This is a genomic window from Sphingomonas sp., from assembly GCF_017304635.1.
Taxonomy (GTDB): Bacteria; Pseudomonadota; Alphaproteobacteria; order Sphingomonadales; family Sphingomonadaceae; genus Sphingomonas.
The window spans coordinates 170,760-227,033 of the sequence record NZ_JAFKMA010000005.1; the positions used below are offsets into that span (position 1 = coordinate 170,760).

At 67.0% G+C, this 56,274-nt stretch carries 58 protein-coding genes and 2 tRNA genes (1 of these 60 cut by a window edge); 21 read left to right on the top strand and 39 right to left on the bottom strand.

What is annotated here, in order from left to right; translation table 11 throughout:
• On the top strand, positions 1-2,507 hold the 3' portion of the coding sequence (locus tag J0I47_RS14405; RefSeq protein ID WP_294047659.1) for a DUF3857 domain-containing protein. The gene continues 307 nt to the left of window position 1, outside the view; 2,507 of the gene's 2,814 nt are visible here — the last part of the coding sequence; its start codon lies off the left edge, out of view; its stop codon occupies positions 2,505-2,507.
• Positions 2,508-3,023: 516 nt separating this feature from the next.
• Here J0I47_RS14405 and J0I47_RS14410 read toward each other — a convergent pair.
• A complete protein-coding gene (locus J0I47_RS14410) occupies positions 3,024-4,841 on the bottom strand; it encodes a hypothetical protein (protein WP_294047660.1) in 1,818 nt (605 codons plus the stop codon).
• A 539-nt stretch (positions 4,842-5,380) separates the two neighbouring features.
• Positions 5,381-5,761 (bottom strand): AraC family ligand binding domain-containing protein, encoded by a 381-nt coding sequence (locus J0I47_RS14415; RefSeq protein WP_294047661.1) that lies wholly within the window; start codon positions 5,759-5,761, stop codon positions 5,381-5,383.
• Positions 5,762-6,120: 359 nt separating this feature from the next.
• Here J0I47_RS14415 and J0I47_RS14420 point away from each other — a divergent pair, with 359 nt between their 5' ends.
• Positions 6,121-6,438, top strand: coding sequence for an antibiotic biosynthesis monooxygenase (locus tag J0I47_RS14420; protein WP_294047662.1), 318 nt, complete (start codon positions 6,121-6,123; stop codon positions 6,436-6,438).
• Positions 6,439-6,541: 103 nt separating this feature from the next.
• Here the strand turns inward: J0I47_RS14420 and J0I47_RS14425 are convergent, their stop codons facing one another.
• Genes J0I47_RS14425 through J0I47_RS14440 form a run of 4 tightly spaced genes read right to left on the bottom strand, consistent with a single transcriptional unit; the run spans position 6,542 to position 8,421 of the window.
• A complete protein-coding gene (locus J0I47_RS14425) occupies positions 6,542-6,844 on the bottom strand; it encodes an antibiotic biosynthesis monooxygenase (RefSeq protein ID WP_294047663.1) in 303 nt (100 codons plus the stop codon).
• A 19-nt stretch (positions 6,845-6,863) separates the two neighbouring features.
• Positions 6,864-7,271 carry a PaaI family thioesterase gene (locus J0I47_RS14430; RefSeq protein WP_294047664.1) on the bottom strand — a complete coding sequence of 136 codons (408 nt, stop codon included), beginning with the start codon at positions 7,269-7,271 and terminating at the stop codon, positions 6,864-6,866.
• Complete coding sequence (locus tag J0I47_RS14435) at positions 7,268-8,023, bottom strand: alpha/beta hydrolase (protein WP_294047665.1); 756 nt, start codon at positions 8,021-8,023, stop codon at positions 7,268-7,270. The genes J0I47_RS14430 and J0I47_RS14435 overlap by 4 nt, the downstream gene beginning before the upstream one ends.
• A gap of 35 nt (positions 8,024-8,058) precedes the next feature.
• Complete coding sequence (locus J0I47_RS14440) at positions 8,059-8,421, bottom strand: nuclear transport factor 2 family protein (RefSeq protein WP_294047666.1); 363 nt, start codon at positions 8,419-8,421, stop codon at positions 8,059-8,061.
• Positions 8,422-8,524: 103 nt separating this feature from the next.
• Between J0I47_RS14440 and J0I47_RS14445 the strand changes: the two genes are divergently transcribed.
• On the top strand, positions 8,525-9,313 hold the full coding sequence (locus J0I47_RS14445; protein ID WP_294047667.1) for a helix-turn-helix transcriptional regulator: 789 nt from the start codon (positions 8,525-8,527) through the stop codon (positions 9,311-9,313).
• A gap of 65 nt (positions 9,314-9,378) precedes the next feature.
• Here J0I47_RS14445 and J0I47_RS14450 read toward each other — a convergent pair whose 3' ends face one another.
• The 8 genes from J0I47_RS14450 to J0I47_RS14485 form a co-directional block, all read right to left on the bottom strand.
• A complete protein-coding gene (locus tag J0I47_RS14450) occupies positions 9,379-10,275 on the bottom strand; it encodes a retroviral-like aspartic protease family protein (protein ID WP_294047668.1) in 897 nt (298 codons plus the stop codon).
• A 48-nt stretch (positions 10,276-10,323) separates the two neighbouring features.
• Positions 10,324-10,545, bottom strand: a complete 222-nt coding sequence (locus J0I47_RS14455) for a helix-turn-helix transcriptional regulator (protein WP_294047669.1) — start codon at positions 10,543-10,545, stop codon at positions 10,324-10,326.
• A complete protein-coding gene (locus J0I47_RS14460; protein ID WP_294047670.1) occupies positions 10,545-11,072 on the bottom strand; it encodes a hypothetical protein in 528 nt (175 codons plus the stop codon). Before J0I47_RS14460 ends, J0I47_RS14455 begins: the two co-directional genes overlap by 1 nt.
• Positions 11,073-11,233: 161 nt before the next feature.
• Complete coding sequence (locus tag J0I47_RS14465) at positions 11,234-11,950, bottom strand: 3-keto-5-aminohexanoate cleavage protein (RefSeq protein ID WP_294047671.1); 717 nt, start codon at positions 11,948-11,950, stop codon at positions 11,234-11,236.
• Positions 11,951-12,206: 256 nt separating this feature from the next.
• Positions 12,207-12,674: a hypothetical protein gene (locus tag J0I47_RS14470; protein WP_294047672.1), complete on the bottom strand. Its 468-nt coding sequence runs from the start codon at positions 12,672-12,674 to the stop codon at positions 12,207-12,209.
• 134 nt (positions 12,675-12,808) lie between these two features.
• Positions 12,809-14,332 carry an FAD-dependent monooxygenase gene (locus tag J0I47_RS14475; RefSeq protein ID WP_294047673.1) on the bottom strand — a complete coding sequence of 508 codons (1,524 nt, stop codon included), beginning with the start codon at positions 14,330-14,332 and terminating at the stop codon, positions 12,809-12,811.
• Between the two features lie 246 nt (positions 14,333-14,578).
• Positions 14,579-14,998: a VOC family protein gene (locus J0I47_RS14480; protein WP_294047674.1), complete on the bottom strand. Its 420-nt coding sequence runs from the start codon at positions 14,996-14,998 to the stop codon at positions 14,579-14,581.
• A 148-nt stretch (positions 14,999-15,146) separates the two neighbouring features.
• Positions 15,147-15,914: an alpha/beta hydrolase gene (locus J0I47_RS14485; protein ID WP_294047675.1), complete on the bottom strand. Its 768-nt coding sequence runs from the start codon at positions 15,912-15,914 to the stop codon at positions 15,147-15,149.
• Positions 15,915-15,964: 50 nt separating this feature from the next.
• On the opposite strand from J0I47_RS14485, the gene J0I47_RS14490 reads away from it, so the two are divergent.
• Entirely contained in the window at positions 15,965-16,366 is a 402-nt protein-coding gene (locus J0I47_RS14490) for a MarR family transcriptional regulator (protein ID WP_294047676.1), read from the top strand.
• Positions 16,367-16,608: 242 nt separating this feature from the next.
• Here the strand turns inward: J0I47_RS14490 and J0I47_RS14495 are convergent.
• Positions 16,609-16,695: transfer RNA gene (locus J0I47_RS14495), tRNA-Leu, on the bottom strand.
• A 134-nt stretch (positions 16,696-16,829) separates the two neighbouring features.
• Between J0I47_RS14495 and J0I47_RS14500 the strand changes: the two genes are divergently transcribed.
• The 9 genes from J0I47_RS14500 to J0I47_RS14540 all read left to right on the top strand — a co-directional run bounded on the left by J0I47_RS14500 (position 16,830) and on the right by J0I47_RS14540 (position 27,669).
• Entirely contained in the window at positions 16,830-17,765 is a 936-nt protein-coding gene (locus J0I47_RS14500) for a complex I NDUFA9 subunit family protein (protein WP_294047677.1), read from the top strand.
• A gap of 48 nt (positions 17,766-17,813) precedes the next feature.
• Complete coding sequence (locus tag J0I47_RS14505; RefSeq protein ID WP_294047678.1) at positions 17,814-18,620, top strand: undecaprenyl-diphosphate phosphatase; 807 nt, start codon at positions 17,814-17,816, stop codon at positions 18,618-18,620.
• Between the two features lie 170 nt (positions 18,621-18,790).
• A complete protein-coding gene (locus J0I47_RS14510) occupies positions 18,791-20,218 on the top strand; it encodes an NAD(P)-dependent oxidoreductase (RefSeq protein ID WP_294047761.1) in 1,428 nt (475 codons plus the stop codon).
• A 35-nt stretch (positions 20,219-20,253) separates the two neighbouring features.
• Entirely contained in the window at positions 20,254-20,808 is a 555-nt protein-coding gene (locus J0I47_RS14515) for a DUF2059 domain-containing protein (RefSeq protein WP_294047762.1), read from the top strand.
• Position 20,809: 1 nt separating this feature from the next.
• Complete coding sequence (gene gltB, locus J0I47_RS14520; protein ID WP_294047679.1) at positions 20,810-25,321, top strand: glutamate synthase large subunit; 4,512 nt, start codon at positions 20,810-20,812, stop codon at positions 25,319-25,321.
• A gap of 84 nt (positions 25,322-25,405) precedes the next feature.
• A complete protein-coding gene (locus J0I47_RS14525) occupies positions 25,406-25,822 on the top strand; it encodes a hypothetical protein (RefSeq protein ID WP_294047680.1) in 417 nt (138 codons plus the stop codon).
• 62 nt (positions 25,823-25,884) lie between these two features.
• Positions 25,885-26,556, top strand: coding sequence for a glutathione S-transferase family protein (locus J0I47_RS14530; protein WP_294047681.1), 672 nt, complete (start codon positions 25,885-25,887; stop codon positions 26,554-26,556).
• Positions 26,557-26,584: 28 nt separating this feature from the next.
• Positions 26,585-26,956, top strand: coding sequence for a tRNA-binding protein (locus tag J0I47_RS14535; protein WP_294047682.1), 372 nt, complete (start codon positions 26,585-26,587; stop codon positions 26,954-26,956).
• A gap of 68 nt (positions 26,957-27,024) precedes the next feature.
• The gene (locus J0I47_RS14540; RefSeq protein WP_294047683.1) at positions 27,025-27,669 is read left to right on the top strand and encodes a DUF72 domain-containing protein; all 645 of its coding nucleotides are present in this window, start codon (positions 27,025-27,027) and stop codon (positions 27,667-27,669) included.
• On the opposite strand, the gene J0I47_RS14545 is transcribed toward J0I47_RS14540, so the two are convergent.
• The 5 genes from J0I47_RS14545 to J0I47_RS14565 form a co-directional block, all read right to left on the bottom strand.
• Positions 27,656-28,099: a DUF202 domain-containing protein gene (locus J0I47_RS14545; RefSeq protein WP_294047684.1), complete on the bottom strand. Its 444-nt coding sequence runs from the start codon at positions 28,097-28,099 to the stop codon at positions 27,656-27,658. The genes J0I47_RS14540 and J0I47_RS14545 overlap by 14 nt on opposite strands.
• A 35-nt stretch (positions 28,100-28,134) precedes the next feature.
• Entirely contained in the window at positions 28,135-30,735 is a 2,601-nt protein-coding gene (gene pepN, locus J0I47_RS14550; protein WP_294047685.1) for an aminopeptidase N, read from the bottom strand.
• 89 nt (positions 30,736-30,824) lie between these two features.
• On the bottom strand, positions 30,825-31,748 hold the full coding sequence (locus J0I47_RS14555) for an EamA family transporter (protein ID WP_294047686.1): 924 nt from the start codon (positions 31,746-31,748) through the stop codon (positions 30,825-30,827).
• A gap of 138 nt (positions 31,749-31,886) precedes the next feature.
• The gene (locus J0I47_RS14560) at positions 31,887-32,888 is read right to left on the bottom strand and encodes a beta-eliminating lyase-related protein (protein WP_294047687.1); all 1,002 of its coding nucleotides are present in this window, start codon (positions 32,886-32,888) and stop codon (positions 31,887-31,889) included.
• 125 nt (positions 32,889-33,013) lie between these two features.
• Positions 33,014-35,107 carry a transglycosylase domain-containing protein gene (locus J0I47_RS14565; protein WP_294047688.1) on the bottom strand — a complete coding sequence of 698 codons (2,094 nt, stop codon included), beginning with the start codon at positions 35,105-35,107 and terminating at the stop codon, positions 33,014-33,016.
• A 147-nt stretch (positions 35,108-35,254) separates the two neighbouring features.
• Between J0I47_RS14565 and J0I47_RS14570 the strand changes: the two genes are divergently transcribed.
• Together J0I47_RS14570 and J0I47_RS14575 are read left to right on the top strand one after the other, a co-directional pair.
• A complete protein-coding gene (locus J0I47_RS14570) occupies positions 35,255-35,833 on the top strand; it encodes an NADPH-dependent FMN reductase (protein ID WP_294047689.1) in 579 nt (192 codons plus the stop codon).
• A 54-nt stretch (positions 35,834-35,887) separates the two neighbouring features.
• Positions 35,888-37,171: a glycoside hydrolase family 130 protein gene (locus tag J0I47_RS14575; protein ID WP_294047690.1), complete on the top strand. Its 1,284-nt coding sequence runs from the start codon at positions 35,888-35,890 to the stop codon at positions 37,169-37,171.
• Positions 37,172-37,182: 11 nt separating this feature from the next.
• Here the strand turns inward: J0I47_RS14575 and J0I47_RS14580 are convergent, their stop codons facing one another.
• Positions 37,183-37,740, bottom strand: coding sequence for an energy transducer TonB (locus J0I47_RS14580; RefSeq protein ID WP_294047691.1), 558 nt, complete (start codon positions 37,738-37,740; stop codon positions 37,183-37,185).
• A 254-nt stretch (positions 37,741-37,994) separates the two neighbouring features.
• Positions 37,995-38,069, bottom strand: a tRNA-Thr gene (locus J0I47_RS14585).
• Positions 38,070-38,166: 97 nt separating this feature from the next.
• Between J0I47_RS14585 and J0I47_RS14590 the strand changes: the two genes are divergently transcribed.
• Positions 38,167-38,316: a hypothetical protein gene (locus J0I47_RS14590; protein ID WP_294047692.1), complete on the top strand. Its 150-nt coding sequence runs from the start codon at positions 38,167-38,169 to the stop codon at positions 38,314-38,316.
• Positions 38,317-38,325: 9 nt separating this feature from the next.
• Positions 38,326-39,363, top strand: a complete 1,038-nt coding sequence (locus J0I47_RS14595) for a glycosyltransferase family 2 protein (protein WP_294047693.1) — start codon at positions 38,326-38,328, stop codon at positions 39,361-39,363.
• A 3-nt stretch (positions 39,364-39,366) separates the two neighbouring features.
• Here J0I47_RS14595 and J0I47_RS14600 read toward each other — a convergent pair whose 3' ends face one another.
• The gene (locus tag J0I47_RS14600) at positions 39,367-40,098 is read right to left on the bottom strand and encodes a class I SAM-dependent methyltransferase (protein WP_294047694.1); all 732 of its coding nucleotides are present in this window, start codon (positions 40,096-40,098) and stop codon (positions 39,367-39,369) included.
• Positions 40,099-40,110: 12 nt separating this feature from the next.
• Complete coding sequence (locus J0I47_RS14605) at positions 40,111-40,497, bottom strand: GtrA family protein (protein WP_294047763.1); 387 nt, start codon at positions 40,495-40,497, stop codon at positions 40,111-40,113.
• A gap of 103 nt (positions 40,498-40,600) precedes the next feature.
• Here J0I47_RS14605 and J0I47_RS14610 point away from each other — a divergent pair, with 103 nt between their 5' ends.
• On the top strand, positions 40,601-42,403 hold the full coding sequence (locus J0I47_RS14610; RefSeq protein WP_294047695.1) for an AcrB/AcrD/AcrF family protein: 1,803 nt from the start codon (positions 40,601-40,603) through the stop codon (positions 42,401-42,403).
• A gap of 129 nt (positions 42,404-42,532) precedes the next feature.
• Here J0I47_RS14610 and J0I47_RS14615 read toward each other — a convergent pair whose 3' ends face one another.
• The 7 genes from J0I47_RS14615 to J0I47_RS14645 all read right to left on the bottom strand — a co-directional run bounded on the left by J0I47_RS14615 (position 42,533) and on the right by J0I47_RS14645 (position 46,991).
• Positions 42,533-43,159 (bottom strand): MarC family protein, encoded by a 627-nt coding sequence (locus J0I47_RS14615; RefSeq protein WP_294047696.1) that lies wholly within the window; start codon positions 43,157-43,159, stop codon positions 42,533-42,535.
• Positions 43,160-43,172: 13 nt separating this feature from the next.
• Complete coding sequence (gene folD / locus J0I47_RS14620; protein ID WP_294047697.1) at positions 43,173-44,048, bottom strand: bifunctional methylenetetrahydrofolate dehydrogenase/methenyltetrahydrofolate cyclohydrolase FolD; 876 nt, start codon at positions 44,046-44,048, stop codon at positions 43,173-43,175.
• Complete coding sequence (locus tag J0I47_RS14625) at positions 44,038-44,334, bottom strand: DUF167 family protein (protein WP_294047698.1); 297 nt, start codon at positions 44,332-44,334, stop codon at positions 44,038-44,040. Before J0I47_RS14625 ends, folD begins: the two co-directional genes overlap by 11 nt.
• Positions 44,335-44,338: 4 nt before the next feature.
• Positions 44,339-44,644 (bottom strand): YggT family protein, encoded by a 306-nt coding sequence (locus J0I47_RS14630; RefSeq protein WP_294047699.1) that lies wholly within the window; start codon positions 44,642-44,644, stop codon positions 44,339-44,341.
• Between the two features lie 43 nt (positions 44,645-44,687).
• Complete coding sequence (gene argB, locus J0I47_RS14635) at positions 44,688-45,587, bottom strand: acetylglutamate kinase (RefSeq protein WP_294047700.1); 900 nt, start codon at positions 45,585-45,587, stop codon at positions 44,688-44,690.
• Between the two features lie 10 nt (positions 45,588-45,597).
• Complete coding sequence (locus J0I47_RS14640) at positions 45,598-46,284, bottom strand: queuosine precursor transporter (protein ID WP_294047701.1); 687 nt, start codon at positions 46,282-46,284, stop codon at positions 45,598-45,600.
• Positions 46,285-46,565: 281 nt separating this feature from the next.
• Positions 46,566-46,991: a hypothetical protein gene (locus J0I47_RS14645; RefSeq protein ID WP_294047702.1), complete on the bottom strand. Its 426-nt coding sequence runs from the start codon at positions 46,989-46,991 to the stop codon at positions 46,566-46,568.
• A 186-nt stretch (positions 46,992-47,177) separates the two neighbouring features.
• Here J0I47_RS14645 and J0I47_RS14650 point away from each other — a divergent pair, with 186 nt between their 5' ends.
• Together J0I47_RS14650 and J0I47_RS14655 are read left to right on the top strand one after the other, a co-directional pair.
• Positions 47,178-48,485 carry a NupC/NupG family nucleoside CNT transporter gene (locus J0I47_RS14650; protein ID WP_294047703.1) on the top strand — a complete coding sequence of 436 codons (1,308 nt, stop codon included), beginning with the start codon at positions 47,178-47,180 and terminating at the stop codon, positions 48,483-48,485.
• A gap of 120 nt (positions 48,486-48,605) precedes the next feature.
• Complete coding sequence (locus tag J0I47_RS14655; protein ID WP_294047704.1) at positions 48,606-49,262, top strand: hypothetical protein; 657 nt, start codon at positions 48,606-48,608, stop codon at positions 49,260-49,262.
• Positions 49,263-49,281: 19 nt separating this feature from the next.
• Here J0I47_RS14655 and J0I47_RS14660 read toward each other — a convergent pair whose 3' ends face one another.
• From J0I47_RS14660 to gluQRS, 8 genes are all read right to left on the bottom strand, one after another.
• Entirely contained in the window at positions 49,282-49,521 is a 240-nt protein-coding gene (locus J0I47_RS14660; protein WP_294047705.1) for a hypothetical protein, read from the bottom strand.
• A gap of 7 nt (positions 49,522-49,528) precedes the next feature.
• Positions 49,529-50,398 carry a 3-hydroxyacyl-CoA dehydrogenase NAD-binding domain-containing protein gene (locus J0I47_RS14665; RefSeq protein WP_294047706.1) on the bottom strand — a complete coding sequence of 290 codons (870 nt, stop codon included), beginning with the start codon at positions 50,396-50,398 and terminating at the stop codon, positions 49,529-49,531.
• A gap of 49 nt (positions 50,399-50,447) precedes the next feature.
• Positions 50,448-51,221, bottom strand: a complete 774-nt coding sequence (locus tag J0I47_RS14670; RefSeq protein WP_294047707.1) for a class I SAM-dependent methyltransferase — start codon at positions 51,219-51,221, stop codon at positions 50,448-50,450.
• A complete protein-coding gene (egtD, locus tag J0I47_RS14675; protein WP_294047708.1) occupies positions 51,218-52,195 on the bottom strand; it encodes an L-histidine N(alpha)-methyltransferase in 978 nt (325 codons plus the stop codon). The genes J0I47_RS14670 and egtD overlap by 4 nt, the downstream gene beginning before the upstream one ends.
• Before the next feature lie 121 nt (positions 52,196-52,316).
• Complete coding sequence (egtB, locus tag J0I47_RS14680) at positions 52,317-53,576, bottom strand: ergothioneine biosynthesis protein EgtB (protein ID WP_294047709.1); 1,260 nt, start codon at positions 53,574-53,576, stop codon at positions 52,317-52,319.
• A 67-nt stretch (positions 53,577-53,643) separates the two neighbouring features.
• Entirely contained in the window at positions 53,644-54,198 is a 555-nt protein-coding gene (locus tag J0I47_RS14685) for a cob(I)yrinic acid a,c-diamide adenosyltransferase (RefSeq protein ID WP_294047710.1), read from the bottom strand.
• Between the two features lie 114 nt (positions 54,199-54,312).
• Positions 54,313-54,543: a twin transmembrane helix small protein gene (locus J0I47_RS14690; RefSeq protein WP_294047711.1), complete on the bottom strand. Its 231-nt coding sequence runs from the start codon at positions 54,541-54,543 to the stop codon at positions 54,313-54,315.
• A gap of 9 nt (positions 54,544-54,552) precedes the next feature.
• Complete coding sequence (gluQRS, locus tag J0I47_RS14695; RefSeq protein WP_294047712.1) at positions 54,553-55,422, bottom strand: tRNA glutamyl-Q(34) synthetase GluQRS; 870 nt, start codon at positions 55,420-55,422, stop codon at positions 54,553-54,555.
• A 104-nt stretch (positions 55,423-55,526) separates the two neighbouring features.
• Here gluQRS and J0I47_RS14700 point away from each other — a divergent pair, with 104 nt between their 5' ends.
• A complete protein-coding gene (locus tag J0I47_RS14700) occupies positions 55,527-56,093 on the top strand; it encodes an HNH endonuclease (RefSeq protein WP_294047713.1) in 567 nt (188 codons plus the stop codon).
• Positions 56,094-56,274: the final 181 nt, after the last annotated feature.

Sequence of the window (56,274 nt, forward strand, 5' to 3'; positions counted from 1 at the left end):
ACGAGCTATCCATCTGGCGCGCCGGTCAGCGGATCGACTTGTTGGCAAGGGGTCAGAAATTCACTGTGCTGCGGCGCGAGCAGGCGCTCGAACAGCGCGAACTCACCGGCATCCTTACGGCGACGCTGGCCGTGGAGGGGTTGCAGGTCGGCGACGTCCTGCGCCTACGCGCTTCCACGACATCCCGGGATGCGGCGCTGGGCGGACGTGTTCAAAGCGTCGTTCCGTTGATTGCCTTGCCAGCGCGGGTCGGTTTCGTCCGAACGCGCGTCTCCTGGCCGAGCGCGGTTCCGCCGCACTGGAAGGTGTTTGCCAGTGGTGTAAAGGTGTCGCCGTTGCAGAGCGGCGGCGACACGGTGCTGGAGTTGGCCTTGCCGGCGCCGAAGCAAGCCGAGATGCCGACGGACGCCCCCAGCCGCTTTCGCCACCCGCCCTTGCTGGAATTGGCGAGTTTTAGTGGCTGGGAGGATGTTTCGAAAACTTTTGCGCCGCTCTATGCGCGCGACGTCACAACCATCGCGCCAAGCTCAGCGCTCGCGGGCGAGGTTGCGGCCATAATGAAGGCGGACCCCTCCAAAATCGGTCGAGCCGAGCGCGCGCTCGAACTCGTACAGGACAAAATCCGGTATCTCGCGGTCGGCATGGATGGCGGGAATTATGTTCCGCAGAAGCCGGCCCGGACCTGGGAGATCCGATACGGCGATTGCAAGGCAAAGACCGTACTGCTGCTCGCCTTACTGCGCGCCATGGAAATCGACGCTGAGCCGGTATTGGCGGCGGTCGGAACCGGCGATTTCGTACCCGAACGGCTGCCGAGCGCGGCGGCATTCAACCATGTTTTCGTCAAGGCGACCATCGACGGACAGACTTTATGGCTGGACGGCACGGGGTCGGGCTCGCGGCTGGCCGACATCTACGATACGCCCGGGGTCGGATATGTGTTGCCGATACGTCCGGGTGGCGCTTCGCTCATCGAGATCGCGACCCATGCCAATGCCCGCCCGCTGATCGACCTGAACGTCGACGCCGACGAAAGCGCCAGCGCCGATCTTCCCAGCGCATTCGAAGCGACCGCGATCGTCCAGGGACCTCCCGCTGCGATGCTGACGCTGGCAAAGAGCCAGTTGGCTGCAAAGGAGCAACGCGAAGCGGTCGGTCAGTTCCTGCAAGGTTTTTTTGGTGAAAGCCAATTTACGGATATGTCGATATCGCCCGATCCAGCCACGGGCGCGGTCATCCTGAAGGCACGTGGAGTGACAACCACGACCTGGATCGACGACGACCGCCGTCGAAAGCGCGCTGTCGATCGGTTGCTGGACCAGATCAGCTTCGACCCGGATCGCAGCAAGGTCGAATGGGCGTCGATCCCGGTCGCGGTCAGCCCTCCCGCGGGAATGCGCTATCGACTGCGGCTTCGTCTGCCGGATGGCGGCCGCGGTTTCACGCTTGAAGGCGAGCCAAATTTCAAAGGGCACATTGCGGGATATGACGTCCAGCGAGAGACGCAGCTCGCGAATGGCATCCTCACTTCGGACGAGCGGGTCGATTCGATCGGCGGAGAGGTGGCGGCCGCAAAAATTCCCGTCGAGCGCGATGCCGTGGCGACGGCCAAAGCGCGAGTGCCGCGTATCGTCGCGCCGCTCGACACCCGTCGTCGTTGGGACATTGTTGCAGGCGACCCTCCCGGTGCCACGCAGATCGCGGCAGTCTATGCAATCTTTGCCAAAGCGATCGCGGATGATCCAGACGAAGCGAGCGGCTATATCAGCCGGGCCTCCCTGCGCAGCGGAGTCGCGGACTACCGCGGCGCGATCGCGGATCTGACGCGCGCGATCGCGCTCACGCCATCGGTCGATTTGTATCTGAAGCGCTCAGCACTATCGTATGATATGGGAGATACGACAGCCGCGCTGGCGGATGCGGAAGCGGCGCGGGCGCTCGATCCGTCGTCAGCCGACGCGATCGGTCAGGTGAGCAGCATCAAAGCCGAGCGTGGTGATCTTCCCGGCGCTATTTCTTTGCTCGACCAACGCATTGCGCTCGGCGGGAGTCTGCGTAACGCATATCGCGAAGCGAAGGCGAGCGTGCTTAGCGAATATGGAAATCCGAACGAAGCGCTGGCGCTGTACGATAGTCTGATTGCCGACAAGCCAGGGTCGCCGTCGCTGATGAACGCGCGGTGCTGGGCCAAGGGAACCAGGCAAATCATGCTAGAAAGCGCCTTAAAAGACTGTACCGCCGCCATCGAGCTCAGCACCAATACGAGCGGTTCGCTCGACAGCCGAGCGCTGGTCTGGTTCCGATTGGGAAAATACCAGGAAGCGCTGACGGACCTCGATGCCGTTCTGGCCGCAACCCCCAGCCTAGCGGAAAGCCGCTTCATGCGTGCGATTGTTTTAGCTAAGCTCGGTCGGGAAACGGAGGCCCACAAAGAGCTCGTGATTGCGCGACGTCTCAAGCCGAGCGTCGACCGGCAATATGCACGATATGGGATCAAAGCGAACTGACCGACTCTGAAATCGATCGGCACGCCCTGACGCACACTTTCTGCAATCGTCCGAACTTAGCACGCTTCCGGCTCAGTGATGACAAAGACTCAGACACCGTCATTACGCGGCACTTGCAAGCTTTAAACGGCCGTTCGTTCAACTTGTAGGCCGACATTACGCCAGCTTGAGGGGATCTGATCGAGCGTGCGTAAAACTGGCTGTAGGCGCGCCATCCTCTCGTGGCGAAGAGTGTGCACGTCATGTGTTGACGCCGGGGACCGCTTCAGCAGGAGCAGTGCCTCGGTTTATCTCCAGGTTTGAAGCTTTTAGACCAGGAAGGACGGAGATACCGCGGAGCCGCACAAGTCTTGGCTTTGGACTAGAATGCTCGGTCATCACCAGTTGTTTGGCCCGAAGATCCGCTTCTAGTCGGGTAGCTCGCCGATCGGGATGATCGAAATTAGGGCGCGTAGCAATCGGACAGTTCTCATTGGACGGAGGCTACATGATCGCAAAACGCGGCAATGTTGCACCTTAGGCGGGGGTCAGTGCTCTCAGCCGCCCCAGTTCGCGCTCCAGATGTTCAATCCGCGATGTGACATCCTGTTCGCGCTTGCCACGTTGCAGGATGACATGCACGGCACGCGCCACCGGATCGGCGAGCGCGGCGAGCGCCTGACGCTCGTCGGCGGAATAAAAGGTCCCGTCGGGACGCGGGCCCAATACGATCCAGCCGACCGTGCCGGTCCCGTCCGCCCTGAGCATCAGCCGCAGTGGAAACAGCGCATCATCGTTGGCGCGCTCGAGCACGGCGTCATCCGGCCGCCACGCCTCGGCCCAGGCCCGCGCCTCCTCCATGCTTGCACCATCGACTCGCGCCAGCCTGGCGCTGCCATCCGCGTCCGCCAGAAGCACCGCGGCCCGCTGCGCGCGAACGCCTGACTCCAGCTCGCCGATGACGGTCGCCAGCAGATCGTCGAGGCCGGCATATTCGCGCATATCGGCTACCCGCCGGGGTAAGACACTCCGCACCGCCGCCAGCGCTCGCTGGAAGCGGGCATCGGCCCAGTGATGGACGCGCCCATGCAGCGGCGCGATCAATGTCGCGGCAACCGCGGCGCCAGCACCCGCCGCCAGCGCCTTGTTCCCTTCACCGAACCACTCCTCGCCTACCACTTCGATCACCTTCTCCGATGCGGCAAAGGCAGCCCCCAGCAATAGGGTCAGTGCCGCGTAGGCGGCCGAACGGCTGATAAGCGTGTCGGCATCGTAAAGCCGATATCGCAGCAGCGACGCGAGCAATCCCGCCAGCATCGCAGTAAATCCCATGGCATTGAGCATGTTCGCGCTGACAATGAGCCACACCTGAGTGCGCGGCGACGGCGCGCTCGGATAAGCGGCGGCGAGCAGGTTTGACACCAGCACCAGCGTCAGCCCCGTGACGAACCCGAGAAACGCAAACTTGATCTGCTGCCGGGCGATCCCTGCGGGCGTCGCGCGATATCGCGCAATCAAGGCTAGTCCAAGCGCGATCGGGGAGACGAAAGACAGCACCGTATTGACCGAATCCAGCGCGCGGATCCAGAACACCAGATCGCCGACGATCGTCGAGAGCAGGATAACCGGAATCGCCGTCAGGCTCCAACGCGAACGCAGGCTGGCGTCCGGAAAGAACAGCAACGCGAGGCTCAGCCCCAAGCCGGACAGAGTCCCGGTCAGGACATTGAACAGTGCCGGCGTATCGGTCCATGTCAGCGGGAGGCCGTTGTTCAGCACATTGCCGACCAGCCCGACCGACAGCGTCGCCGACACCGGATCGTGCGGCCGCCGCCACCATAGCATCAGCGCAGTTGCGACCATGATGATCGACGCCAGTTCGGCACAAGCGAATTGCAGCCAATGTCGCGATTCGAAGGTAAAGCCTGATCCAGCATAGGCATCGGTCAGATACTGCCTGCTGCGACGGATCATTTCGCTATGCCGCGATCCATCCGCGCGCTGCAGATCGAGCCGCACCATCGCCCCCTCGGCCCCGGAAAGAATAGCGGTCTGCGCGTTGTAATCGGTCGGGATGGCCCGCCCGTCGACTGCCAGTAGCAGTTCCTCGCCCGCCATCACCCGCTTCATCGGCCCATTGAACGCCAGCACCATCGCGCCGTCGCTTGTGTAGCGCGTGTTCAGCAGGTCGAGATTGTAAAAACTGCGCGCATTTGCCTGCGCGTCCACCTCGGCGCGATACCCCAGCATCACCACGATCAGCCCCACGCCGAGCAGCAGTGGCTGAACCACGCGGTATAGCGTGAACAGCCAGCCTCTCAGATCACCGAGCTGGATCGGCAGAATTACCCGCATCGCACTGATTTCCCCCGCGCTTGTGCGGAGACGATGCGTTGACCCGATATCGATGTCCAGCGGGTGGAAGTTGTTCTTGCATCATCTTGACGACCGGATGCCATGGTGTCGGCCACTTCCGAACTTTGTCATCCCGAAGGCCGCCGATGCGTTTCCAGCAAGCCTTCGCAGCCGTCCGCTAAACGACGGCAGCTTTCAGGTTCGAAGATGCTGATATGAAATGACCGAAAAATGAGACGCCCGTCCCGAGCATAGCCGCCGCACGTTCCAGTCGATAACCACGCAGGTACTCGCCGGGGGGAACAGCCGAGAAAGCGTCGGAACACGCGGCCCAGGTGGACAGAGTGGACTCCTACGTTCGAGGCGACGGAAGCCACCGACAGGTCGGAATCGTTGCTGGTGAAGATCATCTCCACCGCACGGTTCAGCCAGCTCGGCGGACGCCTTGCGGCCCGTGCCTCGTCCGATGACAATGGGGACACGATACCATGAAGTTGCAAAGCGCAGGCTCCGGGCGTGAATAGCGAAGCACCATCGAACTATTGCGCGAGATGGTGGGCAAGTCGATACGCATAGGGGTCGCGCAAGCAAAGCGCAGCGGCTTCGCGGCCTGTCCCGCCGGAGACCGCAAGGAAGCGCCCCCTACCACCGTGAAAGCGATCCTGATGGGTGGTGCCGGGTGGGTTATAAATCATAACCGGCGTTTCGGACACCATCGGAGCGCCTAAGGCTGACGACATATAGCCGCCGGCCAGCACCAGCACGAAGTGAGCTTCGTCATGGCTGTGTCGTCGAACTTCTTCTTCGGGCGGGTTTGCCGTTAGCGCATGAAAGCTGAACCCGCCGGCGTGCCTGCCCTCCGGGCCACTTCCCCAGAAATCCGTCTTTCCTCGCCTGAGAACCATATTACAGGTCTGCACCAATTCGGGTCGTCGGCGCCATCCGACTTGTATTGCCGATCGTTTCTCATTTCGCCGCGTGCGACTGGTTGAGAAACACCTCTGGCGTTCTCGAATCTAGCGTTCTCGAAACTCGATCCCGATCGGTAAAGCTCGGGCAGAGCATGGATTGCCGCACAGCCCGCGCGCGGCTAGAATGGGCGTGTCGAAAAGGACCTGGGCGGCATCGGTAAGCCCGCCCCCTCGCAGGAGGCTCCGTGTCGCCCCAGGGCGAACCCGCGACAAGCATCGGCGCAGCTCGCCGGGGCTTGGCGCTGTGTGCAGGATTTCGACCAGCCTCTATGCCGCGATAGCTGCGCTCAAAAGAGGAGCGTAAATTGATGCCTATCATTCGAGCCAACACGCCGATCATCACGCAGATCAACGTGTTCACCGTGCCTGACGGGAAACAGCAGCCGCTGATCGATTATCTGTCGGAGGCGGCGAAGGTTGCGCGCGAGGTCGATGGGTGGCTGTCGGCCAGCCTGCACCGCAGCGTGGATGGCACGCGGGTGGTCAACTATGCGCAGAGTGCGGACCGCGACGCCGCGCGGCGAGTTTTCGAGCATCTGAATGCCAAGGGCTTGCTCGAAGGCAACAAGGCTTACGGTGATGCACATCCCGGCATCTACGAGGTGGCGTTCACGCTGGAACGGTGACGGGCGAGTGAGTCGGGTGGCCGTATTGCGGCCGCCCGGCTCCCAGTTCACCATCCGAACGGGAAAGCCCCGCCGTGTCGATCGGGGCTGATATACGTCGTCGTCAACGATCGGATCGCAGCAATTGCCAGATGGCGATGTCGCGCGGTGCCGTGAGCATTTGATCCAGCGCCGCATGCCATTCCCTGCGGTAAGGCCGCTGCAACTGCACCTCGAGCACGTCGTTGCGATCGGTCCAGGTCTCGTGAAGCTGGAAGACGTTCGGCCGGTCAGGATGAGCGTGAAGCGCCGCGTGGATGAAGGTCGCCTCGTGGCGCATCGCGTCCAACACAGGATCGAGCAGCACCCGAAACCGGGCTACCTCGCTCTCCTTGACATCGAAGGTGATGACGTAGGTTTCAGGCATCGATCGACTCCTTGCCGAATCAGGCGAGAACGACGGTCACCAGCGCCTCGGCGATCGGGCGTTGCGTATCGTCCGCGATTTCGACCCGCACGACATGCTGCCGCGTACCACTGCGCAGCGTGCGTCCGGTCGCGACGAGCGCGCATCCGTTTGCGGGCGCGAGGTAGCTGATCGCCAGGCTGCTGGTCGCTCCGCCGCCCGGCGGCTCTCGCGCCGAGGACACTGCCGCCGCCACCGCCGTAATGTCGGCCAACGTGGCGATGACGCCGCCGTGGATCATCAAGCCCTCGGTCACGTTGTGCTCGGCGAAAGGCAGGCGCAGGCATACCATCCCCGTTGCCACGCTATCCAGCGCCAGCCCGAGCGTGCGCGCCGCCGGCGATCCCAGCAGTCTTGTCGCCATGATCGTCCGAGCGTCCTCGATCATATGCCTGCCCACTGCGCGATGTCGGCCGCCAGCCGGGCGGCGTCGGTCACCATCACCCCGTGCGCCACGCCGTAGTAGACGAACAGTTCGGCGGCCGGGATGGTCGCGGCATAAACGCGGCCGCTCATGTCAAGCGGAGCCGATGCATCCCGATCGCCGTGGACGATCATCACGGGCAGATCGAGCGCCGCCGCCTCGGCGGTCAGGTCCGCTGCCGCAATGGTGCGCTGGAACGCCACCACCGCCCGGCGCGAGCAGTCCAGCACCATCGCCGCCATCCAGTCGTTGACGCGGACGGGGGTGTCGGGAGCGAAGGGCTCGATACTGGCGTCGATCCAACCCGAGAGATCGTGGATGAATTGTTCGCACAGAGCGTCCACCATCTCGGAGGTGATGCCGGCGACACCGATGACGCGCGGTCCGGTCGCGCCCACCAGCACCAGTCGCGCAACCCGCGCGGAGCCATGGCGCGACAAGTAGCGGATTGCCTCGCCCCCTGCACCGGAATGCGCGACCAGCGTCACGTTCGCGAGGTCCAGCGCATCGAGCACCGCGGCGAGATCGTCGGCGAGTGCGTCATAGTCGTATCCGCCCCAGTCCGTGGATCGGCCGTGTCCGCGGCGGTCATAGGCCACCGTTCGCAGCCCGGCCGCATTGAGGCGCAGCATCGTCTCGCCCCAGATGCGCCCGTCCATCGCCCAGCCCGCCATCAGCACCACCGGGCGGCCCTCGCCCCAGTCGCGGACGAACAACTGGTGCCCGCCTTCGCGAGCGACGAAGGGGGCGCTCACGCTGCACCGCAGTCGAGGAAGCCGATCACCTCTGCGATCCTGCCACCGTCGTCCAACCGCACGACGTCGGTGCCGCCGACGACCGGGGCGTCGCCTTCCGCTGCGAGCGTCCACGAGAAGCGGACGAACCGGCCATGCCCGTCCGGCGTGCCGGTCAGCGTGAACGCGTGGCCCGGAAACCGCATCCTGGCGCCGGCGATCATGTCGGCGATGCCGTCATGCCCTTCGTCGGTCATCATGGGGTCGGCATAGCGCGCCTGCTCGGTCCAACCGCGTGAAATGCGCCCGGCACGCGAGGCATCATCCGCGTCGTTCCAGAGAGCAAGGTAATCGCGAGCGACGGAATTCGGATCAGCCATGACAGGTCTCCTGCTTGTCGCCGCGATCATGCCGGATCTGCGCACCTCAAGCGATTACCCGGCAGGTAATGGCGCCGCCTCGCCGCCGCGCTAGGATACCGGCATGGCAACGCGAGCGGACACGGTTGGCGATCTCCTGCGCGACTGGCGGGCGAGGCGGCGCTTGAGCCAACTCGACCTCGCCGGCGAGGCGGAGGTGTCGACCCGCCACCTCAGCTTCGTCGAAAGCGGCCGATCCGCGCCCAGCCGCGAGTTGCTCCTCCGGCTGGCCGAGCCGCTGGCGCTGCCGCTGCGCGAGCGCAACCGGCTGCTGCTCGCCGCGGGCTTCGCGCCGGTCTATGGCGAACGCGTGATCGACGCACCCGACATGGCGGCGGCTCGCGATGTTGTGGAGGCGGTGCTGAACGGACATTCGCCGTTCCCGGCGCTGGCGGTCGATCGCCACTGGAACCTGGTGCTGGCCAACGATGCGGCGCGAGCGCTTCTTGCCAGCGTCGATGCTACGCTCCTCACGCCGCCGGTCAATGTCCTGCGCGTCAGTCTCCATCCGGACGGCCTGGCGCCGATGATCGTCAACATCGCCGAGTGGCGCCATCACCTCCTCAGCCGTCTGCGGGATGAAGCCGATGGCTCAGCAGACCCGGTGCTCGCCAGACTTCACGACGAACTGCGCGCCATCCCGATCCCCGCCGGACTGCGCCCCCCGTCATTTCCCTCGCCCGTCGCGGTGCCGCTGACGTTGCGCGACACCGCGACCGGACGCCTGCTGTCGTTCATCTCGACGACGACTGTGTTCGGTACTGCGACCGACGTTACGCTCGCCGAACTTACCCTCGAGAGCTTCTACCCCGCCGACGACGACACGCGTCGGGCGATCCTCGGCGACGCCTGAGCCGGATCACTCTTACATTTCCATTTCTCGTTCCCAAACGGGAAGCGTCGGCCAGCGGTGCTGGCTCATGCCGATGCCTTGCAGTGAGGGCGATCAAACCAGAATCGCTTCGCTTGGTGATCGTAGACCAGTCGCTGCCCCATCATGGCGTTGATACCCAGGATCATCGCCGGCCCGTTGCCGATCCCAAAGCTCCTGAACACCGACAGATCGGCTACCCGGACGGTAAGATCATTCACCCGACGACCCGCAAATGCCAACTCCTTGACCCTGCCTTCGCGAGTTTCCGTTGCCTTCGATGCGGCACCGTAAATTGTCTCTCCGGGCCGGAAAGATGGGCCATCGACATCGAGATGAGCCGCGCGCGCGAAAGCGGGATTGATCTGCGTCCCTCTCGAACCGGTATCAAGTACGGCGATTCCCGCCGCGCCGTTCACGGTGACAGGCAAAGTCAGCTGCGTCCCTTCTACAACAGTCCCTCCGTGTATCATCACCGCATCCTTCGTCAGGATGCGGCGCATCGATACAGGTTTCGGGCGCAACGTGACCAGGCGACATGGGAAGTCGAAGATCGCGATCGCTCCGTCCATAAGGTCGTTACCTGTAACGCCCGCGGTGATTTCGGCGTCCTTGCGATCCGGCAGGCCCGTCACGTCGACGTTGCGGATCGTGCGCCCATCGACCGTGATGCTGTCGAGCCGGTAGGTGGGCATCATCGCCGCCCCGGTCATCCCCTCCACATTGATCGGCGTGCCCGGTTTCAAGCCCTGCTGCCTCGCGAACCACTCATAGACATGCGATCCGTCCGCGCCGGTGTCGAGAACGAAGGGGACGGTCCCCTTGCCGTTGACGAACGCGGGGACGACCAGATGCCCGTTCCCTGCCGGGGTCAGAGGGACGGATGACATGGCATGGGTGCTGAGCAGCAGGCATGACGCTGCAATCGCCGAAATCGAACGCACAGGAGTCTCCATCATTGAAGGTGAATTTGCGGACTGTCGGCCGCTATGTCAGGTGTCGGTCGGGGTATCGGGATCGTATTCGAGAAGATCGCCCGGCTGGCAGTCGAGATGCCGGCATATCGCTTCCAGGGTTTCGAAGCGAAGGCCTTTGACCTTGCCCGATTTGAACAGCGAGAGGTTCGCCTCGGTCGCGCCGATCGCGCGCGCCAGATCCTTCGATCGCATCTTGCGCCGCGCTAGCATGACGTCGAGCCGGATGATGATCGCCATCAGAAGAATCCGGCACGATCGCGCTCGATTTCAGAACCGAAGGCGACGACGTTTACGAAGGCGAACAGGATTATGCCGAGGACCGCTGCATCGAGCTGGCGCAATTCCAGTTTCACGGCGACCGGGCTCATGCCGACGACATAGAGCGTGGCATGGGTGACGAGTGGGACGACGGCGTAGGCGACAAGCGCCCACGCAATCCGGCGCATCAGCACTTCATTCTCGGCGGTGAAGATCAAACGTCGCGCATAAAGACGAAACAGACCCATCAGGCTGGACAGGATCACTAGACCGGGGATCAGGCGCAACGTCAGGAGCCCGGCCGCCAGAGTGGACTGCCAGATCGCGTAGCGCGAGATCGCCACGAAGTCGGTCGGTATTTCGGTCTGGCTGTCTGTGACGATGAAGGCGAATCCGCCGCTCATCATCCCGGCGTGATCCCCGACACGAAAGAGCAGCAATAGAACCTGCAACGCCGCGGTCGCCGCCATCAGCACCATCACGCCGCACGCGACGACGAAGAACAATCGCCCCCGACGCGCGAGCGCATCGCTCGGTGTTGGCACATCGCTACCGCTATTCTCGCCTTGATGCCGAATCATGCTGCCTCCGCCCGCCGAACATGCGACGGAAATTATCTTATAGCAATAATTAATTTAGCAATGGCGTCTGCTGATCAATTCCCGGTTCACCATCCCTTTGGGAACGAGCTTAGCCAGACGCGTATCGCCGTTCGATCGATCAGGGAGCGCGCCGCCGTGACCCGATCGGCGTTGTTTCGTGCCGGCTGTCCATCCGGCAGGACGACCACATCTTCCAGTCCGGTCCTGATGCCATGCCCCCGCTCCAGCGCGCGCGCATTCACCGCCCAGCACGACCCGTCAAAGCCGTGATGCACCTGAGGAAGCAGGATTCCCGCATCGGCCAGGATCGCTTCCATCGCCGCGGCGTCTCGCAAGGCGATCTCAGGATCGGGGTCGAGCGGCTCGATCAGGACCCGGCGGCACCGGTCGGGCAACGACGACGCCACGAAGCGACGCGCATCGTCCGGGCATAGCAAGCCGGCCTCGATCTCCACGCCGCGCGACAGCAGATATTCGGCCAGTTCGAGGATCCCCGCCTCACCCTGATTGGCGGTTACGAGGTCGGGTAGGACATGCCACTCCCGCACCATCGCCAGACGCTGCGATGGATCGGAGACGATGCTGGCCGAGGTCGTGAGCGATATGGGGATGCCGGGGCAGCGGCCTCGGATCGCTGCGACGACGGCATCGCATTCCGCCGCGTGCAGCGTTTCCCGTCCGGCCGCATCATAGGCATGGACATGGACGGATTGCGCGCCGGCCCCGACTGCCGCCGCCGCGTCGGCTGCGATGGCGTCGGGGGTTATGGGGAACGGCATCATGCCGCCGATCGCCGTTGAGGGCCGCTTGTAGAAAGCTCACGAGACTCCCCCGCACATCACCATTCAGCCATCGGAACCTAACCCAGCCCGGCAGTCCGGGGGAAGCCTGCCGGTGCGCGGTCGTTCGATGCCGCCTTTCCCAGCTCATCCTCCTCGTAGGAAAGCGCCGGCCGTCGCGGTCGCCGGTCGTTCAATCGACGTTGATCGCCGTACGATCGGTCCTTCGATGACAGCCGGCCTGTGACAGGAACGCGGTTCACCGCGAGTAGAGGAAGGTCCCGCACGTACCGGTCCCGGTCTCGCCCGTCGGTCGACGGACGCCAGAGAAGGCCGACAGGTTCAGGTTCCTGCCGCGATCGGTTCGATAGACGGCGATCCAGCGGACTGGCGAACCGCAGAGGCGGTTGCCGTTCCTGAGCACCGGGTTGACCGGTTTCGTCACGCGCAGGATGCGCGCGGCCTGCGGTCCGGTGGTGGAGGCGAAATCCGTCACGTCCGCCGCCACGACGAGCGGAAACACCTTGCCGTTCGCCACGAGCCTGGTGGGCGAGAGCGTGATGTCACCGGTGATCGCCATCGCGGTGGTGCTGGTCGCGCTCCATCGCTCGACGCCGGCGGCAGCGAAGGCCGCCGCGGGGATGAGAAGAAGGATAGCGGTCGTCAGTCCGAACTTGTACATGGTCGTTTCCCAGGTTGTGAGAGTGAAGATCAGGTTGCTTGTCACCGGTTTAGCCGCCGGCGCGACCGTACATGGTCCGCCACGCCGGAACGTCCGACGGCATGTAAACGGTGGACCTGTGACTGCGGCTCCCAGCAGCGTCGATTTCACTGGCTGTCCCCGGTTGGAAGAAAGGTGCATCACGCCTTTCCCAAAGCAAGGCGCCACCGCGACAGGACGTCGGCGGCCGCAGCGCCGTCAGCGCCATCGCCGCTGGCCCAGGCGACGACGCCGTCCGGCCGGACCAGCATTGCGGACAGGTCCATTCGGCGTTCGCTGCCGGCTGGGACATAGCAAACCCAGCCGGCAAGCCGGTCCGCTAATCCGCGCCATGACTGGTCGAAGTCGAGCAGGACCGGCCGGCCGTCCCGCAGATGCGCGTTCAGGCGCTTGCCGTCGGGCAAGGCGAAGTCCGGCGCGCTGCGCCCGACCAACGGATGGTCGTCGCCGAGATCGTAGCGCAATCCCACGCCCCATGTGCGCTCGGCGAAATAGGTCGCGCCATCGCGGGTCGCGATGAGGTCGCGCAGCACGGCCCGCAGCGCCTGGGCGGCGGGACTGGGCCGCATGATGGCGACCTGCGCGCGCGACCAGTCGAGGATCTTTTCGGCGACGGGGCGGCGCTCGCGCTCGTAGCTGTCCAGCAGATCGGGCACGGCGTCGCCCCGCACCGTCCTGGCGAGCTTCCAGCCGAGGTTCATCGCATCGCCGAGACCGAGGTTGAGGCCCTGGCCCCCGAGCGGCGAGTGGATGTGCGCGGCATCGCCGGCCAGCAGGACGCGACCCCGCCGATAGTGCGTCGCCAGATAGGCGCGATCGGTCCAAGTGGTGGCAAGGCCAAGCGCGGCGACCGCCACGTCGCTGCCCGAGACGCGGCAGAGGACCGCCTGCACATGGTCGCGCGTCAGCGGCGTGACGCGGTGCGACGCGCCGCCGTCGAACTCGACCATCCGGATCGTGCCCGGCGTCTCGTAGATGTAGGTGCCGGTGGCCGTGTCATGATGGCCGGGCGCAAGCCGGCTACCGTCCGCCAGCTCGATCTGCGCGAAATAGCCGGTGAACTCGGGTTCGGTGCCGGTGAAGCCGAACCCCGCCGCCTTCCGGACAATGCTGCGCGCGCCGTCGCAGCCGACCAGCCAGCCTCCGCGAACGGCATGCCCGCCGGCATGGACGGTGACACCGTCGGCGTCGGTCGAGATCGCCGACACGGGGCAGCCGCGCCGGATCGCGACGCCCATGGCGAGCACCCGCTCGGTCAGGACGGCCTCGATGCCGGCAAGGTCGGCGGCCATCGGTACGGGCGCCTGCGGCAACCGGTATTGCCAGCGCGACTGGTCGATCTGGTCCTGGAAGAAGTCGATGCCGGCAAAATGCCCGCCCGGGCGCCGCTCCTGCCGCATCCAGGGGGCGGCGGCAACGATCGCCTCGGTGTCCATCCGGGCCCTGAAATCCTCCAGCAGACCACGCCGATCGAAGCTCTCGATGGTCGGCACGGAAAGGCCGCGCAGCCCTAACGGTGCGCACTTCACCGGCGAACGAGGATCGCTCTCGCGCTCGAGGACCAGTACCGAGCAACCGCCAAGACGCAGTTCGCAGGCCAGCAGCAGGCCGACCGGCCCCGCGCCCGCGATCAGGACGTCATGATGATGGGAAGTTTCGGTCACAATTCGCTCCGCAGTCGATGTTCGACCGGAGCGTTTCCCGAAGCGGAAACCCACGCCGACGAACACGTAGACGCCTTGCAGCGTCTGCCGTTCATCGCGGGGATCGTCAGCCGCGGGGCCAAAGACCAGAGCTTCCGTTACCGGAAGGACTTGGGCTTACCAAACCAAGTCTGCCTTTTCCGACGAGATCGTCATACCGCGATCGCCGGCGACGCGCAACCGACGCCGACCCGGCCATGGCCGGCATCACACCGCGCCGGCCTCCACGTCGACGATCCACGTCACGCCGAAGCGATCCGTCAACATGCCGTAGAACGGCGACCAAGGCGCCGGCGCCGCGTCGAGCAGGATCGACGCGCCGTCGGCCAGCGCGGCCCACCGCTGCCGGGTCTCCTCGATCGACGTCCCCCGCAGCGAAATGAAGAAGGCGTTGGTGCCCGCGTCGTAGGGACGCCCGGCCTGGACGTCGAACGCCATGATCCGAAAGCCGTCCTCCGCGGCGACCTGGCCCCACATGATGTGCTCGGGCGAATCCGCCAGTTTCTCTTGCCCCGCGGCACCATAGGTCATCAGCCGCTGCTCGCCACCGAACACGGACGTGTAGAAATCCAGTGCGGCACGCGCCTGGCCGTTGAAATTCAGGTGGGGGGTAACCGTGAACGTCATCGTACTCGTCCTTTTGCTAGTAAAGATAGCCTGCCGCTCTTCCGCTGCCGGGACTTTCTCCGCCGATCCACAACCAGCAGGCCGTTGCTGTTCCCGGCTCGAACACGAACGGCTCCGACGTTTTCGCCGTTGCACGCCGTCTCGATGCTCACGCGAACGCCTCGATCGCCGCGGTCACGGCCGCGGTCGCCTCGATCTGGGGGAAATGTCCTGCTTCGGGGATCAGCATGAACCGTGCGCCCGGCATCCGTTCAGCGAATTGACGGCCGTATGCCGGGGTGACGATCCGGTCGCTCTCGCCCCAGAGCACGAGCGACCGCACCGGCATGCCGGGCAACCGATCGCGCAACGTCGGGTCGTTCATATAAGGCTCGCCGGCATAATCTTGGAGGACCTGCTGGTTGCGCCGGATGCGATCCGCCGCTGCGGCATCGGGTGGCACACCGAAGCGCTCGGGATCGTGGAAGGCATAAGCGCCGACGGCCGGGCCGAGCTTGATCGGATCGACGACCGCGCCAGCTTCCGGCGAGGGATCGAGGCCGGCCGCATCGACGAGCACGATGGCCGATATCCGCGATGAGCCGCGCAACGCCATCTCCGCCGCGATCCAGCCGCCGACCGAATTGCCGACAATGACGACGTCGGTCGCGCCCATTCGCTCGAGGAGGGCGAGATACACCGTGGCGACATCGCCGATGGTTCCCACCCAGCCTGGCCGGAGGCTCCCATCGAAACCCGGCATCGTCGGCACGATGACGCTGTGCCGTGCGGCCAGCGCGTCGGCGAGCGGCATGATCGATGTCGGACCGGCGCCGCTGTGGAGCAGCAGAAACTGGCGGCCGCGCTCGCCTCTGCGGTCGACGGTCAACGAAACCGTGTCGGCAATCAGGTCGTAGCTGCGCTGGTCGATGGACATGCCTGTCATTCCGTGCGAGTGTACAAACCTTCTTATATAAACATGTTGATATGTCAAGCCAGGAAGACATCGCCCTGCTCATCAAGACCATCCAGTATCGCCATCACCGGCGACTGGATGCGGCGCTGGCCGACCTCGGCATCAGCCTCGTGCAATGGAACGCGCTGCGCGAGATCGCCCGAAACCCCGGCGCATCGATGCACGCGCTGGCGGAGGCCACGTTCAACTCCGACCAGGGCTTCGGGACGTTGGCCAAGCGGCTGCTCGACGCGGGCCTGATCCTGCGCCGGCAGGGAAATGGACGAGCGCTGACCCATGACCTGACCGAGGAAGGCCGGCGCCTGCTCGATCAGGGTGCGCTGCGATACAAGACGACGATCGACGATGCTTTTCGGGCATTGTCCGCAGAACAGCTTCTGGATCTCCAGAACGCCTTGATGAAACTCACCTGATCCGGGATCTGGTCGCCGCAGGCGGCGGATTGGTTTCGCGGCGGTGATTTGGAGTTGAGCCAGCATCGTCGTTTCCCGGATTTTCCGGGTCGATCCAGCAGACACAGGAAGAGACACATTTTGTGTATCTTCTGCTGGAATCCACTGGATCAACCCGGACAGTTGCCAGCGATCGTCGATGAAATTGTGCTTTGAAACCAGCCGCTTGCTGGACGTCTCTGGACGTCTCCAGAGAGAACAAATGGTGCCCAGAAGAGGACTCGAACCTCCACGCCCTTGCGAGCGCCAGCACCTGAAGCTGGTGCGTCTACCAATTCCGCCATCTGGGCACGGGGTAGGCCGCGCGCTCTATGGGGGGTGCCGGGGCTTGTCAACCGCATGAATGCCGCGCGTTCGCGCTTGTCGGCGGGGGCGGGGCGGGGCATGGGAGCGGCAGGATCGTAACGCTCGAAGGGCGCCACCCATGAAGGACACACTAGTAACGCTGATCGGCGGGGGGGGCTTCATCGGTCGCTACGTCGCGCAGAACCTGCTGGCGGCGGGCGCGCGGGTTCGGATCGTCGAGCGTGATCCGCGGCGGACGTGGTTTCTGAAGCCGCTCGGCGGCCTCGGCCAGACGCAGTTCGCCGCCGCCGACGTGACGCGGCCGGACACGATCGCGCGGGCCGTCGCGGGTTCCGATGCGGTGGTCTATCTGGTCGGCACGTTCGGCCCGAAGTTCGAGGCGATCCATGTCGATGGCGCGCGCGTGGCGGCCGAAGCCGCGGCGGCGACCAGCGCGCGGTCGTTCGTGCTGGTCTCCGCGCTCGGCGCCGATGCCGAATCGCCGTCGCGATATCAGGCGACGAAGGCGGCGGGCGAGGAAGCGGTACGGGCGGCGTTCCCGGCAGCGACCGTGCTGCGCCCGTCGGTCGTGTTCGGGCCGGAGGACAAGTTCCTCAACCGCTTCGCCGAGATGATCGCGCGGTTGCCGGTGGTGCCGGTGCTGAAGCCGAACGCGAAGTTCCAGCCGGTCCACGTCGTCGACGTCGCCAAGGCAGTAATGGCGGCGCTGGGCGATCCGACAGCGCATGCCGGCAAGATGTATGAACTGGCGGGGCCGGAGGTGATGACGATGGCCGAGTTGCAGCATTGGCTGGCGCGGGCGATCGGGCGGTCGCCCGCGTTCCTCGAACTGCCCGATGTCGCCGGGTCGATGCTGGCGATGGGCGGCTTCCTGCCGTTCGCGCCGATCACGCGCGACCAGTGGGCGACGTTGCAGCGCGACAACGTCGCGACGGGCACGCTGCCCGGCCTGTCCGCGCTCGGCATCGAGCCGACGCCGATGGAAGCGGTCGCGCCGGCTTGGCTGGTGCGCTATCGCAAGGCCGGGCGGTTCGGCGTTCGCGCCGCCGTCTGATCGATCCGGCGGCGGGCGCGGGGCCTGCCGCAAATCCCTGGGGGCGACGTGACCGACCCGATTACCGCCATCATCCTCGGCATCGTCGAGGGCGTGACCGAATTCCTGCCGGTGTCGTCGACCGGCCACCTGATCCTGGCGGCCAAGCTGCTGCACTACGATCCGGAATATTGGGCGCTGTTCAACATCGTCATCCAGTTGGGCGCGATCCTGGCGATCGTGGTGCTGTACTGGCGGACGTTCTGGGCGGTGCTGCAAGGGCTGATGAAGGGCGACGCGACGTCGATCCGGTTCGTGCGCAACATCCTGGTCGCGTTCATTCCGGCGGCGGTGATCGGCGCGGCATTGCACAAGAAGATCGAGGGGCTGCTCGGCTCGGCGCACGTCGTGGCGGTCGCGCTGATCGTCGGCGGCGTCGCGATCCTGGCGATCGAGCGTTTCGTGCGCGAAGGCAATATCAAAGGCGTGGCCGAGGTGCCACTGGGCAAGGTGGTCGGGATCGGCTTCATCCAGTGTCTCGCGATGGTGCCGGGAGTCAGCCGGTCGGGCGCGACGATCCTGGGCGCGCTGAGCCTGGGGGTCGAGCGGCGGACGGCGGCGGAGTTCAGCTTCTTCCTTGCCATCCCGACGATGCTGGGCGCGACCGTGCTCGAACTGTTCACCAAGCGGCACGAGCTGACGACCGCGGGCGGCGTCGGCGTCGGGTTGATCGCGATCGGTTTCGTCGTCGCGTTCCTGGTCGCGTTGGTGGTGGTGCGCTGGTTCGTCGGCCTGGTCGGACGCGTCGGTTTCAGTCCGTTCGGCTGGTATCGGATCATCGTCGGTGCCGCTGCACTAGCCTTGCTCGCACGCTGATTGTTCCGTATCGGACATATATTCGAGAAGTTTCCCTATCATATCAATCGGCCAAGCCGGATCGGCATTTAATTAGGTCATTAGTTCTGTCGTAACAGGCGGATTTGTCATGACGAGCTTCGGATTTTGGGGTAGGGCGCGTTCCGAAAGGAGCGCCCGTGCCCAACGATATGCTGCGATTCGTCGACGTGACGCAGGTCTATCCCGCCAAGCGCGAGGCCGCGCACCGCGCCGAGGATTTCCGGGAGATCGCCGATCGCTACGCCATGCCGGCGGCGGAGGAGCAGGCCGGGCGGTGCTCGCAATGCGGGGTGCCGTACTGCACGGTGCATTGCCCGCTCCACAACCACATCCCCGACTGGTTGCGACTGACCGCCGAAGGGCGGTTGCGCGAGGCGTACGCGCTGTCGTCGGCCACGTCGACCATGCCGGAAATCTGCGGCCGCATCTGTCCGCAGGACCGCTTGTGCGAGGGTAATTGCGTCATCGAATTTTCCGGCCACGGCGCGGTCACGATCGGGTCGGTCGAGAAGTTCATCACCGACACCGCCTGGGAGGAAGGCTGGGTCGAGCCGATCGCGGTCGGGCGGCCGAGCGGGCGATCGGTCGCGATCGTCGGGGCCGGGCCGGCCGGATTGACGGCGGCCGAACTGCTCCGCGCGCGTGGGCACGACGTGCATGTCTATGACCGCCACGATCGCGCCGGCGGGCTGCTGACCTACGGCATTCCGGGTTTCAAGCTGGAGAAGCCGGTGGTGATGCGCCGGGTCGAGCGGCTGGCCGAGGGCGGCATCGTCTTCCATCAAGGTGCCGCGATCGGCGACGGCACCAGCCTCGACGACCTGCGCGCGCGCCATGATGCGGTGCTGATCGCGACCGGCGTCTATCGCGCCCGCGCGCTCGACGTGGCCGGTGGCGACAGCGACGGCGTGGTCGAGGCGCTCGATTACCTGACCGCGTCCAACCGCAAGGGTTTCGGCGATGCCGTGCCGGCGTTCGAGGACGGCTCGCTCGATGCCGCGGGCAAGCGGGTCGTGGTGGTCGGCGGCGGCGACACGGCGATGGATTGCGTGCGTACCGCGATCCGTCAGGGCGCGGCGTCGGTCGCCTGCCTTTATCGCCGCGACCGCGCCAACATGCCGGGCTCCGCGCGCGAAGTCGGCCATGCCGAGGAGGAGGGCGTCGAGTTCGTCTGGCTCTCGGCTCCCGCCGCGTTCGGCGGGGAGGGGCGAGTCGCCAGCGTCGGGGTCAACCGCATGCGGCTCGGCGCGCCCGACGCCAGCGGCCGCCGCGCGCCGGAACCCGACGGCTCGCCGATGGAGGTCCGCGATGTCGACATGGTCATCAAGGCGTTGGGCTTCGATGCCGAGGACTTGCCGACGCTGTTCGGCGCGCCCGAACTCGGCGTGACGCGCTGGGGCACGTTGCGAGTCGATCCGGCGACGATGATGACCAGCCTCGACGGGGTATTCGCCGCCGGCGACATCGTCCGCGGCGCCAGCCTGGTCGTGTGGGCGATCCGCGACGGCCGCGACGTGGCGGAGCGGATGGACGCGTACCTTAAGGTACTCGGCAAACAGGAAAGGGAAGCGGCATGAGGAAGATCGTTCTGGCGGCGACCGCCGGCCTGTTGATGACCGCGCCCGTTTCGGCGCAGACCGCGCCGAAACCGAACGCTCCCGCTGCCGCGATCGATCCCGCCAAGCTGGATGTCGCGCGCACCATCGTGGCGGTCGTCCTGCCGCCGGATCAGCGCGACAAGATGATGACCGATGCCATGAACGCCATGATGAAGAATATCATCGCCGGCATCATGCAGGGTATGGGAATGGGTGAGGAGTTGCACAGCAACCCCAAGCTGCGCGCAGTGTTCGAACGATTCATCGCCCGACAGCGCGATCTGGCGTTGGCCGACCTTCGCGTGGCGATGCCGGAACTGTCTGACGTGTACGCGCGCGCTTATGCCCGCATGTTTTCGCTCGATGATCTGCATGCGATCGCCGCCTTCGTCGCGACGGCGGCAGGTGCGCGCTTCGTCCAGCGATCGCCGGCCTTGTTGTCCGATCCGGATGTCAGCGAGTGGCAACGTCGCCTGGCCGCCAAGGGCGCGGCGCGGCAGCAGGCCGAGCTCGCCAAGTTCAAGGCCGAACTGTTGGAAGTCCGCGACGCGCGCCCGAGTGGGACCTGACATGACCGACCAACGCACTCGTCTCGCCACGCATGGCATGTACCGGCCCGAGTTCGAGTCCGACGCGTGCGGCGTCGGGCTCGTCGCGGCGATCGACGGCCGGCCGTCGCGCCGCGTGGTACAGTCGGCGATCGATGCGCTGAAGGCGGTGTGGCACCGCGGCGCGGTCGATGCCGACGGCAAGACCGGCGACGGCGCAGGGCTGCACGTCGACCTGCCGCACGCCTTCTTCGACGAGGCGATCCAGGCGTCGGGGCACCGCGTCGGCGAGGAGCGGCTGGCGGTCGGCATGATGTTCCTGCCGCGCACCGATTTGGGCGCGCAGGAGACGTGCCGGACGATCGTCGAGAGCGCGATCATCGAGGCGGGCTATACGATCTACGGCTGGCGCCAGGTGCCGGTCGACGTGTCGGTGATCGGCCGCAAGGCGCAGGAGACGCGGCCCGAGATCGAGCAGATCATGATCGCCGGTCCGCTGCCCGACCAGCAATCGGCGGCCGAGTTCGAAAAGGATCTCTACCTCGTCCGCCGCCGGATCGAAAAGCGCGTGATCGCCGCGCAGATCAGCGGTTTCTACGTCTGTTCGCTGTCGTGCCGGTCGATCATCTACAAGGGGCTGTTCCTCGCGGAATCGCTGTCGGTCTTCTATCCCGATCTGCTCGATGCGCGGTTCGAGAGCCGCGTCGCGATCTTCCACCAGCGTTATTCGACCAACACCTTCCCGCAATGGTGGCTGGCGCAGCCGTTCCGCTGTCTCGCGCACAATGGCGAGATCAACACGATCCGCGGCAACAAGAACTGGATGCTCAGCCACGAGATCAAGATGGCGGCGACCGCGTTCGGCGAAGCGTCGGAGGACATCAAGCCGGTGATCCCGGCCGGCGCGTCGGACACGGCGGCGCTGGATGCCGTGTTCGAGGCGATCTGCCGCTCCGGCCGCGACGCGCCGACCGCCAAGCTGATGCTGGTGCCCGAGGCGTGGGGCGCGAAGGGCGAGATGCCCAAGGCGCATCTCGACATGTTCAAGTATCTGGGCAGCGTGATGGAGCCGTGGGACGGCCCCGCCGCGCTGGCGATGACCGATGGCCGCTGGGCGGTCGCGGGGATGGACCGCAACGCGCTGCGCCCTTTGCGCTACACCGAGACGGCGGACGGCCTGCTGATCGTCGGGTCGGAAACCGGGATGGTCGTCGTGCCCGAGACCGAGGTCGTCGCCAAGGGGCGGCTGGGGCCGGGCCAGATGATCGCGGTCGACCTGGATGAGGGGCGGCTGCTGCACGACCGCGCGGTCAAGGACCGCATCGCCGGCGAGCACGATTATGCCGCGATGATCGGCGAGTTCGTGACGGTCGACGATCTCACGGCGCCGAAGGGCGACGCGGTCGCGCGGTTCGATCGCGCCGAGCTGTTGCGCCGCCAGGTCGCGGCGGGCCAGACGATCGAGGATATGGAGCTGATCCTGTCGCCGATGATCGAAACGGCCAAGGAAGCGGTCGGATCGATGGGCGACGACACGCCGCTCGCGGTCATCAGCGACAAGCCGCGGCTCATCAGCCAGTTCTTCCGCCAGAACTTCTCGCAAGTCACCAACCCGCCGATCGATTCCCTGCGCGAACGACATGTGATGTCGCTCAAGACCCGGTTCGGCAACCTCGCCAACATCCTCGACACCGGCACGCGGCGCGATCCGGTGCTGGTGCTGGAAAGCCCGGTGCTGACCGGCGCCGACTGGGCGCGGCTGAAGGCGCATTTCGGCGACGCGGCGGCGGAGATCGACTGCACCTTCGCACCCGGCGGCGCCGCCGATACGCTCCGCACCGCAATCCAGCGCATCCGCAACCAGGCCGAACAGGCGGTGCGCGAGGGCAAGAGCGAGCTGTTCCTGTCCGACCGCGCGATCGGTCCCGATCGCGTCGGCATCGCCGGCGTACTGGCGGCGGCGGCGGTGCACACGCACCTCGTCCGGCGGGGCCTGCGCTCTTACTGCTCGGTCAATATCGAGACCGCCGAATGCCTCGACCCGCATTATTACGCGGTGCTGATCGGGGTGGGAGCGACCACCGTCTACGCCTATCTGGCCGAAGCGGCGATCGCCGACCGCCATGCGCGCGGGCTGACCGGTGACCGCAACCTCGACAAGTGCCTGGCGAACCATCGCAAGGCGATCGACGAGGGTCTGCTCAAGATCATGGCGAAGATGGGGATCGCGGTGATCTCCAGCTATCGCGGCGGGTATAATTTCGAAGCGGTCGGGCTGTCGCGCAGCCTGGTCGCCGACCTGTTCCCCGGCATGCCGGCGAAGATTTCGGGCGAGGGCTACGCCTCGCTCCATCTCAACGCGACGCTGCGTCATGCCCAGGCGTTCGATGCCGATGTCGCGACGCTGCCGATCGGCGGCTTTTACCGCCAGCGGTACGGCGGGGAGACGCATGCCTATTCGGCGCCGCTGATGCACTTGCTGCAAACGGCGGTCGCGACCGACAGCTATTCGACCTACCAGCGTTTCTCGCGCGGGGTCGCCGAATTGCCGCCGGTCTATCTGCGCGATCTGATGGAGTTCAACTTCCCGGAGACCGGCATCCCGGTCGAGCAGGTCGAGGCGATCACCGAGATCCGCAAGCGGTTCGTGACGCCGGGCATGTCGCTCGGCGCGCTGTCGCCGGAGGCGCATGAGACGCTGGCGATCGCGATGAACCGGATCGGCGCGCGCGCCGTGTCGGGCGAGGGCGGCGAGGACAAGGCGCGGTTCCGCCCGTACGAGAATGGCGACAACGCCAATTCGGGCGTGAAGCAGATCGCCAGCGGACGGTTCGGCGTGACCGCCGAATATCTCAACGCCTGCGACGAGATCGAGATCAAGGTGGCGCAGGGTGCGAAGCCCGGCGAGGGCGGCCAACTGCCCGGGTTCAAGGTCACCGAGTTCATCGCCAGGCTGCGCCACGCGACGCCGGGCGTCACGCTCATCAGCCCGCCGCCACACCACGACATCTATTCGATCGAGGATCTGGCGCAGCTGATCTACGACCTCAAGCAGATCAATCCGCGCGCGCGGGTGTGCGTAAAGCTGGTCAGTTCGGCCGGGATCGGCACGGTCGCGGCGGGGGTGGCGAAGGCGCACGCCGACGTCATCCTGGTCGCCGGACATAACGGCGGCACCGGTGCCTCGCCCCAGACCAGCATCAAGTACGCCGGCACGCCATGGGAAATGGGCCTGTCGGAGGTCAACCAGACCCTCACGCTCAACGGCCTGCGCGGTCGCATCAAGCTGCGCACCGATGGCGGGCTCAAGACCGGCCGCGACATCGTGATCGCGGCCATCCTGGGCGCGGAGGAGTTCGGCATCGGCACGCTCAGCCTCGTCGCGATGGGCTGCATCATGGTGCGGCAATGCCATTCGAACACCTGCCCGGTCGGCGTCTGTACGCAGGATGCGAAGCTGCGCGAGAAGTTCACCGGCAACCCGGAAAAGGTCATCAACCTGATGACCTTCATCGCCGAGGAGGTGCGCGACATCCTCGCCCGGCTGGGCTTCCGCAGCCTGGACGAGGTGATCGGCCGCACCGAACTGCTCCGTCAGGTCAGCCGCGGGGCGGAGCATCTCGACGATCTCGACCTCAACCCGATCCTGGCGAAGGTCGATGCCGACGAGAGCCAGCGCCGCTTCAGCCTCGATGCGTGGCGCAACGACGTGCCCGACAGCCTCGACGCGCAGATGATAAAGGACGCCGCCGCCGTGTTCAGCCGCGGCGAGAAGATGCAGCTGACCTATTCGGTGCGCAACACGCACCGCGCGGTCGGCACCCGCCTTTCCAGCGAAGTCACCGCGCGATTCGGCATGGCGACGCTGGCGGACGGGCATGTCCGCGTGCGGTTGCGCGGGTCGGCGGGGCAGAGCCTCGGCGCGTTCCTGGTCCAGGGCATCACGCTCGAAGTGTTCGGCGACGCCAACGATTATGTCGGCAAGGGCCTGTCCGGGGGTACGATCGTCGTTCGTCCGGCGGTATCGTCGCCGCTCGCCAGCCAGGACAATACGATCATCGGCAACACCGTGCTCTATGGCGCGACCAGCGGGCGGTTGTTCGCGGCAGGCCAGGCGGGCGAGCGCTTCGCCGTGCGCAACTCCGGTGCGACGGTCGTGGTCGAGGGCTGCGGCGCCAATGGCTGCGAGTATATGACCGGCGGCGTCGCGGTGGTGCTGGGCACGGTCGGCGCGAATTTCGGTGCGGGCATGACGGGCGGGATGGCGTTCGTCTATGATCCCGACGCCTCGTTCGAGCGCCGCGCCAATGGCGAGTCGATCGTATGGCAGCGGCTCGCCTCGGCGCATTGGGAGGCGGTGCTCCGCAACCTGATCCGCGCGCATGCGGCGGCGACCGACAGCCAGTGGGCGCGTTCGATCCTCGACGATTGGGACCGCACCGCGGGAGCGTTCTGGCAGGTCGTGCCGAAGGAAATGCTCGACCGCCTGTCGCATCCGCTCGACGACCGTCCGGAACTGGTCGCCGCAGAGTGACCGCTCGGTCGACTCAGGCCCTTCAAATCGGACGCAAAATCGGTTATAGGGAGCGCTTCCCGATAGACTGATCGGACATGTGCCATGCGTAAACTTGCCCTGTTCCTCGCCGCCGCGACGGTCGCGGCACCCGCGTTCGCGCGCGACCACGACGCGCCGCCGCCGCCGCGCGACGATCTGCGCGCGGTGTCGCACCTGTTGTCGGACCCGCGCGCGCAGGCCGGCATCGCCGGACTTGTCGATGCCCTGACCGATGCGGTGATGCAGACTCGCGTCGGCCCGCTCGCCGACCTCGCGCCCGATTCGGACCTCCGCCCGGGCGACACGCTCGGCGACGTCCAGCGCCGCCGCGACCCCGCCTACCGCCAGCGCCTCCGCGCCGAGACGGCAGGGGCGATGGCCGTGCTCGGCCGCGCTACCGGCGATGCCGCCGCCATGTCCGACGAACTCCGCGCCACCGTCGCCCGCGTCCAGCGGGTGATCGAGCCTTACCAGCGCTGATCCGTCACCGGCGGTAAGCTGTCGCTTGCCGCCCCCCCGGCGCGGTCGCTAGAAGCGGCCTCATGTGGCAGCTCTATCAATTCCCGCTCTGTCCGTTTTCGCGCAAGGTACGATTGCTGCTGGGGGAGAAGGGTGTCGGCTATACGCTGGTGCGCGAGAATCCGTGGGAACGGCGCGACGAATTCATCGATATGAATCCGGCCGGGCAGACTCCGGTGATCGCCGATGCCGAGCGCGACATCCGGCTGATCGATTCGCTCGTCATCTGCGAATATTTCGACGAGACGATCGACAAGGCGCAGATGATTAACGGCACCGCCGTCCAGCGTGCCGAGATCCGCCGGCTGGCGACGTGGTTCGACGCGTTCTTCTTCCACGACGTGACCGAAAAACTGCTCGGCGAGCGGATGATAAAGCGCGTCGTGACCAAGCAGGGGCCCGATGCCCGCGTGCTGCGCGAGGCGATGAAGTCGGCGGTCGAGTATCTCGATTACACCGATTACCTGCTCGGCCGGCACAATTGGATGGCGGGGTCGACGCTCAGCCTTGCCGATCTGGCGGCGGCGGCGCAGATTTCGGTGGCCGACTATCTTGGCGGGATCGACTGGAAGAGCCACGAGGAAACCGCGCGCTGGTATTCGGGGATGAAGAGCCGCCCGAGCTTCCGCCCGCTGCTGAGCGAGCGGATGGAGGGCATCCCCGCAGCGCCGCATTATGATGACGTGAATTTCTGATGCGGGCCGATATCGCGACGAGATCGCCATGCACGTGATGCACGATGTCGGCGCGCCAGCGGCCGAGACGATCGCCTTCGACGATTGGCTGAAGGTCGATGTCCGCATCGGCACGGTGACCGCCGCCGATCCGTTCCCGGAGGCGCGCAAGCCCGCGTACAAGCTGACGATCGATTTCGGCCCGGCGATCGGCACCAAACGCTCGTCGGTCCAGATCACCGAGCATTACACACCGGGCGATCTGATCGGCCGTCAGGTCGCTGCCGTGGTCAACTTTCCGCCGCGCCAGATCGGCCCTTTCATCTCGGAGGTGCTGACGCTCGGCTTCCCCGATGCTGCGGGCAAGGTCGTGCTGATCGGGCCGAGCGAACCGGTGCCGAACGGCGGGCGGTTGTTCTGATCCGCATCGGCACCGCGGGCTGGTCGATCCCGCGCGCCGTCGCGGACCGGTTCGGGGACGGCGACAGCGTGCTGGCGCGGTATGCGACGCGGTTCGATGCGGTCGAGGTCAATTCGAGCTTCTATCGCCCGCATTTGTCCAAGACCTATGCTCGCTGGGCGGCGAGCGTTCCCGATGATTTCCGGTTCGCGGTGAAGCTGCCCAAGGCGATCACCCATGAGGCGCGGCTGGTCGGCGGCGATGCGCTGCTGGCGGCGTTTGCGGCGCAGACCGGCTGGCTGGGCGAGAAACGCGGGCCGATCCTGGTGCAACTGCCGCCGAGTCTCGCCTTCGACGCGAGCGTGGCGGCCACGTTTTTCGATACCTGCCGCCGTCATCTCGGCGAGGCGCCGATCGCTTGCGAGCCGCGCCATGCCGGTTGGTTCGCGGACGCCGCCGACGCTCTTTTGGTGGCCCATCGCGTTGCCCGCGTCGCCGCCGATCCGGCGCCGGTCCCGGCTGCGGCGACGGCGGGCGGCTGGCGCGGTTTGCGGTACGTTCGACTGCACGGATCGCCGCATATCTATCGCTCCAGCTATGACGACGCGGCGATCGACCGCGAGGTGATGGCCGCGCGAGCCGCCAGCGACAGTTGGACGATCTTCGACAATACCGCCTCGGGCGCCGCGACGGCCAATGCCCTGACCATGCTGGCGCGCGTCACGGCGTCGTGACGACTCCGATGAACGCGGCGAGCGTGACGAGCACGAGGAAGCCGTTGATGACGATCAGCAATGCCGCGGGCAGGCGTTGCGCGCGCGGTTTGGGCGGCCGCACGCTCGGCGCCATTTCACGCCACACCGCGGCGACGAAACAGAAGCCGGCGAACAGCACCAGCGCCGCGCCGGCCGTCTTCGACAGCCAGTCCGCGACCAGTTTGTCGAGCAACGCCCGCGCGCCGATCCCCGACGCCAGCGCGGCGAGCCCGGTGCGCACCCACGCGGCATAGGTCCGCTCGGCGGCCAGGATCGTGCGGTCGGCGGCGAGTTCGGTACGGCGGTCGGCGCTGTCGACCTGTTCGACCGCGCTTTCCTTCATCACCGCGGCGGACTGTTGCAGCTTTTCGTGCGTCGCCGCCGCGGCTTTGGTCTGGGGGTCCGCCATGCAGGGTCAAACGCCGGGCGGCCGATCCGGTGCCGTTAGCTGTCCAGGCTCTTCGACGCTTGCTCGAACAAGTCCTTGGACAGGCCGGGCGTCGCCAGGATGCGCTGCAACTCGGCCTTCATCAACGCGGCGCGATGCGGATCGAACCGGCGCCAGCGACCGAGCGGCGGCAGCAGCTTGGCGGCGGTCTGCGGATTGAGCCGGTCGAGCGCGATCAGGTGATCGGCCAGGAAGCGATAGCCGGCGCCGCCGGGCTCGTGGAACGCGCGCTGGTTGACCCCGAACGCGCCGATCAGCGACCGCGCGCGGTTGGGATTGGCGAGGCTGAAATCGGGATGTCGCGCGAGCTCGGCGACCACCCCCGGTGTGTCGTCGCGCGCCGACAGCGCCTGCGTCTGGAACCATTTATCGAGCACCAGCGCGTCGGTCGAATAGCGGTTGTAGAAGATGTCGAGCGCGGCGACCCGCTCGTCCGAATTGCCGTTGGCGAGCGTGCCGAGCGCACCCTGGCGGTCGGTCATGTTGTCCGCCGCCTCGAACTGGCGGAAGGCGAGGGCCGGCGCATCGGCCGCGCCGCTCGCCGCGATGTAGCCGAGCGCGACGCTGCGCATCCGCCGTCCCGCCTTCGCCGCGGGCGAATAGACGAAGGCGCCGGCGCTGCTCGCATCGGCGTAGATCGCGCGCCACAGCGGATCGAGCGTGCGCCCGATGTCGCGGCGCAACGCCTCGCGCGCGCGGAACACGGCGTCGGGATCGACGATTTCGAGTTGGTCGCCGATGAACGCGTCGGACGGCAGCACCACGGCCTCCGCCACGAACGCGCGGTCGAGCGCGGGGTCCTCCAGCGTGCGGCGCACCGCCTCGATCACCGCCTGATGATCGGCGCGGCCGAGCCGGATCGTCGCGACCAGCGTGTCGAGCATCAACTGCTGCATCGCTTCGTAACGGGCGAACGGATCGTCGTCGTTGGCGCTCAGGAAGGCAAGGTCGCTCGCGGCGCGGTCGCTCTCGACGATGACGGGGGCGGAAAAGCCGCGGTTGATCGACAGGATGGGCGTCTCGGTCACGCCTTCGAACATGATCTCGGCGCTCGGCTGGTCGAGCATGTAGAGCTGTTCGTTGCCGAGCGGCGCACCGGTCCGCCCGCCGAACAGCCGCAGCTTGAGCGGCAGGACGAACGGTTCCTTGACCGGCTGGCCCGGCGTCGGCGGGGTATGTTGCGCAAGGCGGAGCGTCGCGCGGCCCGAACCGGCATCGTGGTCGATCGCCGCGGCGACGCGTGGCGTGCCGGCCTGGCTGTACCAGCGGCGGAACTGCGTCAGGTCGACCCCGCCGCCGAACTCCATGCAGCGCACGAAATCCTCGCATGTCGCCGCCGTCCCGTCGTAGCGGTCGAAATAGAGGTCGGTAGCAAGGCGGAAGCGTTCCGGCCCCAGGATCGTCGCCATCATGCGGATGACTTCGGCACCCTTGTTGTAGATCGTCGCGGTGTAAAAGTTGCTGATCTCGATATAGTCGTCGGGGCGGATCGGATGGGCGAGGGGGCCGGCATCCTCCGGGAACTGGCTCGCGCGCAGGGAGCGCACGTCCTCGATCCGCTTGACCGCGGCCGAGCCCTGGTCGGCGGAGAAGCTCTGGTCGCGAAAGACGGTGAAGCCTTCCTTCAGCGACAGCTGGAACCAGTCGCGGCAGGTCACGCGATTGCCCGACCAGTTGTGGAAATATTCGTGTGCGACGACCGCGGCGATCGCGTCGTAATCGTAATCGGTCGCGGTGTCGGGGTCGGCGAGGATGTAGCGGCTGTTGAAGATGTTCAGCCCCTTGTTCTCCATCGCGCCGAAGTTGAAATCGTCCACCGCGACGATGTTGAACACGTCGAGGTCGTACTCGCGCCCGTACACCTTCTCGTCCCACGCCATCGCCAGTTCGAGCGCATGGAGCGCGTGCGCGGTGCGCGGCAGGTCGGCGGCGCGGACCCAGATGGCAAGCTCGACGTCGCGCCCGGACATCGTCGTGAAGGTCGCGCGGTTGGCGGCGAGGTCGCCCGCCACCAGTGCGAACAGGTAGCAGGGCTTGGGGAACGGATCGCGCCACTCGGCCCAGTGGCGTCCGTCGCCGAGGTCGCCGCTCGCCATCGGATCGCCGTTCGCCAGCAGGACGGGGAAGCGCGCCGTGTCGGCGGTCATCCGCACCGTGTAGCGCGCCAGCACGTCGGGCCTGTCGGGGAAGAAGGTGATGCGGCGGAACCCCTCCGCCTCGCATTGCGTGCACAGATTGCCGCCCGAGGCGTACAGCCCCATCAGTTGCGTGTTGCGGTCGGGGTGCAGCGTGACCTCGGTCTCGATCACATGTTCGGCGCCGGACAGGTCGATCTCGAGCGTGTCGCCGTCCATCCGCCAGTCGTTGTGCGCGACGCCGTCGACCAGCACGCGCGTGGGGACGATCCCGTCGCCGTCGAGCCGTAGCGGCCGATCGTGCGCGTCGCCGCGCGTGACGATGAGCTTGGCGACGACCCGGGTAGTGGCGGGGTCGAGATCGAAATCCAGGTCGATCGTCGGGACCAGCCAGTCGGGCGCTCGATAGTCCTCGCGGCGCGTGACCGGCGGGGCGGCGAGGGCGGACTGGGCGTCGATCATGCTGGTTCCCGGCTTTCGTCGTTCAACCGCGCGGCGCGGCGAGACGTTCCGGTGCTACGCCCCCGCACCGGGCGCGCCAAGCGTAAAGCTCAGCGGTCGGGCCGCCGCGCACGCAGCGCGATGACGAGGCCGGCGGCGGCCAGCGCGGCGCCGGCGATCGCCAGGCCCGACCAGCGATACCCCTCGAACCCGGTCGACAGCAGCATCGCGATAACCGGCACGATCACGCTCGAATAGGCCGCCTTGGCTGGTCCGATCGTGCGCAGGACGTTGTAATAGAGCGGAAAGGCGAGCGCCGAGGCGGCGAGCCCGAGATAGAGGATGCCGGCGAGATAGACCGGGCGCAGCTCGATCGTCGGCGGGCCGACCGTGGCGAAAGCGAACGCCGCGTCGAGCGCCGCACCGATCAGCATCGCCAGCGCGAGCGTCGATGCCATCGGATAGCGCGCCGCGGTCGGCGTCGCCTGCAGCACGTTCGCGGTCGAGGCGGACAGGATCGCGGCGAGGGTGAACGCGACCCCGACGATCGCCTGGCCCGGCCCGTTGGGATCGACGCGCGCCTCGTGCACGAACAGCAGGACGATGCCGGCCATCGCGACCGCCGACCCGACCACCAGTTGTTGCCCCATCCGCTGGCCGAGGAAGATTCGCGCGAGCAGCGCGTTGGGCACCAGCAGCAGCGCGAACACCACGGCGACGAGCCCGGAAGTGATATGCTGCTCGGCGCGATAAACCAGGTTGAAGTTGAGGCAGAATTGCGCGACCCCGATCGCCGCCGCGAACCCCAGCCCGCGCGCATCGAAACGCCAACTGTCGCGGCGCACCCCGGCATAGATCGCCATCGCGACGCCGGCGACGATGAAGCGATAGGTGACCGACCAGCTCGGCGGCACCACGCCCAACTGGTCGCGGATCACCAGCCAGGTCGATCCCCAGATCAAGGTGACGATGCCGAACGGGATCAGGACCGCGAGGCGCGTCGATTGCGGCTTGGCGGACGGTGGTTCGAGCATGGCGCCGGTCTACGCTCCCGGTGGCGTGCGGCAACCCCGATTGTGGTGCGCGATCGATAAGGCTGGTTGATCGATCGATTGACGGATGCCGTGATTGCTCGGACAACGTAGCGGCCCCGGCCCGCGCCGGGGCGACGGTTACAGCGCCGCGATCGCCGCCGCCAGTGGGCGGATCGCCGCCTCGCTCTGGTCCCATGACGTCACCAGCCGGATTTCGCCCGGCGCCCAGTCGTAGAAGTCGAAACCCAGCGCGCGGAGCGATGCCGCTTCCGCTGCGCTCGCGCGCAGGAACACTTCGTTGGCCTCGACCGGATAGACCAGTCGGGCGGGGGCCGCCTGCGCCAGCAGCGCCGCGCCGGCATTCGCGGCGCGGGCATTGGCGCGCCACACGTCGCCGTCGAGCATCGCCAGGATCTGCGCGGCGAGGAAGCGGCCCTTCGACAGCAACAGCCCGGCGCGCTTGCGGCGATAGAGCGTCGCATCGGCCAATTCGGGCTTGAAGAACACCAGCGCCTCGGCGTTCATCCCGCCATTCTTGACGAAGCCGAAGCTCAGCGCGTCGACGCCGGCGCGCCACGTCAGGTCGGCGAGGTCGGCGCCGCCATGCGCGACCGCATTGGCGAACCGCGCGCCGTCCATGTGAAAGCCGAGCCCGTTCGCCTTGGCGAGATCGCCGAGCGCGGCGACCTCGTCGGGCGTGTAGGTCAGGCCGTATTCGGTCGCATTGGTGATCGACAACGCATGCGCCTGGACCTGGTGGACGTCGGGCCGGATCGCGTCGAGCACCGCCGCGACCGCCTCCGGCGTCAGCTTCGCGCCTGCGCCCTCGGCCAGCAACAGCTTGGCGCCGAGCAGGAAGAAGCCGGGTGCACCGGCCTCGTCGGTGTTGATGTGCGCGTCGCGGTGGCACACGACCGCGCCGTGCGGCTGGCAGAGCGCGGCGAGCGCGAGGCAATTGGCCGACGTCCCGCTCGGCGTCCATAGCACGCGCACTGCGGTGCTGAACAGGTCGGAGAAGCGCCCGTCGAGTTCGCGGCTCCAGCGATCGCCGTCATAGGCGGTGTCGAGCGTGTTGGCGGTGGCGATCGCGTCGATGACGGCGGGGCAGGCGGGGGCGGCATTGTCGGAGAAGAAGCGCATGACGGTTCTTTGCCGCGTCCGCCTGCTTCCGTCACCCTGAACTTGTCTTAGGGGCCATCGTGCAACCCGCGGTGATAGTGGTTGGGCACGATGGATGCTGATCCGCGTTCAGCATGACGGAAAATCTATTGCTCCTCCGGCGGCTTCGGCGGGCGATCGCCCTGGTCGGGGGCGGGGCCGATCTTCAGCGTGCCGTCCTTCTTGACCTGCAGGTTCATGCCCAGCCCCTCGATGCTGCCCTCGACCGGAATCGGGCCGACGCCGGGATCGATCGTCATGTCGCCGTCCATCGCGTTGTCGTCATCGGTGGCGTCGACGGTCGGCGGCGGTGGCGGCGGGCTGACGCCGAGCGCTTGCTGCATGAAGTCCTTCCACAGCCGCGCCGGCACGCCGCCCCCCGACAGGCCGGGGTTGGAGGTGTTGTCGTCGTTGCCGACCCACACGCCGACCACCAGATCCTTGGCGAAGCCGACGAACAGCGCGTCGCGGCTGTCCTGCGTCGTGCCGGTCTTGCCGTAGGCCGGGATCGACAGCCACGCCTCGCGCCCCGTCCCGCTGGTCGCCGACAGCGACAACAGGTCGAGCATCTCGTCGCGCACCTTGTCATCTATGGTGCTCTTGCTGCCGACGATGCGTTCGTACCAGCCGGGATTTTCCGCGGCATCGATGCCGTGCGCGCCGACCGGATACTTGCCCTGGTCGATCGCGGCGAAGGCGCTGGTCAGTTCGAGCAGCGAGCCGGTCGCGGTGCCCAGCGCGATGGTCGCCTCGTGCGGCAGCGGGGTGGAAATGCCGAGGTCGCGCGCCGCCTTGATGACCGCATCCACCCCGACCTTCTGGATCAGTCGCGCGGCAGCGACGTTGGACGATTTCTGGAAGGCGCGGCGCAATGTGATCTTGCCCTCGTAGCGGCCGTCGCTGTTCTTGGGACTCCAGTTGCCGATCGTGACCGGCTCGTCCTCGATCGTGTCGTCGGGGGTCAGGCCGGCGCGCATCGCCGCCAGGTAGACGAACAGCTTGAAGGTCGATCCCGGCTGACGCCGCGCCTGGGTCGCGCGGTTGAACGGACTGGCGGCGTAGTCCTTGCCGCCGATCATCGCGACGACGCGGCCGTCCGGACGCATCGCGACCAGCGCGACCTGCGCCTGACGCAGACCGGCGCGCTTGACCGCGCGCTCCGCCGCCTTTTGCAACCGCGTATCGAGCGTCGTGGTGACGGTCGCTTCCTGGCTCAGATCCTCCTGCGTGTCGCGCGCCTGCGGCAACACCCAGTCGGCGAAATAGGTGCCGTCGGGCAGTTGCTTCTCACCGGCATTGGGATGCGGCGTCGCGAGCCGGGTGGCGGCGGCCTGATCCTGTGTCAGGAAGCCGGCGGCGACCATCGCGCCGAGCACGACCTTCTCGCGCTCGCGCGCACCCGACAGGTTGCCAGTCGGTGCCAGCTTCGACGGCGCCTTGACCAGCCCGGCCAGCATCGCCGCCTGGCTGACCGTCAGATCCTCCGGCGCGCAATCGAAATAATGCCGCGCGGCGGCGCGCAAGCCATAGACGTTGTCGCCGAAATAGACGGTCGAGAGGTAGCGCGACAGGATCTCGTTCTTCGACAGCCACGTCTCCAGCCAGAACGCGATAAACACCTCGCGCAGCTTGCGCCCGGCGGTGCGGTCCGAATTGAGGAAGGCGTTCTTCGCCAGCTGCTGCGTGATCGTGCTGCCGCCTTCGCGCACGCCGCCCGCGCCGACATTGTGCCACATCGCGCGGCCGACGCCCCACGGATCGACGCCCCAATGCGTATAGAAGCGCCGGTCCTCGATCGCGACGAAGGCGTTGGTCACGTATTTCGGCAGCTTCGACGCGTCGACCGCCTTGTCGACGATCGCGCCGCGCTTGGCGATCGGCGTCACGCCGTCGCTGGCGAGCAGGGTGATCGACGGCGGCGTCGGCGGTTGCAACGACTTGGACAGCGGCGCTGTGACCGCCAGCCAGCCGACCAGTACCACGAACAGCACGATGAACACCGCCAGAAAGCGGACGACGATCCGGCCCCAGCGGCGCCTGGGCCTGGCCGGCGGCTCGGTCGGCGGCACCGGCCTCTCGGGGATCGGCATCGCGCCGGCCGGATAGGCCTGAAGATACGGTTCGGGATCGACCGGATAGACCGAATGTGCCCCCCATCGCGGATCGGGGCTGCGGCCGGGGTCTACGGGGTCGTCACGCATGCTTCGTTCAATTCCGGCACTGGCACCGGACTGGCCGGGGCGGCGAGCGTATTACTCGAATAGAACGCCTACTGCAATCACGGGAGTAGCAGGTGCCGGGCGCTCGCGCTATCGCTGCCGTTCTCGCTCCAGCGAAAAGGATGGAAGATGGCCGGCGCGCCCTTGATCGTGGGAATCGGCGGAACGATCGGCGCGGTGTCGTCGACCGAACGCGCGTTGCGAATCGCGCTCGATGCGGTGGAGCGGGAAGGCTATGCGACGCGGCTGTTCGGCGGCGCCGACATGGCGCGGTTGCCGCTCTACGACCCCCGCTCGCCGAGCCGGACGCATCACGAGCAGGATTTCGTCGCGGCGGTGCGCCAGGCGTCGGGGCTCATCATCGCGTCGCCCGGCTATCACGGCAGCATCTCCGGCGTGGTCAAGAACGCGCTCGACCTGCTGGAGGAAACGGCGCGCGATGCCCGGCCCTACCTTGCCGACATGCCGGTCGGACTGATTGCGACCGCCTACGGCTGGCAGGCGACCGGGAGCACGATCGCGGCGCTGCGCTCGATCGTCCACGCATTGCGCGGCTGGCCGACGCCGTTCGCGGCCGCGATCAACACCCAACTCACCAAGTTCGACGAATCGGGTGCCACAACCGATCAGGCCGTGGTCGACCAACTGTGCCTGATCGGGCGCCAGGTCGCGCGCTTCGCGCCGCTGGTCGACGGCAAGGGCGACTGATCCAAATTAGGTCTCGCGCGTACTAGCGGTTTCCCACCGACGACGAGGATCGCGATGGCCCTGTTGAAGCATTCGACGCTGCACCTTTCCCCCGACGCCAGCCGCACCGTCATCCGCCCGTTCGACCCGCAATATCCCGACGCCTTCGCGCATGACGGACAGTCGCGGACCGAACGCATCGTCGCGGCGGTGCTGGCGAAGAACGCCGAGGAACTCGCCGCCGACGAGAAACGGATGATCGCACCGCTCCATGCGCGGCACCGCAACCTCGATGACCGCCTGCTCGCCCGCTATTGCGACGTCGCGCGCGTCGTGCCCGCGGCGGACGGAGCGAGCGACCAGGCCAAACTCGTGATCGGCGCCTATTTCAGCGAGGAATATTCGTTCGAGGCGGCCGCGCTGTTCAACCCCAGCATGGTGCCGCACCCGCGCCAGGACGGCATGCCGGAGGGGACCGTCCGCATCCTGCTGTCGCTGCGCGGCATCGGGGAGGGGCACATCTCCTCGGTCACCTTCCGCACCGGGCGGTGGAGCAAGCGCGACGGTTTCACGATCGATCGACCGAGCCACCAGGCCGTCTCGCCGGTCATCAGCGCGGCCGCCGTGCCCGGCGACGACGTCACCCGGATCCAGTGCGTCGGCAGCCGCGATCCGTCGGAAAGCGTGCTGTTTCCCGTCACCGACAGCCAGCGCCAGGGCATAGAGGACCTGCGGCTATGCCAGTTCGTCGACGACGACGGCACCGTCGATCATGTCGGCACCTATACCGCGTTCGACGGCCGCGCGACGCGCTCCGAACTGCTTCGCGGGTTCAATTACGACGAGTTCGAGATGCGCCCGCTGAACGGCTCGGTCGCCGCGGCCAAGGGCATGGCGCTGTTCCCGCGCCGGATCGACGGCCGCTACGCCATGTTGGGGCGACAGGACAATGAGAGCATCTGGCTGATCCTCTCCGACGACCTCTACACCTGGGACGGTGGCGAGAAGCTCATCAGTCCGAAATTCGGCTGGGACCTGTGCCAGATGGGCAATTGCGGCTCGCCGATCGAGATCGACGAGGGATGGCTCGTCATCACCCATGGCGTCGGGCTGATGCGCAATTATTCGATGGGCGCGGCCTTGCTCGACAAACAGGACCCGTCGAAAGTTCTCGCGCGCACGGCCGAACCGATCCTGCGCCCGAGCGCCAAGGAACGCGACGGCTACGTCCCCAACGTCGTCTATAGCTGCGGCGCGATGGTTCACGACCGCACGCTGCTGCTCCCCTACGGCATCGCCGACAACTTCGCCGCCTTCGCGAGTTGCGAGGTGGACGACATACTCGCGGTGCTACGGTAGCGGGGATCGGTCTATTGCGGGCCGACCGGCGTCGCTTTGCTGGCCGACGACACGCGCAAGACGACCGCGATGGGACGACCCGCCGAGAGGTAGGTACGCCCGGTCGGTTTGCCCGGTGTCCAGTACACGCAAGGGTCGGGCATGCTTTCGGCGGGTGTATCGGTCCTCGTAATGACCTTGCACGCCATGACGTTTCCGTTGGCACCGACCGTAAGCTCGTAGTCCAGGCTGAAATTCGCTTGCGCGATATCGACCGGAAGCGGGGCTGCATTGCCGGCATCGTCCGGCATGGCCCACCGGACGGGAAAATAATAGACGCTCGCGATCGCGCGACCACGCTTGTCGGTCGCCGGGTTGAACCGCCCGCGTTCCATCAATATCGCGCAGGCTTTGGCGTCCAGACTCTCCGTCCCGCTGGACGTCTGAATCTTGCAACTGGTTATCTGGCCCGTCGCATCGATCTGGAGCGCGGCCACGACCCTGCCCTGGCGATTGGCTCGAATGGCCTCGGGCGGATAGTCGTCCGGCTGGATCCAACTCGTGACATCACCGATCGGGGACGGGCTCATCGCCGTCTTCGCTCGTTGAGCCGCGGCGGGCGCCGAAACCAAAAGGCACATTCCCAAAGCACGCAGCCACGCTGTCCGCATCGTCTTCCCGACTGGTAATGGTTCGAAGATCGATCCTGTCGCACATCGGCGCCAATAGCCAGGGACAAAACCTGCCGCTGGGCCGTTACCGGCGCGGTACGATGGAAGATGGCCGCGCCGATCCACGGCAAATCGCAGGCGAGCCAGCCTCGACCAAATCATCAGCTGAAAAATGGTGCTGCCGGTGAGGATTGAACTCACGACCTCAGCCTTACCAAGGATGCGCTCTACCACTGAGCTACGGCAGCACTCACGTCGGGCCTGACGGCTAGCGGACGGGAGGCGCGCCTATGTCCGGCGCTCCGGATATTGTCAAGGCGCGGACGGCGGGGCTAGGCAGCGGCGATGCCGACGAACGACGAGAGGGCCGCACGGCTCGCCGCGCAACTGCGCGCCAACCTGCGCCGGCGCAAGGAACAGGCGCGCGGGCTGGGGGATACGCCGCGCGACGCCGGCGATTCGGCCAGGGATGACGCGAGCGAGCGGGAGGCGTAAGGGAGCGCGATGCACCGTCCGCAACTGTCGATCGTCGTTCCCTGCTACAACGAGGCGCTGACGCTGCCCCAGTTGCATGCGCGCGTGAGTGCTGCCGCCAAGGCCGAGGTCGGCGAGGATTACGAACTCGTCCTCATCAACGACGGGTCGAAGGACGACAGCTGGCCGATCATGCGATCGCTGGCGGCGGCCGATCCGCGGCTGGTCGCGATCAACCTGTCGCGCAACCACGGTCACCAGCTGGCGCTGACCGCGGGGCTCGACCTGTGCGCGGGCGAACAGATCCTCATCATCGACGCCGACCTGCAGGACCCGCCCGAACTGCTGGGCGACATGCGCAAGCTGATGGCGGCGGACGGTGCCGACGTCGTCTATGCGGTGCGGCGCAAGCGCGAGGGCGAGACGTTCTTCAAGAAGGCGACGGCGGCGGCGTTCTACCGCCTGCTCGACCGCGTGACCGACACGCCGATCCCGCTCGATACCGGCGATTTCCGCCTGATGTCGCGCCGCGCGCTGGACGCGTTTCTCAGCCTGCCGGAGCAGGCGCGGTTCATTCGCGGCATGGTGGCGTGGGTCGGGTTTCGCCAGGTGCCCTTTCCCTATGACCGCGCCGAGCGGTTCGCGGGCGAAACCAATTATCCGCTGTCGAAGATGCTGCGGCTGGCGTTCGACGCGATGACCGGGTTCTCGACCAAGCCGCTGACGCTGGCGAGCCATTTCGGGGTGGCGCTGGCGGGGGCGTCGGTGCTGCTGCTGATCTACATCGCCTACGGTTTCCTGCGTGGCGGGGCGGTGCCGGGCTGGACATCGACGATGTTCGTCGTCGTGCTGCTGGGATCGGTGCAGATGTTCGTGCTCGGCGTGATCGGCGAGTATCTCGGGCGGCTGTACGTCGAGGCGAAACGGCGGCCACTCTATCTGGTCAGCGACATTGCCGGGCCGGTGCAGGGCAGCGCGACCCTCGGCTATCGCGCCGGCGACGGACACCATGTCGGGGTTGCGCCCGCCGTTCCCGAACTGGCGACGGAGCGCGACGCGGCCGAGTGAGGGTCAGCCCTTCGGTACCGCCAGCGTCAGGATCGATACGCCCATCGGCATCGGTACGCGCCCGACCAGATGCCGCTCGACGCGGAAGATCGCCTCGAACAATTTATTGACCGGGCCGGGCGGCGGCGAATCGTCCGAATCATCCTTGCCACGCAGCCGCCCCGCAATCCGCGACGCCGCGGCGAGCGGGAACAGCAGCGAGTTGAAATAACCGAACTTGGTCGGCGACAGACCCGCCGCGTCGATCGCCGCCTTCAGGGTCGCCTTCGAATAGCGGCGGTGGTGGTGGTTGACGACGTCGTGCGCCGACCACATCCACTGATGCGCCGGCACCGCGATCAGGATCTTGCCGCCGGGTTTCAGGCAGTCCTTCATCGCGCGAAGAGCGGCGACATCGTCATCGATATGCTCGACCACGTCGAGCACCGCGATCATGTCGTAGGCGCCACGTGTGATGCCCGGCAGCGCCGGCAGCGGTGCGTCGCCGACCGGCTTGCCGAGCCGCGCGCTGGCGATCGCGCGCGCGGCGGGGTCGATCTCGATCGCGTCGACCTCGCCGAATTGTTGCAGCATCGGCAGATTGTGCCCGGTGCCACAACCGATCTCGAGGATGCGCGCGTCCTTCGGCAACGCCGCCTCGCGCGCGATGTAGTCGTGCAGGACGTCGCGCCGCGCGGTGTACCACCAGTGCGTCGAATCGTGCTCCGCCATGCGGTCGTAGACGATCCTATCCATGACAGCCGTCCATCAGCCGAACACCCATTGTCGGTTGAGCGCGAAGGTCGCGAGCGGCGTCAGCGTCATGATCGGGAGCAGCGGCGCCCAGGCGGGGCCGTGGAACAGCGGCCCGGTGATGATCCAGGTGAACAGGGCGTTGAGCACCAGGCCAGCGCCCTGCACCAGCAGGAACTTGGCGTGCTGACGCCCGCTATTGTCGCGCTGGCCGTGCCCCTTGAAGCTCCACGCGCTGTGCATGAAGAAACCGGCCGTGGCGGCGACCAGGAAGCCAGGCGGCACCGCCAGCACCGCCATATTGCCGCGAAACACCCACCAGGCGAGCGGCAGGTAGACGGCGGAATAGATCAGCGTCGAAATCACCCCGGCGATGCCGAAGCGGATCAACTGACCGAGCATGCCGCTGTCGCGCAGGCTCTCATATCGTCGAAGGATCGCCGTCACATACTTGCCTAGAAACCGTGCGCCGCCCTAATGCGGCGTCGGGCGTGAGGGAAGTGTTTTGACGACGATCGAAGGTCGGCTGGCCGAGTTCGGTGCGGAAATCGACCGCCACTGGGTGCGCTATGCCCTGTTGGCGTGGCTGGTTGTCGCGATCTTCTATTTCGGTGGACGCTGGGAACAGGTCCAGGCGCTGGGCCTGGGCGACACCGACGACAACATGCGGCTGATGCAGGTTCGTGCGCTGCTCAACGGCCAACCCTGGTACGACCTGCGCAACTACCGGATCGATCCGCCGGGCGGCCTCGACATCCACTGGAGCCGGATCGTCGACCTGCCGATCGCCGCGCTCATCCTGGTGCTGCGCCCGTTCCTGGGGACGCCAGAGGCGGAGCGGATCGCGTGCGGGATCGCGCCGTTGCTGCCGCTGTCGATCGCGTTCCTGGGGTTGGGGGCGACGGTGCGCCGGCTGGTCGATCCGCGCGCCTGGCCGATCGCGGCGGCGCTGCTGGTGTTCGCGTGCGGCGCGACGATCCTGATGTTCGCGCCCGACCGGATCGACCATCACGGCTGGCAGCTCGCGATGCTGAGCCTGACCGTCGCCGGGCTGTGCGATCCGAGGGGCGGGCGCGGTGGCGCGCTGGTCGGCGCGGCGAGCGCGTTCAGCATCGCGATCGGGCTCGAAATGCTGCCGTTCGCGGCGATGGCGGGCGCGATCATCACGCTGCAATGGATCTGGGATCGCGGGCATCGCCAGCGGCTGATGGGCTATGCCGCCAGCCTGGGTGGGGGCACCGCGCTCGGCTATGCGGCGTTCGGGTCGTATGCCGACATGGTGATGCGCTGCGATGCGCTGACGCCCGTCTACCTGACGGTGATGCTGGCGGCGGGGTTGCTGCTGTTCGCGCTGGCCTGGATCGATCCGGCGTCGCGGTGGGTGCGGCTGGCGCTGGCGGTCGCGGCGGGGGCGGTGATCGCGGGCGGCTTCGTTCACCTGTTCCCGCAATGCCTGGGCCGGCCCGAGCAAGTGTCGGACGAGCTGGCGCGCAACTGGCTCAACAACGTGCGCGAGGCGAAGCCGATCTACGCCCATCCGTTCGCGCAGGCGTTCCCGATCGTCACCTTTCCGCTGATCGGCCTGCTCGGCACGGCGATCGCGACCAAGCGCGCGGTCGACGAGCGCGCATCGAACGTCGTCGGCTGGGCCGCGGTCGCGCTGTTCACGCTGTTCGCCTGCCTGATGCTGTTGTGGCAGACGCGGGCCGGCCCGGGGGCGCAATTGCTCGCGGTGCCGGGCGCCACCGCGCTGATGTGGATCGCGGTGCCGCTGATGCTGGGCAGCGGCAACGTGCTGGTCCGCGTGTTCGGCACCTTCGCGGTCGTCCTGTTCGCGAGCGGCGCGTTCAGCGGCCTCGCGCTTCCCTATCTCGACCAGGGCGACAAGCCCGACCGGCGTACGCGGATCATCAACATCGCCAACAATCGCTGCCCGCGCTTAGCGGCGATGGCGCCGCTCGATCGTTATCCGGCGGCGACGACGTTCACCTTCGTCGATCTCGGCCCGCGCCTGGTCGTGACGACGCACCACGATGCGATCGCGGGGCCGTATCATCGCAACGGCGATGCGATCCTCGACGTCCAGCACGCCTTCACCGGATCGCCCGAGCAGTTCCGGCAGATCGCGGCGAAGCACGGCGCGACGATGCTGCTGGTGTGCCCGAACCTGCCCGAGTCGACGATCTACCGCGCGCGCAATCCCAACGGCTTCTACGGCCGGCTGGCGCAGGGCGAGAGCTTCCCGTTCCTGACGCCGCTGCCGTTGCCCAGGAACTCGCCGCTGCGGCTGTTCCGGATCAATCCCTGACGTCAAACTTGACAAACTTGACGGGGGTAGCACCGCCCCGAGGACCCTGGCGAAGCCGCGGCGACCCGACATTCGACACGATCAAACAGCCCGGTCAGGATGTCGGGCCGAACCCTACATCGCAAGCGGTCAGTTCAGCCCCAGGCTGATCCGGATCCCGTCGATCACGAACTGCACCGCCAGCGCGCCGAGCAGCACGCCGAGGATGCGCGTGATGACCGCCTCGATCCGCGCGCCGAGCAGCTTCATCAGCGGCCCCGCCGCCAGCAACGCGACCAAAGTCAATGCCAGGATCGTCGCCAGCGCCGCCAGCACCACCGCCACGCGCTCGATCCCGTGGTTGCGGCTCATCATCAGCATGACGCTGGCGATCGAGCCGGGTCCCGCGATCATCGGCATCGCCATCGGGAAGATCGACACGTCCTCGACCTCGGGCGTCGCGGCGACCTTGGCCGCGCGATCCTCGCGCCGCTCGGTCCGCTTCTCGAACACCATCTCGAGCGCGATCAGGAACAGCATGATCCCGCCGGCGATGCGAAACGCCGACAGGCTGACCCCCAGCGCCTTGAGGATGCCTTCGCCGACCGCGGCGAACACGAACAGGATGATCGCGGCGACCACGACCGCCCGCACCGCCATCGTCCGGCGATGGACCGGCGACGCGCCCTTGGTCAGCCCGGCATAGATCGGCGCGCAGCCCGGCGGGTCGATCACGATGAAGAAGGTGACGAGCGCGGAAAGGAACAGCTCGATCATCGGGTCGGCACGATCACAATGCGGCCTCGTCCACCGCCACGCCCTCGCGCCGGCACGCCGACACCAGCGTGTTCCGCAACAGCACGGCGATCGTCATCGGCCCGACGCCGCCCGGCACCGGGGTCATAGCGCCCGCGACCTGCATCGCGCCGGCGAAGTCGACGTCGCCGACCAGGCCGGCGTCGGTCCGGTTGATGCCGACGTCGATCACGGTCGCACCGGGCTTGAGCCACTCCCCCTTGACCATTGCCGGCCGACCGACGGCGGCGACGACGATGTCGGCGCGCCTGACGACGCTCGCCAGGTCCCGGGTCTTCGAATGCGCGATCGTGACGGTGCAGCTTTCGCCGAGCAGCAGTTGTGCCATCGGCTTGCCGACGATGTTCGACCGCCCGATCACCACCGCGTCGCGCCCGGCCAGATCGCCGAGTTGATCCTTCAGCAGCATCAGGCAACCGAGCGGGGTGCACGGAACGAACCCGTCGAGCCCGGTCGCCAGCCGCCCGGCATTGACCGGGTGGAAACCGTCGACGTCCTTGTCCGGATCGATCCGTGTGGTCACCGCGCGCTCGTCGATGTGGGCGGGCAGGGGAAGCTGGACCAGGATGCCGTCGACCGCGGGATCGGCGTTGAGCCGGTCGATCAGCGCGAGCAGGTCGGTCTGCGGCGTGTCGGCGGGCAGCTTGTGTTCGAAACTCGCCATGCCGGCGGCGACCGTCGCCTTGTGCTTGGAGCGGACATAGACCGCCGAGGCCGGGTCTTCGCCGACCAGCACGACCGCGAGCCCGGGGACGCGGCCCGCCGCCTGTTCGAACGCCGCCACGTGCGTCGCGATCCGCTCGCGCAGGCCCAGCGCGAATGCCTTGCCGTCGATGATGCTAGCCGTCATGCCGCGGCTGATAGAGCGTGGCGGCGATCTTCGCCAGCGCTTCGGCATCGCCGGCGATCGCGAGCCGTTTCAGCCGTGCCCGCTCACCCGCGACCAGCCGCACCGCGCGCCTCGCCACGCCGAAATGACGCGCGACCAAGGCCAGCAATGCCGCATTGGCGGCCCCGTCGACCGGCGGCGCGTTGAGCCGGGCGATGGCGTGGTCGGGTCCGGGCTCCAGCACCTCGCGCGCCGATCGCGGCGTCACGCGCACCGCGATCTCGATCCGTCGGACGTTGCGCGCCAACCGGTCAGATCGTGCCGATCCCCAGATACCACGCCGCGATATTGGGCAGGACGATGGCGCGCAGGATGTAGATCAGGATCAGCACGACCATCGGCGACAGGTCGAGCGCGCCGAAATCGGGCAGGATCCGCCGGATCGGGCGATAGAGCGGGTCGGTCATCCGCTGCAGCGCTTGCCAGATCGAGCGGACGGTCGGGTTATAGGTGTTGATGACGTTGAACGCGATCAGCCACGACAGCACCGCTTGCACGATGATGATCCACCATACGACGTCGAGCAGGACGGCGAGGATTTGGAGGATGGTAATCAAGCGCTGTCTCCGTAGAAGGTGTATTGCCGATATAGTACGCCGTTCACGCCCTGACCAGCGTGCCGGCACCGCGTCGGGTGAAGATTTCGAGCAGCATGCCGTGCGGCACGCGTCCGTCGAGGATGACGGCGGCGCCGACCCCGGCCTCGACCGCGGACAGGCAGGTATCGACCTTGGGGATCATCCCGCCCGAAATGGTGCCGTCCGCCTTCATCGCCTCGATCGTCGCGCGGTCGAGGTCGGTCTGCAACTCGCCATGCTTGTCGAGCACGCCGGGTACGTCGGTCAGCAGGAAGAAGCGCGTCGCGCCCAGCGCGCCGGCGATCGCCCCGGCCATGGTGTCGGCGTTGATGTTGTAGGTCTCGCCGTCCGCCCCCAGCGCGACCGGCGCCACCACCGGGATGAAGCCGTCGCGCGCCAGATTGTTGAGGATCGACGGATCGACGCGCACCGGCTCGCCGACGAAGCCGAGATCGACGTGACGCTCGATCCCCGAATTGCGGTCGGGCTCGGTCCGCGTGACCTTCTCGGCCAGCACCAGGTTGGCGTCCTTGCCTGAAATGCCGACCGCGCGCCCGCCGAGCGCCGCGACCCAGCCGACGATTTCCTTGTTGATCTTGCCGGCCAGCACCATCTCGGCGACTTCGGCGGTGGCGGCGTCGGTGACGCGAAGACCGCCGATGAACTGCGATTCGACGCCGAGCCGCTTCAGCATCGAGCCGATCTGCGGGCCGCCGCCATGGACCACCACCGGGTTGATGCCGACCGCCTTCAACAGCACCACGTCCTCGGCGAAATCGCGCTGCGCCTCGGCATCGCCCATCGCATGGCCGCCATATTTGATGACGAAGGTCTGGCCGGCGTAGCGCTGCATGTAGGGCAGCGCCTCGACCAGCGTCTCGGCCTTGGCGAGGAGGGCGGCGGAAGGGGTGTGGTCGGTCATCGCCGCGCCCCTAGGCCGCGACGCGCGTGCCGTCCAGTTTCCGGCCCAGCGCGACGAACGCGTAGATGAGCGGCGGCACCAGGATCGCCGACAGCACGACCTTCGCGATCATCTGACCCGCCAGCAGTTCGGCGATCGGGAAGACGCCGGCGAACGAGATCGTCACGAACAGCAGGGTGTCGACGATCTGGCTGAGCATGCTGGCGATCGCGGCGCGCAGCCAGAGCAGCCTGGACCCCTCGCGCCCCTTCAACGCGGCGAAGATCGTGACGTTGAGCGTCTGCGAGATGCCGTAGGCGACGATCCCGCCCAGCCAGATGCGCGGCGTGCCACCCATGATCGTATCGAACGCCGCCAGCCGCTCGGGCGCCATGTCGTGCGCCGCCGGCACCGCCAGCACCGCGATCGACAGCAGGATCGAGACGATCAGCGGCACGAACCCGATCCGCACCAGCGTATTGGCGGTGGCGCCACCGTGCAGTTCGGCCACCGCGCTCGACGTCACGACGAGCAGCAGGAAGGCGAAGATGCCCGCCTCGACCGCGAGCGGGCCGAGCCCGAACACCGGCCCGATCGCCGACAGCGGCCCCAGCGCGACCTGCTTGTTGCCGAGCACGCCGGCGATGCAGACCATGCCGCCGTAGAAGATCGAAAAGGCGAAGAGCGAGCGCGGGATCGAAACGACAGACTTATCCATCGCCCGACGCTAGCGCCATTTCGCCGGGCGTCAAACGGGTGGGCGAACCACGGTCCCTCGATACCGTCATGCCGGGCTCGTCCCGGCATCCGCCGTCGCGCCAGTACAGCGACCGGCGCTGATGCGGCGCGGTGGACCCCGGCACGGGGCCGGGGTGACGGTTATTAGTCGCGGCGTGACCGATGCCGCCGTCGTCATGCCGGACTCGATCCGGCATTCCGCGTTTACGAAAGCGGGACCCCGGCTCGAAGCCGGCGTAACGACGATGGGATAGAGCGTCGTTACTTCATCGTCTTGTTGCAGGCGCTCCAATATTGCGGCCACTTCATGCTCGCCGGCACCTTGCCCGCGGCCTTGTCGGCCTTCCACTTGGCGCCGCACTGGCGCTCGCGAGCGTACATCGCCTGTTGCGCCGCCGTCGGCTGGCCGGCGACGCGGGCGGGCTTGGCGGCGGCGACCGCCTTGGCCGGCGCGGCGGCCTTGGCGGGGGCGGCCGGCGCAGCCGCGGCGGCCGGCTTCATCGACGCGCGGCAGGCCGCCAGGAACTGCATCCAGGTCTGACCGGCGGGCAGGGTCTTGGCGGTCTTGGCCGCCTGATACTTGGCGCCACACGCCTGCATCACGTTGTCGGCGGCGAAGGCCGGGCTCGCCAGCCCGATCGCGCCCAGCGCTGCCATGGCCAGCATCGATTTCGTCGTGCGATTCATCGCGTCCACTCCCCGGGCCGGGCGCGGGATCGCCCCGGACTGGATCGATCCTGCTCCTCCACCCCGCCGATTGCCAGCGCGAAATCGCGTGCCGCCGCCTGCTGCGATCAAGCGGACTTGTCCTCGCCCGATTTGCCGCCATAGTCGCCCGCTGAAAATCAGCGGCTTGGGGGCCGACCGAACATCATGCAGCGTATCCTGATCGGCCTGGCCGGTATCGTCGTCATCCTGTTGATCGCGTTCGCCTTGTCGAACAACCGCCGCGGCATCCGGCTGCGCGTCGTCGGCGCGGCGTTCGCGCTGCAAGCGGCGATCGCGGTGCTGGTGCTGAAGGCGCCATGGGGCGTGGCGGCGTTGAAGGGCGCCTCGGCGGGCGTGTCCAACCTGCTCGGCTATGCGCATAACGGCGTCGATTTCCTGTTCGGCCCGCTCGCCAAGCCGGAGGTCGGCGGCACAAGCTTCGCGATCGCCGCGCTGCCGGTCATCATCTTCTTCGCCAGCCTGGTGTCGATCCTCTATTATCTCGGCATCATGCAGTTGGTCGTGCGCTGGATCGGCGGCGCGATCGAGAAAGTGATCGGGGTGTCGAAGGTCGAGAGCCTGTGCGCCGCCGCCAACATCTTCGTCGGCCAGAGCGAATCGCCGCTGGTCATCAAGCCGTACCTCGCCGGCCTCACCCCGCCGCAACTGTTTACGGTGATGGCGAGCGGGATGGCGGGCGTCGCGGGCACGATCCTCGCCGCCTATGCCTCGATGGGGATCCGGATCGAATATCTGCTCGCCGCCAGCTTCATGGCGGCGCCGGGCGGCATCCTGATGGCGAAGATCATCATGCCCGACACGCGCGCGCTGGCCGACGAGGATCGCGTCATCGACCTGCCCGACGCGCGGATCAGCGAGCAAGGGCCGGCGGCGTTGCTGCCCGAAGGCGGTGTGCCCGGCGAGCCGCTGCCCGAGGCGACGCACGACGAGGAAAAACCCGCCAACCTCATCATGGCGGCGGCGCAGGGTGCGCAGACAGGCGTGCGGCTGGCGGTCGCGGTCGGCGCGATGGTGCTCGCGTTCGTCGCCCTGGTCGCGCTGGCCAACGGCATCCTCGGCGGGATCGGCGGCTGGTTCGGGCATCCCGACCTCAGCTTCCAGGCGATCCTGGGCGCGATCTTCAAGCCGGTCATGTATCTGCTGAACGTGCCGTGGAACGAAGCCGGCGCGGCGGGCGGCTTCTTCGGCGAGAAGATCGTGCTCAACGAGTTCGTCGCCTATATCGACCTCGGCAAGCAGCAGGCGGCGCTGAGCCCGCATACCGTCGCGGTGGTGACGTTCGCGCTGTGCGGCTTCGCCAATTTCTCGTCGATCGCGATCCAGATGGCGGTGACCGGCAGCCTCGCTCCCAACCAGCGTCCGATGATCGCGAAGCTGGGCCTGCGCGCGCTGGCGGCGGGGAGCCTCGCGAACCTGATGTCGGCGGCGCTGGCGGGGATGCTGATCGCCTAGACGGCGGCGTATTCCGGATCATGGCACGTCGCCGCCATAACGGACGTTTCCGCACCGCGGCCCGCTGTCGTCAGCCGGATCAAGGGGTTATGACCACCGAGATCATCAGGGAGACGAGCGATGCTGGATCAGGAAGCGCAACAAGCCGCCACGCAGCAATTGCGGGAGTTCGTCGACAAATATAGCGGCATGCGGATCCAGTCGACCAGCGCCAAGGTCGTGACCTACACCAACGGCCTCTACAACGTCGACGGCAGCACCTGGGACCCCAAGATCGACGGCAAGAACTGGAAGCCGTTGCTCGAATTCTACGGCATCGGCGGCAATTGCTACGTCACCAGCCCGCTTCCGACGAAGCCGTCCAGCCATCCCGGTTTCAACGTTGGTGGACATATGACGCAGAACGACAAAGGCAGCGTCCCCACCGGCGGCCAATGCTACCTCATGCCGCTCTGTTCCTGGCACAACGGCAAGGCCAATGACGGTGTGCTGTTCTCGCACACGCAGACCAAGATGCTGCAGCTGTCGGGATATATGCAGGGCGAAGCGGTGGCGACCTTTCTCGCGCGCCTGCCGAGCGACGCGCCGCTATCGCTGGTCTTTCTCGACGAAGACGGCCTGTCGTACCGCAATATCGCCGACGAGCCTGGGGCCGCGGCCCAAACGCTGGCCGCCGACGACGGCCCCAGCACGGCCGACAGTGGCCCATACGTGCTGCTGCGCCAGCACATTGATGGCGATACGGTGACCTACACGATCGAGGACTCGCAATTCTAGCGGCGAACGGCGGTGGCCGTCACCGCCTGAACGCCAGCCGTATCAGCCCCACAACCGCGATCAGCGCCCAGGCGCTTTCCATGATGACCGCGGACAGGTTGAAATCGTGGCTGAGGCTGACCAGGATCAAGCTCGCGCCGAGCAGGTTGCCGACGAGCGCGATCGCCGACCGCGCGTCGATCCGGTCGGCGACGGTCGCGGCATAGGTCAGCAGGATCAGTGCGGTCCCGGCCAGTCCCGCCGCGTCGTAAGCAGTCATGCCGCGCTCATCGCGTCGGCACCGGTTCGGCGCCCGAATAATCGTAGAAGCCGCGCCCGGTCTTGCGGCCGTACCAGCCCGCCTCGACATATTTGACCAGCAGCGGGGCGGGGCGGAACTTGGGGTCGCCGGTGCCGTCGAACAGGACCCGCGTGATCTCCAGGCAGGTGTCGAGCCCGATGAAGTCGGCCAGCGTCAGCGGCCCCATCGGGTGGTTGAGCCCGAGCTGGCAGGCGAGGTCGATGTCGCGGATCGTCGCGACGCCCTCGCCGAGCGCGAAGCACGCTTCGTTGAGCATCGGCATCAGGATGCGGTTGACGATGAAGCCCGGCGCGTCGTTGGCGCGCACCACCTGCTTGCCGAGCGCGGCGGCATAGGTCTCGATCGCCGCGACCGTGTCGTCGCTGGTGGCGAGGCCGCGGATGATCTCGATCAGGCCCATGACCGGCACCGGGTTGAAGAAGTGCACGCCGATGAACCGCTTCGGGTCGGGCGTCGCCTGTGCCAGCCGCGTGATCGGGATCGACGAGGTGTTGGACGCCAGGATCGTGGTGGCGCCCATGACCTTGCCGACCTCGGCGAAGATCGCGCGCTTGATCTCCTCGCGTTCGGTCGCGGCCTCGACGATCAGGCCGCATCTGCCCATCGCGGTCGGCCCGTCGATCGTCTCGATCCGCGCCAGCGCCTGGTCCATCGCCGCGGCGTCGAGCTTGCCCTTGTCGACGGCCCGGGCGAGCTGTCGGCCGATCCCGGCCTTGCCGGCGTCGGCGCGTTCCTTCGACACGTCGGCGAGCAGCACGTGATAGCCGGCCTGCGCCGTCACCTGGGCGATCCCCGCACCCATCTGTCCCGCCCCGATCACGCCGACGACCTGCATTGCTTGCTCCCGAAAGTTCAGTCGGTTGCCCTAGCCGGGGGCGCGGGCGTCAGTCCAGCCGGCGGCAGTCGTATGCGGTGGTGAGGTACGGGAACACGACCTCGTCCCGCTCGGCCAGGTTGGGGGTGCGCGCGATCAGGTCGCGGACCTCGGCGACGACCTCGGCCTTGGTCGACTCGGGCAAGGCGGCGATGAAGCTGGTCGACAGCGTCCGGCCGACGATCACGTCCTCCGGCGTGCCGCGATGCTCGTAGCGCAACCGTGTCTCGTGCAGCGGCGTGAAGCCGGGGGCGGGGAAGGGCGCGCGCCACGCCGCCTCGCTCTCGCGCGGAGCGTCGTCCTGATGGCGGTTGGTGATCGCGGACAGTTCGGCGACCCACGGCACGCTGGTGTCGCGCACGTTCCAGATCAGCCCGAGCGTGCCGCCGGGGCGCAGCACACGGTGGAACTCGGTGACGACACCGGCGGTCGCGAACCAGTGGAAGGCGGTCGCGCAGACCACCGCATCGACGCTGGCATCGCCGAGCGGCAGGCGGTCGGCGGGGGCGACGATCGTGCGCACCGCGGGCAACGCGACGTGGAGTTCGCGCAGCATCTCCGCCACCGGATCGATCGCGACGACCTCGGCCCCGATCGCCGCGAGCAAAGCGGTGAACTTGCCGGTACCCGCGCCGACCTCCGCCACCACGCTCCCCGCACCGACGCCGAGCCGGTCGTGCAGCCAGTCCCCGACCGCGGCGGGATAGCCCGGCCGGCTGGTCGCATAGACACCGGCGCCGCGCGCGAAGCCGGTTCCGGCGACCGGATTGACCGATCCGCTCACGGCGCGGGACGCGGCGCCTGCGCCTCGGCCAGATACAGCGCGAACTGGTCGGCGGGGTCGGTCCACTCGGCGATCGGCGTCCAGCCGCCCGCGCGCAGCAATATGCGCGCATCGCGGGGGCCGTATTTGTGGCTGTTCTCGGTGTGGATCGTCTCACCCGCGGCGATCGTGAAGGGGCGGCCCTCGATGGTGAAGGCGACGTCGCGCGTCGCCTCCAGGTGCATCTCGATCCGCGCGCGGTCGTCGTTCCAGATCGCGCGGTGGCGGAACGCCTCGACCGGGATCGTGCCGTCGAGCTCGCGATTGATCCGTTCGAGCAGGTTGAGGTTGAACGCCGCGGTCACGCCGGCCGCATCGTCATAGGCGCGCTCGAGCACTGCGTGATCCTTGATCCGGTCCATTCCGATCAGCAGCATCGCCCCTTCCCCGAGCGACTGGCGCATCGCGCGCAGCAGGTCGGTCGACGACAGCGGGATCATGTTGCCGATGGTCGAACCGGGAAAGAAGCCGAGCTTGGGGAACGCGGCAATCCCGGCGGGCAGCTTCAGCGGTTGCAGGAAATCGGCTTCGAGTGGCTGGACCGCGAGGTCCGGGAACCGCGCCGCGAGCGCCCGCGACGATTCACGCAGGAAATCGCCCGATATGTCGATCGGCACATAAGCGGCGGGCGCGACCGCTTCGAGCAGCAGCGGCGTCTTGGTCGAGGATCCCGATCCGAACTCGACCACCGCGCGGCCCGGCCCGACGCGCGCGGCGATCTCGCCGGCCTTGTCGCGGAGCAACGCCGTCTCGGTCCGCGTCGGATAATATTCCGGCAGGTCGGTGATCGCCTCGAACAGTTCCGACCCGCGCCGGTCGTAGAACCACCGCGCCGGGATCGCGCGTGGCCGCCGCGTCAGCCCGTCGATCACGTCGGCGCGAAACGCCGGGTCGGCGAAGCTGCGCGTGCCGTCCTCGATTTCCTGTTTCAGCACGGCCGCATCCTCTTGTTCGTCATTCCCGCGAAAGCGGGAACCCATCTCCTGCGCGTGCTACTCGGTGAAACGGCGGGAGATGGGCCCCCGCTTTCGCGGGGGTGACGGACCGGAGAATGCATCAGATGTCCTTGGCGAGCCGGACGCCGGTGAATTGCCAGCGTTGGTGGGGGTAGAAGAAGTTGCGATAACAGGCGCGGACATGGCCGCGTGGCGTCGCGCACGATCCGCCGCGCAGGACGAACTGCCCGCTCATGAACTTGCCGTTATATTCGCCGACCGCGCCGTCGCAGGGTTTGAAGCCGGGATAGGGGCGATACGCGCTGCCGGTCCATTCCCACACGTCGCCGAAGAAAGCGGGACCGCCGGGCGACGGGCGCGGCTCGACCGGGCCGGCCGTGTCGAGCTGGTTGCCGCCGTCGGGATCATGGCTCGCGGCGGCGGCTTCCCATTCGAACTCGGTCGGCAGGCGCGCGCCGGCCCAACTGGCGAAGGCATCGGCCTCGAAGAAGCTGACATGCGTGACCGGAGCGGCGGGGTCGATCGGCCGGCGCCCGTCGAGCCCGAACCGAGTCCACGCGCCATCGCGCTGCTCCCAATAGAGCGGCGCGACGATACCCTCGCGCTGCACCCACGCCCAGCCGTCCGACAGCCAGTGGCGCGGGTCGGCATAGCCGCCATCGGCGATGAAGGCCGCCCACTCGCCGTTGGTCACGGTGCGGTCGGCGATGGCGTGCGGCGTGAGCAATGCGTCGTGGCGCGGCCCCTCGCAATCGAACGCGAAGTTGGGATCGTCATGCCCGATCCGCACGATCCCGCCATGATGCTCGATCCAGCCGATCGGCCCCGGCATCGCCACCGGAACTTTCGGCGCGCCCGGCCACACCGCCGGCTCGATCGGATTTTCGGACATCAGGTGGAGGATGTCGGTCAGCAGCAATTCCTGATGCTGTTCCTCGTGATGGCATCCCAGCCGCACCAGCTCGCGCGCCGCCTCGGGCAGAGCGGGCAGCGCCTCGGCCAGCGCCGCATCGACATGCGCGCGATAGGCGAGCACCTCGGCCAGGCTCGGCCGTGTCACCATCCCGCGGCGACCGCGCGCGTGGCGGCGGCCTTCGGCCTCGTAATAGCTGTTGAACAGGAACGGGAAGCGCTCGTCGTGCAACGCGTAGCCGGGCACGAAATCGCGCAGCACGAACGTCTCGAAGAACCAGGTCGTGTGCGCGAGGTGCCATTTGGCGGGCGATGCATCGTCCATCGACTGGACCGTGGCATCGGCATCCGACAGTGGCGCGGCGAGCGCTTCGGTCAGCGCGCGAACGCCGGCCAGGCGCTGACCAAGCGCTTCGGACGACGGCGACAGGCCCAGCCGGGTTCGCATTATGTTCTCCCCGTAAGGCCGATGTGACGCGACCGCAATGATCGAGATTACATGCCCGGAAAAAGAATCAGCGAGACGCGCCGGGCACCCAGAGAACGTCGCCGGCCGCCGTTTGGTTCACCTGGCGTGCGGCGACAAAGAGCCAATCGCTCAATCGGTTGACGTAGCGCAGCGCCTGCGCGTTGAGCGGGGCGTCGGCATGGGCGGCAACCGCGCTGCGCTCGGCCCGGCGGGCGATGGTGCGGGCGAGGTGGAGGTGCGCGGCGAGCGGATGGCCGCCCGGCAGGATGAAGCTGGTCAGCGGCGCGAGCGACGCGTTCATCGCATCGATCTCCGCCTCCAGCCGATCGACCTGCGCGGCGGTGATGCGCAGCGCGCCATCGATCCCGCCGGGCGTCGCCAGGTCGGCGCCGAGGTCGAACAGGTCGTTCTGGATCCGCTGCAACGCGGCGGCGATGTCATGGTCGGCGAGCGTCGCCGCGATGCCGATCGCGCTGTTGGCCTCGTCGACATCGCCGATCGCCGCCATCCGCGTATCGGCCTTCGACACGCGCGATCCGTCGACCAGGCCGGTCGTGCCGTCGTCGCCGGTTCGCGTGTAGATCTTGTTGAGTTTGACCATCTTAGATTTGCGGTGCCAGCCCGCTCCCCCGCCCGACCACCCAGACATCGTATTCTATGGGCGGTCGGGCGGGGGAGCGGGCCGGTACCGCCGTGCGCGCGAGCGCACCCAACATCAGCTATGATTACCGGCGAGGAACAGGATCAGCACGACGATCAGGATCGCCGCGGCCTGGAAGAAGATGCGGAACTGCATCGCCTTGTTCGACTTGAGCGACGCCTGGCTCGGGCCGTCGCCGTGGACCTCCTCGCTCGCATTCTTGAGGAAGTTGACGACGCCGTAGACGAGCGCGGCGACCGTCGCGAGCATCGCCGCGAGCAGCAGGATGGCGAGGAAGGTGTTCATGGCGCTTATCTAGTCGCTCGCATATCCGTTGGGAAGGTCGCCGGCGCGCAACGCATCGGCCAGTTCGCGGCCGTCCGGATAGGTCGCGCGCAGGTCGGCGAGCGTCGGCGCGCCGTGGCGCTTGGCGAGGCGCGCGCCGTCGGTCCCGACCAGCAACGGATGGTGGCGATAGGTCGGCGTCGACAGCCCGAGCATCGCTTGCAGCAGGCGGTGGACATGCGTCGCCTCGAACAAATCGCGTCCGCGCACGACGTGGCTGACGCCCTGCGCCGCGTCGTCGACCGTCACCGCCAGATGATAGCTCGCCGGCGCGTCCTTGCGCCACAGCACGACGTCGCCCGCGGCGAACGGCCAGGCGGTCTGCTCGCCCGCGATCTCGTCCTGCCAGCCGATCCCGAAATACGGCGCGAAGGCATTCTCCAGGTCGAGCCGCCACGCGAACGGCTCATCGCGGGCCAGTCGCTTCATCACGTCCTGCGGCTTGCGGTGGCGGCATTTGACGGGATGCGGTGGCGGCCGGTCGCCGGCGTGCGGGGCCGAGCCAGCGGCGGCGATGTCGGCCTCGATCTCGGCGCGGGTGCAGAAGCAGCGATAGGTGTGGCCGGTCGCGTGCAGCTTCTCGAGCGCCTCGGCATAGAGCGGCACGCGTGCGGACTGGAAGGTCGGCGGCTCGTCCCAGCCCAGCCTGAGCCACGCCAGGTCGTCGAGGATGCCTTGGACATGCTCCGGCCGCGACCGCGTGCCGTCGATATCCTCGATCCGCAACAGGAACCGGCCTCCTTCGGCGCGGGCGCGATCGTGTGCCTGGATCGCCGACCAGGCGTGGCCGAGGTGCAGCCGCCCGGTCGGACTCGGCGCGAACCGGCTGGTTATCAACACCGGCGGCCCGCCGACCCTTGACCGCGAGTCACGCGCTGTGCTGTCATCATGGCGTCATTCTGATCGGCTTTGAGCCGGTTGGAAAGCAAAGGGGGGCGTTTCGTATGTTCCATCCCGACCTGATGCGGCATCCGGACAGTTGCCCGGCGCTGGTGCTGAACGCGGATTACACCCCGCTCAGTTACTATCCCCTGTCCGTCTGGCCGTGGCAGACCGCCGTCAAGGCGGTCTTTTTGGATCGGGTCGACATCGTCTCGCATTACGAGCGCGAGGTGCGCAGCCCCAATTTCGCGCTCAAGCTGCCCTCGGTCATCGCGCTCAAGCAATATGTCCGGCCGAGCCAGTTCCCCGCCTTCACGCGGTTCAACCTGTTCCTGCGCGACAAGTTCGCGTGCCAGTATTGCGGCACGGGCAAGGACCTGACCTTCGATCACGTCATCCCGCGCGCCTATGGCGGGCGCACGACGTGGGAGAATGTCGCGACCGCCTGCGCCCCCTGCAACCTGCGCAAGGGCGGCCGCACCCCGCGCGAGGCGAAGATGCCGCTCCACGTCGAGCCGATCCGCCCGACGAGCTGGCAATTGCAGGAACACGGCCGCGCCTTCCCGCCCAACTACCTCCACGACACGTGGCACGACTGGCTCTATTGGGACATCGAGCTGGAGGCTTGAAAGCGGGTCGGAATTTCGCCCATGCGGGCCTGCAAAACGCGATGCCCTGTGCTCCGGTGCTCACGTGCCGAAAGCACGCTGCGCTCCGGTGCTCGACCATCACGTTTTTCGGCGCCGCCTGAGCGAAATTCCGACCCGCTTTATGGCGCTCAGCGACTGCAGATTTGCAAACGATTGACCC

Bases quoted from the DNA above. Each gene is read 5' to 3' on its own strand.
- pepN (WP_294047685.1), bottom strand. From the start codon at position 30,735: ATGATCGACGCCCAGTCCGCCCTCGCCGCCCCGCCGGTCACGCGCCGC.
- J0I47_RS14645 (WP_294047702.1), bottom strand. From the start codon at position 46,991: ATGAATCGCACGACGAAATCGATGCTGGCCATGGCAGCGCTGGGCGCG.
- J0I47_RS14485 (WP_294047675.1), bottom strand. From the start codon at position 15,914: ATGTCCATCGACCAGCGCAGCTACGACCTGATTGCCGACACGGTTTCG.
- J0I47_RS14685 (WP_294047710.1), bottom strand. From the start codon at position 54,198: ATGGTCAAACTCAACAAGATCTACACGCGAACCGGCGACGACGGCACG.
- J0I47_RS14690 (WP_294047711.1), bottom strand. From the start codon at position 54,543: ATGAACACCTTCCTCGCCATCCTGCTGCTCGCGGCGATGCTCGCGACG.
- J0I47_RS14590 (WP_294047692.1), top strand. From the start codon at position 38,167: ATGCCGACGAACGACGAGAGGGCCGCACGGCTCGCCGCGCAACTGCGC.
- J0I47_RS14650 (WP_294047703.1), top strand. From the start codon at position 47,178: ATGCAGCGTATCCTGATCGGCCTGGCCGGTATCGTCGTCATCCTGTTG.
- J0I47_RS14600 (WP_294047694.1), bottom strand. From the start codon at position 40,098: ATGGATAGGATCGTCTACGACCGCATGGCGGAGCACGATTCGACGCAC.
- J0I47_RS14410 (WP_294047660.1), bottom strand. From the start codon at position 4,841: ATGCGGGTAATTCTGCCGATCCAGCTCGGTGATCTGAGAGGCTGGCTG.
- J0I47_RS14535 (WP_294047682.1), top strand. From the start codon at position 26,585: ATGCACGTGATGCACGATGTCGGCGCGCCAGCGGCCGAGACGATCGCC.
- J0I47_RS14570 (WP_294047689.1), top strand. From the start codon at position 35,255: ATGGCCGGCGCGCCCTTGATCGTGGGAATCGGCGGAACGATCGGCGCG.
- J0I47_RS14525 (WP_294047680.1), top strand. From the start codon at position 25,406: ATGCGTAAACTTGCCCTGTTCCTCGCCGCCGCGACGGTCGCGGCACCC.
- J0I47_RS14605 (WP_294047763.1), bottom strand. From the start codon at position 40,497: ATGCTCGGTCAGTTGATCCGCTTCGGCATCGCCGGGGTGATTTCGACG.
- J0I47_RS14565 (WP_294047688.1), bottom strand. From the start codon at position 35,107: ATGCGTGACGACCCCGTAGACCCCGGCCGCAGCCCCGATCCGCGATGG.
- J0I47_RS14655 (WP_294047704.1), top strand. From the start codon at position 48,606: ATGCTGGATCAGGAAGCGCAACAAGCCGCCACGCAGCAATTGCGGGAG.
- J0I47_RS14480 (WP_294047674.1), bottom strand. From the start codon at position 14,998: ATGACGTTCACGGTTACCCCCCACCTGAATTTCAACGGCCAGGCGCGT.
- J0I47_RS14615 (WP_294047696.1), bottom strand. From the start codon at position 43,159: ATGATCGAGCTGTTCCTTTCCGCGCTCGTCACCTTCTTCATCGTGATC.
- J0I47_RS14575 (WP_294047690.1), top strand. From the start codon at position 35,888: ATGGCCCTGTTGAAGCATTCGACGCTGCACCTTTCCCCCGACGCCAGC.
- J0I47_RS14555 (WP_294047686.1), bottom strand. From the start codon at position 31,748: ATGCTCGAACCACCGTCCGCCAAGCCGCAATCGACGCGCCTCGCGGTC.
- J0I47_RS14580 (WP_294047691.1), bottom strand. From the start codon at position 37,740: ATGAGCCCGTCCCCGATCGGTGATGTCACGAGTTGGATCCAGCCGGAC.
- J0I47_RS14425 (WP_294047663.1), bottom strand. From the start codon at position 6,844: ATGCCTGAAACCTACGTCATCACCTTCGATGTCAAGGAGAGCGAGGTA.
- J0I47_RS14700 (WP_294047713.1), top strand. From the start codon at position 55,527: ATGTTCCATCCCGACCTGATGCGGCATCCGGACAGTTGCCCGGCGCTG.
- J0I47_RS14455 (WP_294047669.1), bottom strand. From the start codon at position 10,545: ATGGCGATCATCATCCGGCTCGACGTCATGCTAGCGCGGCGCAAGATG.
- J0I47_RS14465 (WP_294047671.1), bottom strand. From the start codon at position 11,950: ATGATGCCGTTCCCCATAACCCCCGACGCCATCGCAGCCGACGCGGCG.
- J0I47_RS14490 (WP_294047676.1), top strand. From the start codon at position 15,965: ATGTCAAGCCAGGAAGACATCGCCCTGCTCATCAAGACCATCCAGTAT.
- J0I47_RS14515 (WP_294047762.1), top strand. From the start codon at position 20,254: ATGACCGCGCCCGTTTCGGCGCAGACCGCGCCGAAACCGAACGCTCCC.
- J0I47_RS14430 (WP_294047664.1), bottom strand. From the start codon at position 7,271: ATGATCGAGGACGCTCGGACGATCATGGCGACAAGACTGCTGGGATCG.
- gltB (WP_294047679.1), top strand. From the start codon at position 20,810: ATGACCGACCAACGCACTCGTCTCGCCACGCATGGCATGTACCGGCCC.
- J0I47_RS14500 (WP_294047677.1), top strand. From the start codon at position 16,830: ATGAAGGACACACTAGTAACGCTGATCGGCGGGGGGGGCTTCATCGGT.
- egtB (WP_294047709.1), bottom strand. From the start codon at position 53,576: ATGCGAACCCGGCTGGGCCTGTCGCCGTCGTCCGAAGCGCTTGGTCAG.
- J0I47_RS14530 (WP_294047681.1), top strand. From the start codon at position 25,885: ATGTGGCAGCTCTATCAATTCCCGCTCTGTCCGTTTTCGCGCAAGGTA.
- J0I47_RS14640 (WP_294047701.1), bottom strand. From the start codon at position 46,284: ATGGATAAGTCTGTCGTTTCGATCCCGCGCTCGCTCTTCGCCTTTTCG.
- J0I47_RS14445 (WP_294047667.1), top strand. From the start codon at position 8,525: ATGGCAACGCGAGCGGACACGGTTGGCGATCTCCTGCGCGACTGGCGG.
- folD (WP_294047697.1), bottom strand. From the start codon at position 44,048: ATGACGGCTAGCATCATCGACGGCAAGGCATTCGCGCTGGGCCTGCGC.
- J0I47_RS14665 (WP_294047706.1), bottom strand. From the start codon at position 50,398: ATGCAGGTCGTCGGCGTGATCGGGGCGGGACAGATGGGTGCGGGGATC.
- argB (WP_294047700.1), bottom strand. From the start codon at position 45,587: ATGACCGACCACACCCCTTCCGCCGCCCTCCTCGCCAAGGCCGAGACG.
- J0I47_RS14560 (WP_294047687.1), bottom strand. From the start codon at position 32,888: ATGCGCTTCTTCTCCGACAATGCCGCCCCCGCCTGCCCCGCCGTCATC.
- J0I47_RS14420 (WP_294047662.1), top strand. From the start codon at position 6,121: ATGCCTATCATTCGAGCCAACACGCCGATCATCACGCAGATCAACGTG.
- J0I47_RS14545 (WP_294047684.1), bottom strand. From the start codon at position 28,099: ATGGCGGACCCCCAGACCAAAGCCGCGGCGGCGACGCACGAAAAGCTG.
- J0I47_RS14510 (WP_294047761.1), top strand. From the start codon at position 18,791: ATGCTGCGATTCGTCGACGTGACGCAGGTCTATCCCGCCAAGCGCGAG.
- J0I47_RS14595 (WP_294047693.1), top strand. From the start codon at position 38,326: ATGCACCGTCCGCAACTGTCGATCGTCGTTCCCTGCTACAACGAGGCG.
- J0I47_RS14440 (WP_294047666.1), bottom strand. From the start codon at position 8,421: ATGGCTGATCCGAATTCCGTCGCTCGCGATTACCTTGCTCTCTGGAAC.
- J0I47_RS14660 (WP_294047705.1), bottom strand. From the start codon at position 49,521: ATGACTGCTTACGACGCGGCGGGACTGGCCGGGACCGCACTGATCCTG.